This window comes from Glaciecola sp. HA4-3, assembly GCF_055693685.1.
In genome coordinates, this window is sequence record NZ_CM146340.1 from 2,858,186 (window position 1) to 2,915,856 (window position 57,671).

The 57,671-nt window shown below is 40.4% G+C and carries 56 protein-coding genes and 4 pseudogenes (2 of these 60 running past the window's edge); 6 read left to right on the forward strand and 54 right to left on the reverse strand.

All coding sequences use genetic code 11. The features are described from left to right. Together ACZ1G6_RS13740 and ACZ1G6_RS13745 are read right to left on the reverse strand one after the other, a co-directional pair. Positions 1-178, reverse strand: the beginning of a protein-coding gene (locus tag ACZ1G6_RS13740; protein ID WP_472616797.1) for a hypothetical protein. Its footprint begins 1,148 nt before the window's first position; 178 of the gene's 1,326 nt are visible here — the first part of the coding sequence; its start codon is at positions 176-178; its stop codon lies beyond the left edge, outside the window. Beyond that, positions 156-1,121 carry a putative Ig domain-containing protein gene (locus ACZ1G6_RS13745; protein WP_472616798.1) on the reverse strand — a complete coding sequence of 322 codons (966 nt, stop codon included), beginning with the start codon at positions 1,119-1,121 and terminating at the stop codon, positions 156-158. Before ACZ1G6_RS13745 ends, ACZ1G6_RS13740 begins: the two co-directional genes overlap by 23 nt. A 327-nt stretch (positions 1,122-1,448) precedes the next feature. Here ACZ1G6_RS13745 and ylqF point away from each other — a divergent pair, with 327 nt between their 5' ends. After that, the gene (gene ylqF, locus ACZ1G6_RS13750) at positions 1,449-2,450 is read left to right on the forward strand and encodes a ribosome biogenesis GTPase YlqF (protein ID WP_472616799.1); all 1,002 of its coding nucleotides are present in this window, start codon (positions 1,449-1,451) and stop codon (positions 2,448-2,450) included. Here the strand turns inward: ylqF and ACZ1G6_RS13755 are convergent. Next, on the reverse strand, positions 2,443-3,366 hold the full coding sequence (locus ACZ1G6_RS13755; RefSeq protein ID WP_472616800.1) for a choice-of-anchor H family protein: 924 nt from the start codon (positions 3,364-3,366) through the stop codon (positions 2,443-2,445). The genes ylqF and ACZ1G6_RS13755 overlap by 8 nt on opposite strands. Before the next feature lie 565 nt (positions 3,367-3,931). On the opposite strand from ACZ1G6_RS13755, the gene ACZ1G6_RS13760 reads away from it, so the two are divergent. Then, a complete protein-coding gene (locus ACZ1G6_RS13760; protein WP_472616801.1) occupies positions 3,932-6,889 on the forward strand; it encodes a TonB-dependent receptor in 2,958 nt (985 codons plus the stop codon). 38 nt (positions 6,890-6,927) lie between these two features. Here the strand turns inward: ACZ1G6_RS13760 and ACZ1G6_RS13765 are convergent, their stop codons facing one another. From ACZ1G6_RS13765 to rpsJ, 18 genes and pseudogenes are all read right to left on the reverse strand, one after another. Then, positions 6,928-8,052 carry a glutathione S-transferase family protein gene (locus ACZ1G6_RS13765; protein ID WP_472616802.1) on the reverse strand — a complete coding sequence of 375 codons (1,125 nt, stop codon included), beginning with the start codon at positions 8,050-8,052 and terminating at the stop codon, positions 6,928-6,930. 248 nt (positions 8,053-8,300) lie between these two features. Further along, a complete protein-coding gene (locus ACZ1G6_RS13770) occupies positions 8,301-8,561 on the reverse strand; it encodes a hypothetical protein (protein WP_472616804.1) in 261 nt (86 codons plus the stop codon). Further along, positions 8,515-9,000 (reverse strand): spondin domain-containing protein, encoded by a 486-nt coding sequence (locus tag ACZ1G6_RS13775; RefSeq protein ID WP_472616805.1) that lies wholly within the window; start codon positions 8,998-9,000, stop codon positions 8,515-8,517. The genes ACZ1G6_RS13770 and ACZ1G6_RS13775 overlap by 47 nt, the downstream gene beginning before the upstream one ends. Continuing rightward, on the reverse strand, positions 8,951-9,145 hold the full coding sequence (locus ACZ1G6_RS13780; RefSeq protein ID WP_472616806.1) for a hypothetical protein: 195 nt from the start codon (positions 9,143-9,145) through the stop codon (positions 8,951-8,953). Before ACZ1G6_RS13780 ends, ACZ1G6_RS13775 begins: the two co-directional genes overlap by 50 nt. A gap of 14 nt (positions 9,146-9,159) precedes the next feature. Further along, positions 9,160-9,642, reverse strand: coding sequence for a spondin domain-containing protein (locus ACZ1G6_RS13785; protein ID WP_472616807.1), 483 nt, complete (start codon positions 9,640-9,642; stop codon positions 9,160-9,162). A 10-nt stretch (positions 9,643-9,652) separates the two neighbouring features. Next, positions 9,653-10,006, reverse strand: coding sequence for a spondin domain-containing protein (locus ACZ1G6_RS13790; protein WP_472616808.1), 354 nt, complete (start codon positions 10,004-10,006; stop codon positions 9,653-9,655). Positions 10,007-10,143: 137 nt separating this feature from the next. Next, the gene (locus tag ACZ1G6_RS13795) at positions 10,144-13,065 is read right to left on the reverse strand and encodes an EAL domain-containing protein (RefSeq protein WP_472616809.1); all 2,922 of its coding nucleotides are present in this window, start codon (positions 13,063-13,065) and stop codon (positions 10,144-10,146) included. A gap of 234 nt (positions 13,066-13,299) precedes the next feature. Beyond that, a complete protein-coding gene (gene rpsQ, locus ACZ1G6_RS13800) occupies positions 13,300-13,557 on the reverse strand; it encodes a 30S ribosomal protein S17 (protein WP_472616810.1) in 258 nt (85 codons plus the stop codon). Between the two features lies 1 nt (position 13,558). After that, positions 13,559-13,750 (reverse strand): 50S ribosomal protein L29, encoded by a 192-nt coding sequence (rpmC, locus tag ACZ1G6_RS13805; protein WP_472616811.1) that lies wholly within the window; start codon positions 13,748-13,750, stop codon positions 13,559-13,561. Then, the gene (rplP, locus tag ACZ1G6_RS13810; protein ID WP_420672602.1) at positions 13,750-14,163 is read right to left on the reverse strand and encodes a 50S ribosomal protein L16; all 414 of its coding nucleotides are present in this window, start codon (positions 14,161-14,163) and stop codon (positions 13,750-13,752) included. Before rplP ends, rpmC begins: the two co-directional genes overlap by 1 nt. Positions 14,164-14,165: 2 nt before the next feature. Next, positions 14,166-14,868: pseudogene (rpsC, locus tag ACZ1G6_RS13815) on the reverse strand (30S ribosomal protein S3). Between the two features lie 9 nt (positions 14,869-14,877). After that, positions 14,878-15,210 (reverse strand): 50S ribosomal protein L22, encoded by a 333-nt coding sequence (rplV, locus tag ACZ1G6_RS13820; RefSeq protein ID WP_472616812.1) that lies wholly within the window; start codon positions 15,208-15,210, stop codon positions 14,878-14,880. A 12-nt stretch (positions 15,211-15,222) separates the two neighbouring features. After that, positions 15,223-15,498, reverse strand: coding sequence for a 30S ribosomal protein S19 (rpsS, locus tag ACZ1G6_RS13825; RefSeq protein WP_284218686.1), 276 nt, complete (start codon positions 15,496-15,498; stop codon positions 15,223-15,225). Positions 15,499-15,513: 15 nt separating this feature from the next. Then, positions 15,514-16,338: a 50S ribosomal protein L2 gene (gene rplB, locus ACZ1G6_RS13830; protein ID WP_472616813.1), complete on the reverse strand. Its 825-nt coding sequence runs from the start codon at positions 16,336-16,338 to the stop codon at positions 15,514-15,516. 11 nt (positions 16,339-16,349) lie between these two features. Further along, on the reverse strand, positions 16,350-16,649 hold the full coding sequence (gene rplW / locus ACZ1G6_RS13835) for a 50S ribosomal protein L23 (protein ID WP_472616814.1): 300 nt from the start codon (positions 16,647-16,649) through the stop codon (positions 16,350-16,352). Then, positions 16,646-17,251 carry a 50S ribosomal protein L4 gene (gene rplD, locus ACZ1G6_RS13840; protein WP_472616815.1) on the reverse strand — a complete coding sequence of 202 codons (606 nt, stop codon included), beginning with the start codon at positions 17,249-17,251 and terminating at the stop codon, positions 16,646-16,648. The genes rplW and rplD overlap by 4 nt, the downstream gene beginning before the upstream one ends. A gap of 14 nt (positions 17,252-17,265) precedes the next feature. Beyond that, positions 17,266-17,907, reverse strand: a pseudogene (gene rplC, locus ACZ1G6_RS13845) (50S ribosomal protein L3). A 36-nt stretch (positions 17,908-17,943) separates the two neighbouring features. Next, positions 17,944-18,255: a 30S ribosomal protein S10 gene (rpsJ, locus tag ACZ1G6_RS13850; protein ID WP_010179497.1), complete on the reverse strand. Its 312-nt coding sequence runs from the start codon at positions 18,253-18,255 to the stop codon at positions 17,944-17,946. Positions 18,256-18,833: 578 nt separating this feature from the next. Between rpsJ and ACZ1G6_RS13855 the strand changes: the two genes are divergently transcribed. Next, on the forward strand, positions 18,834-21,053 hold the full coding sequence (locus ACZ1G6_RS13855; protein ID WP_472616816.1) for a GspE/PulE family protein: 2,220 nt from the start codon (positions 18,834-18,836) through the stop codon (positions 21,051-21,053). A gap of 8 nt (positions 21,054-21,061) precedes the next feature. Here ACZ1G6_RS13855 and ACZ1G6_RS13860 read toward each other — a convergent pair whose 3' ends face one another. Continuing rightward, positions 21,062-22,720 (reverse strand): helix-turn-helix domain-containing protein, encoded by a 1,659-nt coding sequence (locus tag ACZ1G6_RS13860; protein ID WP_472616817.1) that lies wholly within the window; start codon positions 22,718-22,720, stop codon positions 21,062-21,064. A 160-nt stretch (positions 22,721-22,880) separates the two neighbouring features. Beyond that, complete coding sequence (locus tag ACZ1G6_RS13865; protein WP_472616818.1) at positions 22,881-23,405, reverse strand: HAD family hydrolase; 525 nt, start codon at positions 23,403-23,405, stop codon at positions 22,881-22,883. A gap of 143 nt (positions 23,406-23,548) precedes the next feature. Between ACZ1G6_RS13865 and ACZ1G6_RS13870 the strand changes: the two are divergent. Both ACZ1G6_RS13870 and ACZ1G6_RS13875 read left to right on the forward strand, forming a co-directional pair. Continuing rightward, positions 23,549-23,833: pseudogene (locus ACZ1G6_RS13870) on the forward strand (YebG family protein); the annotation flags it as partial. A gap of 9 nt (positions 23,834-23,842) precedes the next feature. Then, the gene (locus ACZ1G6_RS13875) at positions 23,843-24,631 is read left to right on the forward strand and encodes an MBL fold metallo-hydrolase (RefSeq protein ID WP_472618992.1); all 789 of its coding nucleotides are present in this window, start codon (positions 23,843-23,845) and stop codon (positions 24,629-24,631) included. 5 nt (positions 24,632-24,636) lie between these two features. On the opposite strand, the gene tldD is transcribed toward ACZ1G6_RS13875, so the two are convergent. The 28 genes and pseudogenes from tldD to ACZ1G6_RS14015 form a co-directional block, all read right to left on the reverse strand. After that, positions 24,637-26,082: a metalloprotease TldD gene (tldD, locus tag ACZ1G6_RS13880; protein WP_472616819.1), complete on the reverse strand. Its 1,446-nt coding sequence runs from the start codon at positions 26,080-26,082 to the stop codon at positions 24,637-24,639. An 88-nt stretch (positions 26,083-26,170) separates the two neighbouring features. Beyond that, entirely contained in the window at positions 26,171-30,022 is a 3,852-nt protein-coding gene (locus ACZ1G6_RS13885) for a YhdP family protein (protein ID WP_472616820.1), read from the reverse strand. Beyond that, positions 30,019-31,485 (reverse strand): ribonuclease G, encoded by a 1,467-nt coding sequence (gene rng / locus ACZ1G6_RS13890; RefSeq protein WP_472616821.1) that lies wholly within the window; start codon positions 31,483-31,485, stop codon positions 30,019-30,021. The genes ACZ1G6_RS13885 and rng overlap by 4 nt, the downstream gene beginning before the upstream one ends. After that, on the reverse strand, positions 31,482-32,075 hold the full coding sequence (locus tag ACZ1G6_RS13895) for a Maf family protein (RefSeq protein WP_472616822.1): 594 nt from the start codon (positions 32,073-32,075) through the stop codon (positions 31,482-31,484). The genes rng and ACZ1G6_RS13895 overlap by 4 nt, the downstream gene beginning before the upstream one ends. A 3-nt stretch (positions 32,076-32,078) precedes the next feature. Beyond that, positions 32,079-32,555, reverse strand: a complete 477-nt coding sequence (gene mreD, locus ACZ1G6_RS13900) for a rod shape-determining protein MreD (protein ID WP_472616823.1) — start codon at positions 32,553-32,555, stop codon at positions 32,079-32,081. After that, positions 32,545-33,445 (reverse strand): annotated as a pseudogene (gene mreC, locus ACZ1G6_RS13905) (rod shape-determining protein MreC). Before mreC ends, mreD begins: the two are co-directional and overlap by 11 nt. Positions 33,446-33,511: 66 nt before the next feature. Next, positions 33,512-34,555: a rod shape-determining protein gene (locus ACZ1G6_RS13910; RefSeq protein ID WP_472616824.1), complete on the reverse strand. Its 1,044-nt coding sequence runs from the start codon at positions 34,553-34,555 to the stop codon at positions 33,512-33,514. 226 nt (positions 34,556-34,781) lie between these two features. Beyond that, positions 34,782-35,240, reverse strand: a complete 459-nt coding sequence (locus ACZ1G6_RS13915; protein WP_472616825.1) for a pilus assembly PilX family protein — start codon at positions 35,238-35,240, stop codon at positions 34,782-34,784. Then, the gene (locus tag ACZ1G6_RS13920; RefSeq protein WP_472616826.1) at positions 35,230-36,096 is read right to left on the reverse strand and encodes a prepilin-type N-terminal cleavage/methylation domain-containing protein; all 867 of its coding nucleotides are present in this window, start codon (positions 36,094-36,096) and stop codon (positions 35,230-35,232) included. The genes ACZ1G6_RS13915 and ACZ1G6_RS13920 overlap by 11 nt, the downstream gene beginning before the upstream one ends. Then, complete coding sequence (locus ACZ1G6_RS13925; RefSeq protein ID WP_472616827.1) at positions 36,096-36,674, reverse strand: type IV pilus modification PilV family protein; 579 nt, start codon at positions 36,672-36,674, stop codon at positions 36,096-36,098. The genes ACZ1G6_RS13920 and ACZ1G6_RS13925 overlap by 1 nt, the downstream gene beginning before the upstream one ends. Continuing rightward, complete coding sequence (locus ACZ1G6_RS13930; RefSeq protein ID WP_472616828.1) at positions 36,661-37,191, reverse strand: prepilin-type N-terminal cleavage/methylation domain-containing protein; 531 nt, start codon at positions 37,189-37,191, stop codon at positions 36,661-36,663. The genes ACZ1G6_RS13925 and ACZ1G6_RS13930 overlap by 14 nt, the downstream gene beginning before the upstream one ends. Positions 37,192-37,251: 60 nt before the next feature. After that, entirely contained in the window at positions 37,252-37,740 is a 489-nt protein-coding gene (locus tag ACZ1G6_RS13935; RefSeq protein ID WP_472616829.1) for a prepilin-type N-terminal cleavage/methylation domain-containing protein, read from the reverse strand. A 31-nt stretch (positions 37,741-37,771) separates the two neighbouring features. Next, the gene (locus tag ACZ1G6_RS13940; RefSeq protein WP_472616830.1) at positions 37,772-38,380 is read right to left on the reverse strand and encodes a prepilin-type N-terminal cleavage/methylation domain-containing protein; all 609 of its coding nucleotides are present in this window, start codon (positions 38,378-38,380) and stop codon (positions 37,772-37,774) included. Between the two features lie 3 nt (positions 38,381-38,383). Beyond that, entirely contained in the window at positions 38,384-38,983 is a 600-nt protein-coding gene (locus tag ACZ1G6_RS13945; RefSeq protein WP_472616831.1) for a hypothetical protein, read from the reverse strand. Then, complete coding sequence (locus tag ACZ1G6_RS13950) at positions 38,956-40,179, reverse strand: type II secretion system F family protein (protein ID WP_472616832.1); 1,224 nt, start codon at positions 40,177-40,179, stop codon at positions 38,956-38,958. The genes ACZ1G6_RS13945 and ACZ1G6_RS13950 overlap by 28 nt, the downstream gene beginning before the upstream one ends. Beyond that, on the reverse strand, positions 40,179-41,993 hold the full coding sequence (locus tag ACZ1G6_RS13955; protein ID WP_472616833.1) for a GspE/PulE family protein: 1,815 nt from the start codon (positions 41,991-41,993) through the stop codon (positions 40,179-40,181). Before ACZ1G6_RS13955 ends, ACZ1G6_RS13950 begins: the two co-directional genes overlap by 1 nt. Beyond that, positions 41,993-43,126, reverse strand: a complete 1,134-nt coding sequence (locus tag ACZ1G6_RS13960) for a tetratricopeptide repeat protein (RefSeq protein ID WP_472616834.1) — start codon at positions 43,124-43,126, stop codon at positions 41,993-41,995. Before ACZ1G6_RS13960 ends, ACZ1G6_RS13955 begins: the two co-directional genes overlap by 1 nt. After that, a complete protein-coding gene (locus ACZ1G6_RS13965; protein ID WP_472616835.1) occupies positions 43,126-44,079 on the reverse strand; it encodes an ExeA family protein in 954 nt (317 codons plus the stop codon). Before ACZ1G6_RS13965 ends, ACZ1G6_RS13960 begins: the two co-directional genes overlap by 1 nt. 3 nt (positions 44,080-44,082) lie before the next feature. Beyond that, positions 44,083-45,756: a pilus (MSHA type) biogenesis protein MshL gene (gene mshL, locus ACZ1G6_RS13970; RefSeq protein ID WP_472616836.1), complete on the reverse strand. Its 1,674-nt coding sequence runs from the start codon at positions 45,754-45,756 to the stop codon at positions 44,083-44,085. After that, positions 45,753-46,148: a hypothetical protein gene (locus ACZ1G6_RS13975; RefSeq protein ID WP_472616837.1), complete on the reverse strand. Its 396-nt coding sequence runs from the start codon at positions 46,146-46,148 to the stop codon at positions 45,753-45,755. Before ACZ1G6_RS13975 ends, mshL begins: the two co-directional genes overlap by 4 nt. Next, a complete protein-coding gene (locus tag ACZ1G6_RS13980; protein ID WP_472616838.1) occupies positions 46,141-46,614 on the reverse strand; it encodes a hypothetical protein in 474 nt (157 codons plus the stop codon). Before ACZ1G6_RS13980 ends, ACZ1G6_RS13975 begins: the two co-directional genes overlap by 8 nt. Positions 46,615-46,806: 192 nt before the next feature. Beyond that, positions 46,807-47,424, reverse strand: a complete 618-nt coding sequence (locus tag ACZ1G6_RS13985; RefSeq protein ID WP_472616839.1) for a PilN domain-containing protein — start codon at positions 47,422-47,424, stop codon at positions 46,807-46,809. A 116-nt stretch (positions 47,425-47,540) separates the two neighbouring features. Further along, a complete protein-coding gene (gene pilM, locus ACZ1G6_RS13990; RefSeq protein ID WP_472616840.1) occupies positions 47,541-48,404 on the reverse strand; it encodes a type IV pilus biogenesis protein PilM in 864 nt (287 codons plus the stop codon). Between the two features lie 221 nt (positions 48,405-48,625). Further along, the gene (locus ACZ1G6_RS13995; protein WP_472616841.1) at positions 48,626-48,784 is read right to left on the reverse strand and encodes a YqaE/Pmp3 family membrane protein; all 159 of its coding nucleotides are present in this window, start codon (positions 48,782-48,784) and stop codon (positions 48,626-48,628) included. A 148-nt stretch (positions 48,785-48,932) separates the two neighbouring features. After that, positions 48,933-49,436, reverse strand: a complete 504-nt coding sequence (locus tag ACZ1G6_RS14000; RefSeq protein ID WP_472616842.1) for a fasciclin domain-containing protein — start codon at positions 49,434-49,436, stop codon at positions 48,933-48,935. A 123-nt stretch (positions 49,437-49,559) separates the two neighbouring features. Further along, positions 49,560-50,252 carry a GGDEF domain-containing protein gene (locus ACZ1G6_RS14005; RefSeq protein WP_472616843.1) on the reverse strand — a complete coding sequence of 231 codons (693 nt, stop codon included), beginning with the start codon at positions 50,250-50,252 and terminating at the stop codon, positions 49,560-49,562. 13 nt (positions 50,253-50,265) lie between these two features. Then, positions 50,266-50,649, reverse strand: a complete 384-nt coding sequence (locus tag ACZ1G6_RS14010) for a hypothetical protein (RefSeq protein WP_472616844.1) — start codon at positions 50,647-50,649, stop codon at positions 50,266-50,268. Then, the gene (locus tag ACZ1G6_RS14015) at positions 50,636-52,852 is read right to left on the reverse strand and encodes an EAL domain-containing protein (RefSeq protein ID WP_472616845.1); all 2,217 of its coding nucleotides are present in this window, start codon (positions 52,850-52,852) and stop codon (positions 50,636-50,638) included. The genes ACZ1G6_RS14010 and ACZ1G6_RS14015 overlap by 14 nt, the downstream gene beginning before the upstream one ends. Before the next feature lie 472 nt (positions 52,853-53,324). On the opposite strand from ACZ1G6_RS14015, the gene ACZ1G6_RS14020 reads away from it, so the two are divergent. Further along, entirely contained in the window at positions 53,325-55,145 is a 1,821-nt protein-coding gene (locus ACZ1G6_RS14020; protein WP_472616846.1) for a sensor domain-containing diguanylate cyclase, read from the forward strand. On the opposite strand, the gene ACZ1G6_RS14025 is transcribed toward ACZ1G6_RS14020, so the two are convergent. The 3 genes in view from ACZ1G6_RS14025 to ACZ1G6_RS14035 are tightly spaced (at most 1 nt apart) and all read right to left on the reverse strand, a layout consistent with a single transcriptional unit that may run on beyond the window. Next, positions 55,142-55,408: a helix-turn-helix domain-containing protein gene (locus ACZ1G6_RS14025; protein ID WP_472616847.1), complete on the reverse strand. Its 267-nt coding sequence runs from the start codon at positions 55,406-55,408 to the stop codon at positions 55,142-55,144. The two genes, ACZ1G6_RS14020 and ACZ1G6_RS14025, sit on opposite strands and share 4 nt — an antisense overlap. 1 nt (position 55,409) lies before the next feature. Continuing rightward, complete coding sequence (locus ACZ1G6_RS14030; protein ID WP_472616848.1) at positions 55,410-56,507, reverse strand: sigma-54-dependent transcriptional regulator; 1,098 nt, start codon at positions 56,505-56,507, stop codon at positions 55,410-55,412. Continuing rightward, positions 56,500-57,671, reverse strand: partial view of an ATP-binding protein gene (locus ACZ1G6_RS14035; RefSeq protein WP_472616849.1) — the 3' portion only. It continues 334 nt past the right edge of the window; only the last 1,172 of its 1,506 coding nucleotides appear in the window; its start codon lies beyond the right edge, outside the window — the gene reads right to left on this strand; its stop codon occupies positions 56,500-56,502. Before ACZ1G6_RS14035 ends, ACZ1G6_RS14030 begins: the two co-directional genes overlap by 8 nt.

Sequence of the window (57,671 nt, forward strand, 5' to 3'; positions counted from 1 at the left end):
CATCGCTATCGGCAGAAAACGCTGGAAATATCATAACCAAATCGATACCTGATTGATTTAATGAGCCAGCCAAATCCGACAAATCAAAGGTATACGTTTGCCATGTGTCAAGCACCGGTGCAGCATGTGACTCTTGCGAGCTTGAAAGTGGTAATTCAATAAACTGGCCATAGTTCACCATTACTCTCTAGTTTTAAGAACCAGTTTTGTGGTCCACCTGCACTTTGCGTGACCAATTTAAGGTCAAACTGTAAGACACCTGTATCGGTAAATGCAGACGCGTCAAATGGCATGCCATTTACAGCACCATCTCCATCTCTTGCGGTAAAACCAACAACAGTCCCACCTTGCCCATCAGCACGGTCAATAGTGAATTCAACTACTTGGTCTTTATCTGCGTCATCTGTCACTACGCTTGCTTGTGTAACACCACAACAAGTCCACGTCGCCCATTGTTCTAACTCTGCATTTTCAAATATCGTTAAGGCTACACTAACCGGCGCTTCGGCTACGGTTATCGTAAATGCTTCATTCACAGAATCAGTGCCATCTGAAACACTTAGTTCTACTGGGTAATCGCCAGCTACATCCGGCGTACCAGATAATATACCAGTACTGGTGTCAAATGCGCCCCAAGACGGAAGGGTGATAGAAGAAAATGACAGTGCATCATCATCGACATCGGTTGCAGTGAGTGTGTATGAATACGACATATCAACAGTAGCACTTGTAACACCCGTGCTTGTAATAACTGGCGCTGTATTCACAAATGGAGCCGCTTCTACAACAATTGTAAATGTTTGCGTAACGGTATCGGTTCCGTCAGTGACAGTAAGTGTCACATCAGCATTGCCCACATCCGCTTGAGCAGGGGTTCCAGATAACACACCGGTAGAGGCCTCGAAGCTTAGCCAATCAGGCAAGCCTGTCGCAGCAAATGTAAGGGAATCGCCAGTATCGGCGTCAGTTGCAGTGATGGTATAAGTATAAGCAACATCTTCGGTTGCTGTAGTAATAGCAGTACTTGATATTACAGGTGCACTATTGGCAGGCGGCTCAACAGGAGTCTCCATTTCTACAGGGTCATCACTACTCCCGCCGCATGCAGTAAGCGCAAACATGACACTTGCTGCAAGCGCTAAGGCGCTTTAATTGTATTTTATTATTTGAATTTTTCATCACACTTCTCATCGTTAGCTAAATTAAATTAGCCTGTTCTAAAGGTTCGCGTTCCATTGCTAACCAGAGTTACTTGATACCATATAGGCATGGCAAAAAGCGTTTATGAAATATACACAATTTCATAACACTAAATTTACATTTGCGCGTTCAAGTAGCAATGCAAAGAAGATGAAACGGGTGCTAGAAGGGTTTAGTCGGCGATTTGCTCAGAATTTATGTCCAAATTGATGTAAACTCGCTAAATTCACATAACAAAGGTAAATGAAGTGGCGGTACATTGGTTTCCTGGGCATATGCACAAAGCCCTTAAAGAAATAAAAGAATCACTATCTGAGGCAGATATCCTAATTGAGGTCTTGGATGCCCGTATACCTTATTCAAGTGAAAACCCTGAAATAGCCAAAATTCGGGGTAATAAACCGTGTATTAAAATTCTCAATAAGTCAGATTTAGCCGACCCTGAAATTACCCTACAATGGCAAACGCATCTTGAAACTCAACGAGGGATCAAAACCTTCACGACAACAACACTAGATACAGCTAAAACTAAGCAACTGACAGACTTAATAAAAAAAACATGCGGCCACAAAGAAGGCACTGTAAAGATAATCAAAGCAATGATTATTGGCATTCCTAACGTAGGGAAGTCTACCTTGATTAATATTTTAGCTGGTCGTGTTATCGCCAAAACAGGTAACGAACCTGCGGTGACCAAAAGTCAGCAACGTATTTCAATTGGCAATCAAATTATGTTGTTAGATACGCCCGGCGTACTATGGCCTAAGATTGAGAATCCGCATTCTAGCTATCGCCTTGGTGCATCAGGAGCGGTAAAGGACACCGCATTGGAATATGATGATATTGGCTTTTTTGCTGCTGACTATTTAATCAAGGCCTATCCTGAACTACTTAAAGAACGATTTAAACTAGAAGACATCCCCAATACAGAGATTGAATTTTTGGATCTTGCCGCTGCAAAACGAGGTGCGTTAATGGCTGGTGGGAGAGTTAACTTGCACAAAATTTGTGAAGTGTTAATAAACGAATTGCGCAGTGGTACATTAGGGCGTATCAGCCTTGAAACACCCGACATGCTAAAATCCGAACTTGAAGAAGTTGCCCAAGCCGCAGCTAAGAAACTTGCTGACAAAGCAAAGCGGAAACAAAAATTTAAACAAGGTTCACTCACACCCGACAAGCGAGATCGAAAAGAAAAACGAGAAGAAAAACGCGCTGAACAAAGTCAGCGCATGAAGAAGTCTAAGTAAATTTATTTAATACAAACGTGCGTAATGCAGTAATAAACAATAAAGCCATTATTGTAAAGCCCGACATGCTGCCAGCATTGATGTAGACCTCGTTTAGATAATGATCATCTGCACCTACATCACGGTCAGCGCTTTCAAGCGGCAAAGCATATAATTGGGCTGTATCATCGCTACTAATTGTAGCCACCATGGTGCCATAATCTGCCTCATATAAATCAATCAGTACTTCGTAGTGCCCACTACTAAAACCTGTATCCAATGTCGTGAGCACTTCAAATTCATCATCACTTCTATCATCTGTGATCTCAAAACGATCTGTTGTGAAGTAAAGCTCCCAAGGTCCCCCATTTTTGCTCAAATATAGATCTGCAAATACTAAGGCCTTCGTATTGCTATAATATCCATTAACATCCGCATCAAAAGTGATACTAAAGGTTTGATAATAACCATCGTAATCAATATCTGTAAATAATATACTTTTAGCGTCATAAATGACGAAATCATAATAATTGCTGCTATTAAGTGCTTTAGTATTATTAGCATTACCTTTGCCTTCACCGCCGTTTGCCAATTGGTGCTTTCTTTGTTCTATGATTTGTTCTCGCGTATTTTGCATTATCTGGACTGCTTTGGTTTTACCAAGAGAGTTCAGAGCACTTTGTTGAGCTTGTTGTAGAGTCTGATTAGATTTTGAAACTAATTGTTTGCCATTGTGTTTTACAATTCCTACTTGCACAGATTCTGCTGTTGGTGTGCTTGGCAATTGGATTGCTGACTCAGTAGCGTTTATCGCAAATGAAGCGCTTGGCAGCAATGCTGCCATCGTAACCATAATAAATTGCCTACCTTGTCTTAAAGAAGTTAACCCGATTGAAACATGCTTCGGTGATTTATCTTTTGCATATGGATTATTCATTTTTGTACCTCATCTATTTAATAAGTGTGTTTGGTCGTGGTAAATCAATGTACTTATTAAAACTCATATAAAATGAATAGAAGCTGAACAAAAAATTACTGTGTCAATTATGACCAACTATATTGACGAGAAAAACCAAGCCCTCTTGGTTGACAAGCTGTCATACTCTTTGTCGCTTACTATCTTTTTTATCCCTCAAAATTGGTTGACCAATATTACCGATGAAAAACTGCAACTAAACTACTGCTATTAATAGGACAAGCTTCTAATACTCAATCTCATCTCGTTTTATAAAAATGAGTGCCACGTCTTTTCATCAGGTATTTTTGTTTATTTATCGATATTTTAGGGTGTAAATGACTAATCATTTATATCTTTATTTAAATTGGTAATAACAGAATATCATATTATGCGGAATTAATTATTACCAAAAAGGTTGACCTTTGTTAATTTAATTGTAACTATAAAGTTAATCTATTGTAATAAATGGTGGAAAATTTGGTCAAGAGCACACACAGTAACTTGCCTAAACTTAAATAAAAACATAAAACACATGGGAATATCTATGGAACATAAACTGTCAAAAATCGCATTAGCAATACTCTGTGCTACTGCAGTACAAACTACATCTATTGCTCATGCGCAAGAAGCACAAGCCGCTACAGAAGACGAAGTCGAAGTTGTACAAGTAACTGGTATAAGAGGTTCTTTAATTAGCGCGTTAGCTGAGAAGCGTGAGTCCGATAATCTAGTAGAGGTAATAAAAGCAGAAGACATTGGTAAGTTACCTGACCAAAACTTAGCTGAAGTACTAGAAAACGTTACTGGTATACAAATCACTAGAACGGCAGGTGTCGGTACAGGTGTTCAAATTCGTGGTACCAATGCAAACCGGACAGAAATTAACGGTGTTTCAACCGTAGGATCAGGCGCAGGTAGAAGCGGTATCAACTTTGAAGATGTGTCTGCTGCTATTATTTCTGCAGTAGAAGTAATCAAAGCCCCTTCTGCTAGCACAATTGAAGGTTCAGTGGGTGGTACTATCAACTTAAGAACCATTCGTCCATTGCAATTGTCAGACACCTTAGCTGCGGTGCGTCTGCAAGGCGAAAACAGTAGTTTGTCAACTGACAGCACATTTACACCTAGAGTATCAGGCACCTTTGGTGATAATTGGGAACTAGATGCTGGTCGCTTGGGTATAGTGGTAAGTGCAAGTTATGCTGAGCAAGATGTTACTGCATTTAGGCCTCGCGCTGACCGCGATAACCTTGTTGCTTCAGATAGCGGATTTGCAAGTGCGCAGTCTTTCGATTTTTTACCGATTCAGTTCTTCGTACAAGACTACGATAATTTTGAATACGAAACAGTCAACTTTGCAGGAACTATCGAGTTCGCTCCAAATGATGATCTACGGTTTTTCTTTGATGCCGTTATTAATGATCAAGAACGTTTGCAAGAAAGCTCCCGTATTCAGGCTTCAGGTGTGAGTAATTTACGTGATATTTCTGTACCTGACCAATTTGAAACAGTGAATTTTGGATCCTTAGGTGGCACCAATCTAGGATCTATTCAGGCAGCTCTATCTGGCGTGATACCCGTTGATTTAGCAAATGACGACGATGATCCAAACCTTCGTTTTTCAAGCGATACCAATTCACGTATCACAAAAAGCGAAATCTTTAGGTTTGGTGGAGAGTGGACAGGCGAAGATATGACTGTCACTGCTGAAGTTTCATCATCAAGTTCGGACACGACGACGCCTAGTTTTAATACTACCTTGAACTTTATCAATCCAAATGCACCGCTTGATGCTGGTGGTGCTAACGATAATAGTACACCGTTTATTTATGATTTAAGTGGCGGCGCGTTAACCTTTGGTATTGCCAGTGATGAACCGTTCGGTCCCTCTAGCGCACAATTACTTGACCCTGCTAACGTGGTATTACGTGATGTTAATATTGGCCAAAACGTAGCAGAAAATAGCGAAGACGCTTTACGTATTGACGCCACCTATTTCTTAGAGGGTATGTTTACATCAGTTGATTTTGGTTATCGATATAGCAAAACAACCAGTCTTCGTGACCAAATAAGTTCTAGTGTTGGCTTACGGAGTCTATCTGATAGTCCACGTGGTAGTTTATTTGCAGATTTACTGGTAGCTGGCCCAACAAACTTTAACGAAGCTGATGGCCGTGACCTGTATGTACGTGATTTCTTGCTTATTAATCCAGAGCTAGTTGCTTCTAATCCAGATGCTGTGCTTAATAGACTGCAAGGCGCTATTGATGAAATTGGCGGTACAAGACAAATAAATGAGCCTACTTCAAGTTCTGCTGGTTTCTTTGACATTGAAGAAGAAACAAATGCACTTTATGCGCAAGCAAATTTCGAATATGAAATATTCCGAGGTAACATTGGTGCACGATATATTGATACCGAAGTTAGCTCTTTAGGTAACTCAATTACCCAAGATGCAGACGGTAACCAACTAGTATCACAAGTTGTTACTAAAGGTGACTATGATTTCTTATTACCACGTATTAATGTTGTTGCAGATGTCAGCGATGACGTGCTTATAAGAGCGGGCTTAGGTAAAGATATCAGAAGACCAAACTTCAATGACTTATCTACCTCTGTTACTTTCTCTACGAGTCCAAATCCACCAGTTGCTATTGGTAACCCAGGGCTTGTGCCAGAAGAAGTGCTCTCGTTTGACTTATCGGCTGAATGGTACTTTGCACCTGCAAGTGTCGTGAGCGTCGGTATCTTCTACAAAAAACGTAGTGACTTATTTGTTAATGAAGAGGTGAGTCCATTTGAAGATCCAGTGACTGGGTTCCGTGATGTCACAGCTCCGTGTGAAGGGGGTGGTTTATTCAACCCAATTGCGGATGTAAACGTATTTGGTCCAGACGGTGGTGTGGGCGTTTGTGTTCCTACTTCAACACGTATCAATGATACCGGTGAAACTACTCAGAAAGGTTTGGAAATTGCGGTACAGTACGATCTTTCACAATTTGAAGATGACCTAGGTTGGGCATCAGGTTTTGGTGTATTAGCTAACTACACCAAACAAGATTTCTCTGGTGGTGAGTCTGAAAACAGTGCTACCAGTAGAGCAGATGCAGTATTTGCTTCAACAACGGGAGTAGATGGTATAGATGTTAGAGCAATACAAGGATTGATTGATTTATCAGAGAACGCGTATAACTTTACCCTGTATTATGAAAAATATGGTCTTTCTGCTCGTATGCGTTACACATGGAGAGAAGCGTATCGTTCAACTGACTTTGGTAGTACTTCAAGCTTCCCATGGGGCTTCCCTGTTGTGCAAGAAGATAGAGGTCAGTTAAACGCAAGTGTCTCTTATGATATAAATGAGCAGTTAAATATTGGCGTAGAAGCGATCAATTTAACAGAATCTGAAGTAGAACAATCTTGTGTAAATGAAGGTGCTTTATTCTGCTATCAAGGTTTGACAGACCGTCGCGTGACTGTTGGTGTAAACTATAGGTTCTAAACGTTTTTAATAAAAACAGTGAAACGGAAAAACGCGGTTTATACCGCGTTTTTTATTTTTGCATGCTCCCAATATAGCTTATTGCGCCGACGTTCAATTGGATGATTAATTTTAATTTGCATAGCATCATAAGCCCCTATCCTTCTTAGCCATTTGTCTACGCCGGACTTTTCACTATCACCAAGCGACTGATAGAAATTTACAGGCCGTTGTAGCATCCATTGCGCATAAGTATTGATATAGCGTGTTTCAGTCGTATCTAGTACCGTAAACTCTGTTTTTCCTAAAAATCTAGGCAACCTCTCATTAGGTTTATCTTCAATTCTTTTAGAAACCCTTCTCACTGTTTCCTCAAGCACCGGGAACTGTTGTGTAAACATTATATTGAAAATTTCATCCAGTGACTCAGGCACACACGCTTGGCTATCCCAAGATGCATCCAGTGGTGTTAAATCTTGCATCGCCTCAACCCAACTAGCAACCCTTGGTGATGCAGACTTCATCACTTCACCAGAATATGGATCACGATATAGGTGGGCGTATAAAGGGCCGATTAAACCAAAATCCGCTATGCTTGGTAAGCCTCCAAAAACGAATTTATGCGAAGCTAGGTGTTTATCAAAAACGCTTAAGAATCTTAGGTAGCTTTGCTCAATAGCTCGGTAATTATATTCAGAAACGCCCAATACTGGTTTATATAAGCGGCCAAAATATAAGGCGGGTACAAAGGCCATAAATGGCCTTAAAAACGCTGGTGCTTTAGGGAAAGCTGTTGCACCGAACTCCTTTAGAATGAACCATAGATGTCGCTTTTTATAATGCCATCGGTAATGCATGGCAGGCAGCAACAGCCATTCATCAGCAAACAATTCTAATAGTAAAGCAGCTAACCTTTGCTGCGGTGACGAAGGATATACTGAACTTTTGGTATGCTCTGCCTCAAGCGCATCTATAATTGCCGTTGTGTCTTGTAAGTATTCTCCATCAGGCGTTTTGACAACGGGGATCATACGCATTCCAGTATTGGGGTAGAGCTCCTGTTTAATTACCCTTGCACTTGGTGTGACTTCTGTAAACTCCAGTCCTTTATAACGCAAGTAAGCCCGTGTTTTACCACTAAACAGTGATACTTCTGCTGCAAAATGGGTATATTGTTTGCTCATTTATATTCATTCCAGTTAAAAATTGCGCACGTATTTATTCTGTCAGGGTTTAGCCATAGCAACCATGCATAAATCAATACAATATGATAAGAAGACCCGTTTTATCCAAGAAAATTTCATCAATAGATAAACGTGAGTGTGTCTAGCATTGGTAGAAAAGCTAAGACAAAGCTGTGCACGCAAGTATATTTATAGGAAAGACAAAAAGGTAGCTGCTTTAAAGACAACTACCTTTTATAGCATGGAGTTTAGCGTGTTCTGGTAATTACAATACGAGCTGTTGGGTTATCAAATCTATCACTTTGATCAAGAATTGATGTGGATAATCCTTCCAAGCTTGGATCATCTGCATTTTCTTGGGTTACGACCCCTGCATGTATCCGTACTGCATTAATCAAATCATCGCGCGCTTGTGCAAAACCAGCAGCAGCTCCACCACCGCCTGCCGCACTAGCAGCAGGACTAAGGCATAGTAGAAGCGGTTTCCGTATTGGCTTCAGTACCGGCATCCCAAGCAGGAGCGATAAACGATACTGTTTGGCCAACTTCCATGTTACTTATATCTTGTGCATTGATACCAGCAAATGCATCATTGGTGTCTACCAACATACTAGCAAATGAAATTTGCACATTATCTAAGTCAAGCTCAGGCACCAATACAGACATTACTTGAGTAGTTTGACCTGGGCCGTTTATTCCAGCACTAGATATAGCGTCTAAAAACCAAATACTGTCCTGTGCTTCGCTTATTAGCATGTCTGGTGATCCACCTTCAGCAAGGATCTCTAAGCCAAGACTTGCTGGCATACTAGAAACAAAAGCATTATATCCAGGTTCATGCACAATAATCGCACTAGGTGCCATGGGTTGACCATGAGTTAAATTGACCACTGTTACATTAAATGCACCAAAACCACCGGATGGGCCAAGGCGCACCGTCTTGGCCATCAGCTCCATCGTTACCATCACCTCCAGCTGGACCTTGCTCCCCTTGAGGACCTTGAGGGCCTATCTCGCCATCATCGCCTTCGCATGCAGATAGTAATATTGCTGCCAAAACAATAGACAGCATTTTCAATTTAGTTGAATACATATTATTCTCCTCAATTATGATGCTGGAACAACGATAGTGACCTTTGCTACAGGGTTTAACCATCTATGTACGGTTGAATCAAGATCACTGGCACCTGCATCGTTTGATGTATCGCCTAGCGTGTTTCGGTGAATATGCACAGGACCATCCGTTCCATCAATTACTTCGTTATCGTTTGTTAAGGCTGAACCGTCGGCGGCAAAACCAACCTTTGCAGCAACGCCCGAACCGCCAGTTCCCATTGAAGGTGCAATGGGTTCTGCACCAGCACCTGCTACACCTGGGACACCATATCCACCAAGTGCCAAGCCACCTTCTTCGACAATATCTGTACGCGTGCTATTGAGTTCGTCATTCAGTTCAGTGCCCGCATCATAGGCATTTAAGTAATAGGTATACGTACCTGGTTGTGTTGGTATTTCGATACTGTCTAGACCGACAAACGCGTCATTGGTAGGAATTAACATCGATGCAATCGATAGATAAGGTTTATCCATAGTGTCAAAACTACCATAAGTTAGAGTGGTAGCGGGTGCGACTAGCCCACCAAAAAAGTGCCAAGGTATTTGACCCATTGTCGGTATCTGCTGGCCCTAAAACAGCTTCAAAATTCTGTCCAGCTGAGGCGGCGTTTTGAGCATCTTGAATTACACCAGCTTCAGCTAACCATGCCAAGGCAGTCGAAGCTTGCTGGCCTACTTCAAATACATCTGCAGCATCAGTATGGGCGACTACTAAACGAGGTGTGAAATAGTTCCCTTGAGTTAGGTTGGTAATACTTATCTGTAAGTCCACTGCTTGAGCGCTAGCTATCGATACTGCTGACAAAATGGTCGCACTGGCTAATTTACTAAGTTTCATAAATCCCTCTTCTTATTCAAGTTTTCAATATTCAGCGACATTACTGAATTGATAACTAGCATAAATAGGATTTCTAACTAAAGTCTCACAAGTGAGTCACGATTTACGACTGTTTTTATGACAAGTAAAAAAGAGAGTTATTGATAAAAGCGTTTGCTAAGTGAGATTAAACTTTCAGGTTTGTGGATTCCATATCCTTGCATGCAATCGATGCCAATTTGATTTAATTTTTGTGCGATTGCGTCATTTTCAACAAACTCGGCAATGGTTTTCATTTCTAAAGCGTGAGCGACTTCTTTAATTGATTTAACCATCACGGTATCGACTTCGTCTTCGATTATATTGCGAATAAAAGAGCCATCTATTTTTATATAGTTAACTGGTAAGTGTTTCAAATAACCATAAGAAGAAAAGCCACTACCAAAATCATCTAATGAAAACTTACAACCCTGTGATTGCAGTTTCTTTATCAATGCAGACAAAGAATGCAGATTTAATACGGCTACTGTTTCGGTTATTTCGAAGCAGATATGGTGATGTGCTATGTTAAATTTGGTAAAACAATCGCTTACAAATGAATAAAAGTTTTCGTCTGCCAGCGATTGTCCACTTAAATTAACTGCCCAATGCTCTTTGTCGCTTAATAATTCTGGATGTTTACTAAGGTGCTTAAATGTATTTGTAATTACCCATCTGTCTATTTTTGCCATGAGTTGGTATCGCTCAGCTGCGGGTATAAACGAACCTGGGTACACTTTGTTATGCTTCTCATCATACATTCTTAATAGAACTTCATAGCCAACTGTTGTTCTTTTGTGGTCAACGCAAGTGATTTGCTGACAATGTAGCTCAAATAAGTCGTTCTCAAGCGCGTTATTTATGGAAACAGCCAATACCATTTCGGTTCGTCGCTCTAATACTTGGGTATTCTCATTTGTATGAACGTGGACTCGGTTTCTGCCAGCATCCTTTGCGACATAGCAAGCGCTATCTGCTAGGCTCATGATGTTTTCAATACCATGATGAGAATCGCTTATTTCAAGTAATCCAATACTCAAGCCCAAGCTATAAATTTTGTTATCAAAGGTAAAGCGATAGTTATTTATTACGCTAATCAGATGCTCTGCTATGTCGTAGGCTTGTTTGCATTTACATTGAGGTAGTAATACACCAAATTCGTCTCCCCCTAGTCGCGCTAACATGCCTTTACCTGTTAATTCGCTCATCAGAATCTGTGTGATTTCGCGTAGTAGTATGTCTCCAGCAGAGTGTCCACATGTATCGTTTAGCACCTTAAATTGGTCTAAATCCATATACATGACACTAAACCCTTGTTCATTAAGATCAGCATCACCTAACATTTTATTGATTTCTAATTCAAATGCTCTTCTGTTATATGCACCGGTTAAAGGATCATGGGACGCTAAATAATTTAACTTTTTTTCAGTCGATTTACGTTTGTCTATATCGATAACTGAACCTTCGATACGTTGCTCTTCACATCCGCGTTTTTCAATGATTCTTGCCGATAACGATATCCAGAACGCGCTACCATCTTTTCGCCGCACTTCAACTTCGTTATCAACGATGCTTTGTGTTGTAAGCGTCATTTCAAGTTGCTTACAAACGCTTTGATCCACAAACATGGCCTCGATAACGCCGTTCTTTTTAAGCGGGAAAGATGAAAGGTCGTCATAGCCGAAGATATTAAGGAATGCTGGGTTAACAGCTGTAAAGTGTTTATTCATATCTAAAAAGAAAATGCCTTCAACACTATTTTCAAATAACTCTTGGTACTTTTCTAAATTATCTATCGCAAGGTATTGTGCTTCCATTCGGTTATGCTTTTCGGATCGAATACGGTCACCTAATGCCATCGACATAAAAAGTGTCGTCAACACCGAACCAATCGTGCCAGAGAACTCTGTAAACCAATTAAACGGGATGATCCCAAATCGAATAGATGCAGAAACAACTGCACCAATGATAAATATACTGCCCGCTATGACATATATCTTGGCGCGCTGGCTCCCTTGACACCACAAAATGACAGCCAATATAAAGCTACCAGTCATTACAAACATCCCTGATGCCAGCACCGCTTGGACATGTATAGCATAGGGTACTAGTGGACTAGCTATTAAGACAAGTCCACTTATGCTGATCAAACCAATAAAAATACGTTTAAATGCGTTTTGAGGTGATAAAAATATAAACGAAAATATTAGATGACTAATGGCCGCGAGTGACGCAGCCAATGGTGTTATACGATCAAACCATACAGCACTGCTAGGCCAAAAAAACTGGTAAGCCAATCCAGATTGCGTGGTTGTCAAAAATGCCATACACAATGCAAACGCCGCAAAGCTTAAAAAAACAGGTTCTTTTGTCCTAACAAAAATAAACAAATTATATACTGCTGTTAGAAACATCGCGCTAAACACAAAAACATAGACAATATAAAAAGAGAGGTTATCGTGATAAAAGTTATCTTCGCTAGAGATAGACAAAGGGACAATTAATGTGCCACTGGTTGTTAACTTTGCAAATACAGTTACGCTAGAGTCCTGCTCTATTAATAGTGGAAAAGCGAATGTAGATACTTTAATTGGCCTAGAATCAAATACTTCCTGATCACCTGTTTTAAAGTAATTTAGCTGCTGGGATAATGTTTGGTTGAAAACGTATACTTCTATATGGTCAATTTGCGAAAACTCATATTCAAGAACATACTTAAGGTTTAGCTTGTCTGTGTTCGTAAATGAAAATTTGAACCAATGGGTGTCTGAGGTAAAACCAAGATCTAACATACTGCTAGTGTTTTTCTTCCACTGATTGCTCGGAACAAGCAATATGTCTTCTATACCCAGAGCATCGCTACTATCGTTAAGGAAGAAAATGGTATCGTGAAACTTTTTAGAATTGGCGTTACCTGAAACGAGCAGGGAATTAGTATCAGCATATCCATTATTAGAAATAGAAATCAATAAGACAAACACAAACCCAAGCAGCGCGCTTGCAATAAAGTTTGACTTTCGAATCTTATGTAAATGTGTCAAGAATCTCATTGTCTCAGTTATCTACTTGCGATATACAATGCTTCATCCAAATATAATCAGCTTTCGACTGAGTTTATCGGCTGAATACACTATTGCCTTACATTTATTAATCGGTAATCAAAAGACCGAGTGTTTTAAGGTTTAATTTCAAATGAAAAGTACCCTTATGTTTTTACAGACAAAAAAAAGGCGCTAATCATAAGATTAGCGCCTTTTAAAGTATTTAGAAAAAGTTTAGCTTGCTACTTTTTCTAGAACGTCAACTAACATCCAAGTCTTAGACTTAGACAAAGGACGACATTCAGTGATTGACACTAAATCGCCTTCGTTGCAAACGTTAGCTTCATCGTGTGCGTGTAACTTTGTAGAACGTTTAATAAACTTTCCGTAAATAGGGTGTTTAATAGTACGTTCAACTGAAACAGTAATGGTTTTATCCATTTTGTTACTCACCACGCGACCTTGTACTGTACGAATTTTTTGTTCAGACATCTTATTCTCCAGCCTTTTGAGTCATAATGGTTTTTACACGTGCGATGTTACGACGTACTGTTTTCATTTGGTTAGTATGTTGCAACTGACCTGTAGAATGTTGCATACGCAAATTAAACTGTTCACGAAGTAATTCAGTTAATTCAGTATTCAACTCTTCTACGCTTTTTTCTCTCAGTTCTGCCGCATTCATTACATCACCGTCCGAGTTACAAAGGTTGTTTTAAATGGTAACTTCGCTGCTGCTAAAGCAAATGCTTCGCGAGCTAGTTCCTCTGGCACACCTTCCATCTCATATAAAACACGACCTGGTTGAATTTGGCAAACCCAGTATTCAACGTTACCCTTACCTTTACCTTGACGCACTTCAAGAGGCTTCTCAGTAATTGGTTTATCAGGAAACACACGGATCCAAATTTTACCCTGACGTTTTACATGACGAGTCATGGCACGACGTGCTGCTTCAATTTGGCGAGCGGTCATTCGACCACGACCAATAGCTTTTAGGCCATAGGTGCCGAAGCTTACTTTACCACCGGCAATAGCAAGCCCACGGTTACGACCTTTATGCATTTTACGAAATTTCGTACGCTTTGGTTGTAACATGATTAGCCCTCTCGCTTAGCGTTACGGCCTTTCTTCTTAGGTGCTGGTGCTGGCTGCTCTTGCACAAGTGGCAAGCCGCCTAGTACTTCACCTTTGAAGATCCAAACCTTAACACCAATAATTCCATATTGGGTTAAAGCTTCAGATGTTGCGTAATCAATATCTGCACGGAATGTATGTAGAGGTACACGACCTTCACGATACCATTCTGAACGTGCGATCTCAGCACCACCTAAACGACCACTCACTTCAACTTTAATACCTAAAGCACCTAAACGCATGGCGTTTTGAACAGCGCGCTTCATTGCGCGACGGAACATAACACGACGTTCCAACTGGCTAGAGATTGAATCCCCAACAAGCTGTGCATCTAATTCAGGCTTACGAACTTCGGCAATGTTCACTTGTGCTGGCACACCAGCAAGCTTAGTGATGTGATTACGTAACTTTTCTACGTCTTCACCTTTTTTACCGATTACTACACCAGGACGAGCAGTGTGTACAGTGACACGTATACTCTTAGCTGGGCGTTCGATTACGATTTTAGAAAGTGATGCATTTTTTAGTTCTTTTGTCAGATACTGACGAACTTGATGGTCACTATATAAATTGTCGGCATATTCTGCTGTATTAGCGTACCAGGTTGATGTCCATGGCTTGCTGATACCTAAGGCGTATACCGGTAGGATGAACCTTCTGTCCCATTATCTACTCCTAGTTATCCGCCACAACCACAGTGATGTGACTGCTACGCTTAAAAATACGATCAGCACGGCCTTTAGCACGTGGACTAATACGCTTCATAGTTGGGCCTTCATCAACAAAGATTTTAGATACTGACAATTCATCAATATCTGCCCCTTCATTGTTTTCAGCATTCGCAATAGCTGACTCAAGAACTTTCTTGATTAGCACTGCGCTTTTCTTTGGGCTGTAAGTAAGCACTTCAAGCGCTTTCTCAACGTGTAACCCGCGGATTTGATCTGCTACCAAGCGTGCCTTTTGAGCCGACGTACGAGCATGACGATGTTTAGCAATTGCTTCCATTTTCTACTCCTCTTATCGTTTGGCTTTCTTATCTGCGACATGGCCGCGATAAGTACGCGTTGGAGCAAATTCGCCCAACTTATGGCCAACCATTTCGTCACTGACATAAACAGGAACGTGCTGGCGACCGTTATGGACTGCAATGGTTAAACCAATCATATCTGGAATAATCATAGAACGACGAGACCAAGTCTTAATTGGTTTCTTGTCGCCTTTTTCCACTGCAGCTTCTACCTTCTTCAGCAAGTGCAGGTCAATAAAAGGACCTTTCTTGAGAGAACGTGGCATGGTGAATCCTCGCTTTTACTTGTTACGACGACGTACGATAAGTCTATCGGTACGCTTATTACTTCGAGTCTTCTTACCTTTAGTAGGAACACCCCAAGGGCTTACTGGATGACGACCACCAGATGTACGACCTTCACCACCACCGTGTGGGTGATCAACTGGGTTCATGGCTACACCACGAACAGTTGGGCGAATTCCGCGCCAGCGATTAGCACCGGCTTTACCTAATGAACGAAGCATATGCTCTGAGTTACCTACTTCACCGATAGTAGCACGGCAATCAGATAACACTTTACGTACTTCACCCGAGCGTAAACGTAGAGTCACATAAGTGCCTTCACGCGCTAGGATTTGCGCATATTGACCAGCAGAACGTGCAATTTGAGCACCTTTGCCTGGCTTCATTTCGATCGCATGCACTGTTGAACCTACCGGCATGTTACGCATAGGCATAGCATTACCAGCTTTAATAGGAGCATCAGCACCAGATTGAATTGCATCGCCTGCTTTTGAGCCCTTAGGCGCAAGAATGTAGCGACGCTCACCGTCTGCATAAAGCACAAGTGCAATATTTGCAGAGCGGTTTGGATCATATTCTAAACGTTCAATTTTAGCTGGAATGCCGTCTTTGTTACGTTTAAAGTCAATTATACGATAATGGCTTTTATGTCCACCACCGATATGACGAACTGTGATTCGACCGTTGTTGTTACGACCACCGCTTTTGCTATTTTTTTCAAGCAATGGAGCGTGTGGAGCACCTTTATGAAGGTCAGGATTGATTACCTGTACAACATGACGACGACCAGCAGAAGTAGGTTTAGCTTTTAATAATGGCATATCAAATCCCCTTATTCAGCCGCACCGACGAAGTCGATGTCTTGACCTTCTTTAAGCACAACATATGCTTTTTTCCAGTCGCTGCGTTTGCCGAACGCCATACCATGACGCTTAACTTTTCCTTTTACATTTACTGTACGTACGCCTTTCACTTCTACTTCAAAAAGTTTCTCAACCGCAGCTGCAATCTCAGCTTTGTTCGCGTCTTTTAGTACTTTAAATACAAAAGTGTTATTTGTTTCAGTGGCCATAGTAGACTTTTCTGAAACGTGAGGTGCCAAAAGCACTTTTAATAAACGTTGTTCGTTCATGCTAAAGCCTCCTCAAGTTGTTTAACTGCGTCGGCTGTCATTAATACTTTATCAAAAGCGATAAGGCTAACAGGGTCGATGCCTTGAACATCACGAGCGTCTACTTTGTATAGGTTGCGCGAAGCCAAGAACAAGTTCTCGTCTAGCTCAGCCGTAACAATTAACACGTCTTTTAGTTCAAGTTCGTTTAGCTTTGCTTGTAGTTCTTTGGTTTTTGGCGCTTCAACACCAAACTTCTCAACTACTACTAAACGTTCTTGACGTACCAGTTCCGATAAAATACTTTTTATCGCACCGCGGTACATCTTTTTATTTACTTTTTGATCAAAGTCACGAGGTTTCGCTGCAAATGCGCGACCACCACCAACCCAGATTGGGCTTCGAATAGTACCTGCACGAGCTCGGCCTGTTCCTTTTTGACGCCATGGCTTCTTACCACCACCACGTACTTCAGATCTTGTTTTTTGCGCTTTAGTACCTTGACGAGCACCTGCACCATAAGCTACTACAACTTGGTGAACAAGAGCTTCGTTAAACTCACGACCAAAAGTGGCGTCTGATACTTCAAGAGCGCTTTTTGCGTCTTTCAATGTTAATTCCATCAGTTCACTCCCAGTTACGCTTTAACAGCTGGCTTGACGATAACATCGCTGCCAGTTGCGCTAAAGTACGGTACCTTTGATTAATAAAAGGTTGTTCTCAGCATCAACGCGAACAAGTTCTAAAGATTGAGTAGTGATTCGCTTGTTTCCAAGCTGTCCAGCCATCTTCTTACCTTTAAATACTTTACCTTGGTGATTGGTTTTGACCAATTGAACCTATGTGCTCTGTGTGATAGTGAGTTACCGTGAGTCATACGCTGAGAACTAAAGTTCCAACGCTTAATTACACCAGCAAAACCTTTACCTTTTGACGTGCCTGCGACATCGACTTTTTTAGTGTCGTTGAAGATTTCTACAGTTAATTCACTGCCCACTTCAATATCAGCACCCTCATCGTCAGCAAGACGAAATTCCCACAAACCACGTCCGGCTTCAACGCCAGCTTTAGCAAAATGACCTGCTGAAGCTTTATTAACGCGATTCGCTTTCTTAGTGCCAGCGGTAACTTGTAGTGCACGATAACCATCAGTGTCGTCAGTGCGTAACTGCGTCACTCGGTTAGGGGTCGCTTCGATAACAGTCACAGGAATAGATACGCCATCTTCAGTGAAGATGCGAGTCATACCTACTTTACGACCGATAAGACCAATCGACATTGTTATTACCCTCTTATCTGTTTAGCTCTAGCAGCATTAGCCCAGACTAATCTGAACATCAACGCCCGCGGCTAAGTCCAATCTCATCAAAGCATCAACTGTTTTATCAGTTGGTTCAATGATATCTACTAAACGCTTGTGTGTGCGGATTTCGTACTGGTCACGCGCGTCTTTGTTTACGTGCGGAGAAATCAGCACAGTATAACGTTCTTTGCGTGTAGGTAATGGAATAGGACCACTGACCTGCGCGCCTGTACGCTTAGCTGTTTCAACGATTTCCGCAGTAGACTGATCGATCAATTTATGATCAAACGCTTTCAAACGAATACGAATTCTTTGATTTGGCATCGATTAAGCTCCAATCGAAAGAACAAAAAAATTCACCTTTTCGTCCTATTTTTCTTTTTAATAAAAGGCAGGAGAAAAGATGTGCGTAAACCAATGACTCCTTATTGGAGTCTTGTTCATATATTAATGTTGCTTTAAATCAGCTGGTAAATGTTTAAAGAAGCTTTCGCTTATTGACCTAAACATACACCCATTAATTGGCTGCCGTTACATTCATCATAGGGTTTAAAGCATACTTGCTCAAAACACAAACCGATGTCCATCTCTGACAGTGGGCGCGAATTATACACGTTTGCAATCCAAGCGCAAGTAGTAAAGTCAATCAATCAGGAAAAAGAACCAATTTGTCTCAAATGTCACAAACAAGTGCTAAAGAGGCTACATCATTTGGAAAGTTTTTGTTATGCTCAGTATAGAAAGTGAACAATTTGTTCCCAAACACGGTGTTATTAAAGGCAGATACTGTAGCCAAGTAGTTATAAAGTATAGTAGTTTAGATTTATGTATTTTGTTACCTTGTCGATATATGACTTATAACAACACGTGTAACCGTCTTAAGAAAGGAAAAGTCCAGCGCGATGTTTGATAGTACTCAACAAGCAATGATGTTGCAAAATTTGCAAGCAAAGTTAGGTGAATTTCCTAACCTTTTGGCTGCATACCAGAAAATTGAACCAATCTTGCTTGAAATGTTTCAATCGCAGCGTATGTCGCTATTTCAGAGGCGTGCACAGCACAATGACCTTGTCGCTCGGTTCAAAACAGGTAAAGAAACACGCGAAATAAAAGTAGCGATTAGTCCTCAATCAATAGCAGGCTATGTTGCGATGTCTCAGCAGCCGTTGGTCATCAAAGACCCATATGATGTTGCTGAACTTAAAGGCGTGCACCCTAGGCTAAGGTTTGATCAAAAATTTGACCAAACTAGCCAATTTAAAACTGACTCAATTTTGTGTGTCCCCGTCATCAATGCTGGTGTATTACTCGGTGTCATGCAAATCATAAATAAAAATGGCATGGGCTTTAACGAGCAAGACATGCAATGGGCGATGCAAGTCGCTGAGATGTTAGGTGAAAAATTCAGATATGAACTCGGCGGCACTAGTAGCCCGTTTGATTACCTATTCCATTCAGGCGCAATCAGCGAAGAAGTGCTTGAAACGCTCGATGATCACAGTGATATAACATCGACGGTAAAAGCACTGCAGACTCAACACAACGTTAATGACATTGCAATTGGTGAATCATTATCGGTCCACTACCAAGTGCCTTTTATTGCATTTTTACCAGAAAAGTATCATCTATATAAGAATAACATCACGCTGAACCTATCGTATTTAAAACGTAATTTGGTTGCAGTTGTTGCTGATGCGCATGAAAGTCCAATACTATTAATGGCAGAGCCTAACAATGCGGCTTTGTTAATGGAAGTGGAGAGTGCCTTAGGAATAGATAGCTACGAGATTGCCGTTGGACTCCCGTCACATATTCTAGCCTACCTAGGCGACAAGTCCGCTGGTGGTAACCTTGGAGATATGGACGAAATCCTTGACGAAATCGGTACTTCCGCTATGGAAGAAGATGTTGCTGATGAAGACATGGATGAAGATGCAGCACCGATTGTCCAACTTGTGAATCGCATTTTGCATGATGCTAAAAAATTCAACGCTTCAGATATTCATGTTGACCCTGAAAAAGGCGGGCCTACTCGCGTAAGAATGCGAGTCGATGGTGTAGTTAGAGATATTACGCAAGTGCCTGCATCTCATCACAGTGCACTTGTCTCGCGTATTAAAATAATGTCGAGTCTAAATATCGCCGAAAAACGCGTTCCCCAAGACGGCAAACTTGCATTTAGATTAGATGGCAAACCCGTTGAGGTGCGTGTCGCAACAATACCTACCGTGGCTGGTGAAGGCGTAGTAATGCGTATCCTCGCTTCTGGTGGTGCGATGCCAATAGAAAAAATGAATCTATCTGAACGTAACCTAACCATGCTAGAAGAGATGATTAAGAAACCTCATGGTATTTTGCTAGTAGTAGGTCCAACAGGTTCAGGTAAAACCACAACTTTACATGCGGTGCTAGGGTATTTAAATACGCCAGACCGAAAAATTTGGACTGCAGAGGACCCTGTAGAGATTACGCAAGCGGGTCTACAGCAAGTCCAAGTCAGCTCTAAAATTGGCTTTACATTTGCCAATGCACTACGAGCATTTTTACGTGCTGACCCTGATATCATATTAATTGGTGAGATGAGGGATAAAGAAACAGCACACGCTGGTATCGAAGCTTCATTGACTGGTCACTTGGTATTATCTACCTTACACACAAACTCAGCACCAGAAACTATTACGCGCTTGTTGGATTTAGGGCTAGATCCCGTCAACTTCTCAGATGCTTGTGTCGGGATTCTAGCGCAGCGGCTTATTCGTACTCTTTGCCCGGATTGTAAAGCGACTTATCAGGCTTCAGAAGATGATTTTGCGTTTTTAAAACGTCAATATGGTGATGAACATTTCGATGAACTTGGGATTACCCAACCACCAACCCTCTATAAAGCAAAGGGCTGTGAAAAATGTGGAGATACTGGATATAAAGGCCGAACAGGGGTTCACGAACTTCTTGGAATGACGGCCGACCTGCGTAGTTTAATATACAAAGAAGCATCGGTAAGCGACATGAAAGCGCAGGCTACTGCAGATGGTATGCGCACTCTAGTGCAAGACGGTGTATTAAAAGTGCTCAAAGGTGATACTGATATACAGCAAATTCAAGCACTTAGTGGTCACGATTAATAGAATGGCTACGAAGAGCTTGTTTGCCTAAGCAGTGCTGAAGGCGCAAATCCAAATTCCATTTTAAAGCATTTACTAAAATACGAAGATGAGCTGAAGCCGCAAGCATAAGCAACCGTTGTTACGCTCTTTCCTCTAGACAGTAATTGCTTTGCTTTATTTAGACGATACTTACGTAATAAATCATTAAACCCATACTCGCAACACGTGTTCAACTTACGAGTGAGTGTCCTTGTTGTTGTTGACAATAACTCAGCAGCTTCAACTTTACTGAAGCTCTCATTTTGATAATTTTCACCCAAAATAGAAAGTATTTTATCTAAGTATGGATGTGAGCCCTGAGCCTTTGCTTCAAATAAGCTTTTATCGAAATAGTGTCCTACTAATTTGTTCTCTAGCGCTTCATGTTGCTGTGTGAATGCCTTAAAGAGGTAGTGAATAACCCTATCTAATTCTTTAGGATGAATGGGCTTTTCTAACAGTACATGCACGCCTATTTGCAAGATGGCTAATTGTGCTGTTTTTGTCCCTGGACTAGCCAAAGCGACAAGAGGCATATCTTTGAATGCATGAGTAATTCTATTCCATTGAGTAATACCAATGATATCGCCAAGCCCTAAATCAAGTACAATGCAATCAGGTTTATATCTTTGTGAAATACCGTAAGCTTCCTCTATATTGCTAACAGTAATCATATGATAATCAATTGCAGAGTCAGCTAGTGGAGGCACCGTCTTTTGATGACTGCTGGATATAACGAGCACACTGGCTTGTTTTTGAGAATTTGTATCAAATTTTGTTTCACGTTCATTAACCACTAATTGGTTTCGTTGTATATTCTCATCACAAACACATATTGGGAGCTGCAAACTGATCCTAGTACCATGTTGCAAAGCGCTTTTAACTAGCACCCTTCCTCCGGCATCCCTTATTGTATTTGCAATCACTACTAAATTAATAATATCTTGGGTATCTGTTGCTCTACGCCCAAGAGAACTTAGGGACGAAGGGCTATTAACTAACTCACATTGCTGTGACTGCATGCCGCATCCATTGTCTCTTATTGTCAAAAAAACGGAGCCCTTATCAATTATGTACTCCATCTTAATCATTGTAGATTTAGAATTGTGCTTTATCGCATTTTGCAACAGTTCACGTAATACATTTTGTAAAAACACTTGGGGCAGCTCAACTAATACATTACTAGCACCTTGATATGAAAAATCAATCCGATTTCCTAGTTGTTTATCCTTGATAAAATCCTCGATTGATTTTAATGCTCTATATGGGCTTCCGACAGAATCAAAAAGCATCTGATTGGTGCTATTAGCGTGTGTTTCAACTTTATGTCTTGCAGGATTTGACAATTCGTCTGCCACTTTACGCAAAGTGTGAAGGCTTTCTTTTAAGGGGGTTTGCATAATGGATTGATATTGCTTAGTTCCATAAAGCACATATTGGGAATTGATTATATTTTTAATAACTTTACGAACTTGTAACGCAATATATTGGTCTTGTATGCTTGACCCTTCGTCTTTTGCCAAACGACACTTAGTGATCTGTTCACCTTGCAATAGATTTAATCGCCTCTCAATTGCCATCCCAATCACTAATGCAACACTAAACGAAACGGCAAGTACGAGCCAAAAAACAATACTAACTTCCATATCAATATTCACTACTTCTTAAAAATTGATGACAACGGTCTTTGTGATACACCAAAACTTTAACAAACCTAAGGCACTACACAATTAAATAAAGGAAAAATATTTATAATATTGAGACAAAGATCCCTATGGCGCAATATATTTTAAATTATCAATGTAATTAAAACCATGCTCTAGGTTCATATAGCCAAGCCTGCATTTTTGCATTATGCGCAGCCTGAATATCGTAAACAAAGTCACCAATATAAGCGATTTCGCTGGTGGGAATTTGCCATTGAGACGCAATCGTTAGCAATGCACTTGGGTCAGGTTTTGGTGGCGCATCTTCTCTGGTGACTAACAACTCAATCGGTATTTTATTTTGCGCCAATTTGGCCAAACTCGCTTCTTTGCAATTACGTGTAACAATTGCAAGTGGTATGTTACGTGCAATTGCATCGCATACAAACGCCTTAGCGCCGGGGATCCATGTGGAGGTTTTCGCGTCTTCTAACTCATGGTTAATAACTTGTTGCTGTGCACGTTGCTTTTCAAACTTACACTCTAGCGAATCAACATACGCTAGCATGTCCTGAGACTTTGGACACCCAATCTCCTTTTTAAGCCAAACAAAATCTAAATTCGTTTTGACTAAGGTATCATCTAAATCAAATATAATCCCTGATACCCCGTTAAATTCGAACATCCAAATTTCCTCTTTATCATAAGTCACTCGACTTGATACTGATTTAATACCAAAAAGCTCATGATTTTGATGAGAAACAAACTGTTTATTTATACAGTTAAAGGCGGTATATTACACCCTAAGTTAACCATTTGGAGTCACACATGGCCGTTATTACTCAATATGTAGTGCAACATAAAGGAGTGGATAAGTTGATCACCACCGATAAAAAAGAAGCCGACCAATATGATAAAATGCTCGAAGTTGCAGACAACCTAAGTCAATATATTAGTGCAAAAGGTATAGAGCTTGATGAGAGCCTATCTGAAGAACTATCGATCTTATTGGCTAAAAATAAAGATTCGGTGGCCAAACTTCTCAAAGGTCAAGCGACAGATCTTATTTTAGAAAAAGAAAATGCCGAAGTAATTGAACTGAAAAAGCTTAAACTCGGTTTTATTTCACGTGTATTAGGCAACGCTTACATGAAATATCATCAAATTAAGGGTTATATTCAAAATATTCACCTTGTTGAATATCCACATGGATGCATGCTGCTAGATGGTTGTGCCCGCTCTGATTTATACAGAATCAAACGGTATTTCTCAGAAACGTTACAAAGACCCCTTAGTGATTTGAAAGTGGTATTAGTCACTCATATGCATCCAGACCATGCTGGCTGTGCGCACAAATTGAGATCCATAACAGGCTGTCAAGTTGTCTCTGGTCAGTTTACGCATCAGTGGTACGCTGGACTATCAGGCTCGCTTGCGCACATCATTGATGTCAGTTTAGCTTGGTGGGTTGCTGGTAGAATAGGTCGCAAGCGAGAAAATATATGGTATCCCAGACATTTATCAGCAGACATTATGTTGCAAGATGGTGAATCAATACTAGGGTTTCCTGATTGGCATGTTATTGCAACTCCAGGACACACCGACCGTGACATTAGTGTTGTTAATATAACTGAAAAGCTAATATATGTTGCAGATCTAATTGTCAAAGTGAAAAACGCGCTATGCCCTCCCTTTCCAGTGCATTATCCTAATAAATATAAACACTCAATCAGTCGGATGCATGACTATATAGGCTTTACACTATTAATGGCACATGTACCAAAGCAAATACTAAAAAAGGAGGATATCGATTTGTTACTTAGTAAAGCACCATCGAAACCGCAAACAAGTGCCAATGCTGTCAAAGCTAAATTACTAGGGTTCACCAATACAGCTTTCGGTGAAAAATAAGGCGTTTAAGCCGTTCCACCTACTGTCATCTCATCGATTTTAAGCGTAGGTTGACCCACCCCGACAGGCACAGATTGACCGTCTTTACCGCATACTCCTACACCAGCATCAAGTGCCAAGTCATTGCCTATCATTGATATTCTTTGCATAGACTCAGGTCCATTGCCGATAAGTGTTGCCCCTTTGATAGGTTCACCTATTTTTCCATCTTTAATCAAATATGCTTCTGAGGTTGAAAACACAAATTTTCCAGACGTAATGTCTACTTGGCCGCCACCAAAGTTAGGTGCATAAATACCGTTTTCAACCGATGAAATAATATCTTTAGGCTCATGCTTGCCTGCAAGCATATATGTATTTGTCATTCTTGGCATTGGCAAGTGTGCATAGGATTCCCGTCGTCCGTTTCCAGTTGGTCGTACGCCCATTAGTTTCGCATTTTGTTTATCTTGCATATAAGATTTGAGCACACCGTCTTCAATCAACACATTGTATTGTGAAGGCGTACCTTCATCATCAATAGACAAAGAGCCTCGTCGATTTTCCATTGTCCCATCATCAACAACAGTGACACCTTTTGACGCAACCTGCTGGCCAATCTTCCCACTAAACGTAGAAGACGCTTTACGGTTAAAATCACCCTCTAAACCATGACCGACAGCTTCATGTAACAGAACACCAGGCCATCCTGCCCCAAGCACAACAGGCATAGCACCTGCCGGCGCGGCAATTGCATTTAAGTTAACACTAGCCATATGAATGGCTTGATTAGCTAGTTGCTGAAACCGCATTAATCCACAATCCAACTCCTCTACAAAGAAGTCGTAAGTTCTGCGGCCACCTGCACCGGCACTTCCGCGCTCTCTTTTGCCATCTTGTTCCAGTAAAACAGAACAATTAAGTCGGATTAAAGGGCGTATGTCGGTCGCAAAGGTTCCATCAGTAGCTGCAATAAGAACCTCCTCATATACTCCCGTTAAACTAACGCTAACTTGACTAGCGTGAGGCGCTTTTTGTCTTATGTATAAATCGGTTCTTTTTAGTAAATCTACTTTTTCGGTGTCTGACATTTTAAGTAGTGGATTTAACTGTGTGTACAATTGCTTAGGGCTTTGCTTTGAAAACCCTGTTACTTTGTGTTTTTGTCCAGGTAAAGCTATTGTGCGGGCAGCATTGCATGCAGCTTGTAAGGCATCTAAGGTGATTTCATCAGAATAAGCAAAACCTGTTTTTTCTCCGGAAATGGCACGCACGCCTACGCCTTTTTCTATATTGTAGCTGCCATCTTTAATAATTCCGTCTTCAAGTACCCATGACTCATGCTGTGACAATTGAAAATATAAATCTGCAAAATCATTATTGTGCTCTAACATACCCGATAGAAGGTCTGCGACATTGCTTGTTTGCAAGCCACAATCACTTAACAAATTGTCCACTACTTGTTGTGTCATACTTTGCCTATTAATAGATAATGTTTAATGATGTCAATGCTACTACACTGGCTAACTTTAGGATACAAAGTAAGCTCCATTTAGATCTTTAATCATCACTTTGATTTTCAGGAAGTTCAATGTCTAACAAGTCTTCTTCAGTAGGAGGTATAAAAGGAGACTGCTCGTCATCCTCATTTGATCTTCTAGCTGGTAGCTCTACTTCTGTGCTATCTCGGCCTGTCTCAACAATACTTGGCTCACTTATGGTGCCGGTAATTGAGTAGTTGACGTTTGAAATCACTTTTGCTGATGTAAGTACTTGATCAATCGCTAGCGCCGCTATTGCACTTGGCGGATTTACAGTAAAAAATAGCAATACCGGTAAATTACCTGTCACGTTAGGTGTAAAACTTACATTATAATTTAAAGCCTGATTGGCCAAGTCGGTGTATCCATATATTTCAATATCACCCGCGGCACCATTTATGATTGTATCTCGAGTGTCAGCCTTACCCTGCGTGATTTGTACGGTTCCAGCCATGTTGTCATAAAAGAAACCCTTGGCAAACACATCCCTAAAATCTAGAGATAATTTACGAACCAAAGAGCTAAGGCTTAAAATAGTGAAAATCCTAGAGCCTTTGTCACTCACTTCAGTCAAATAGCCGTCAGTGAGTTGCCAATCGATTTCTCCATCAATATTAGCAAAATCGATATCAACAGGTGAGTCTTGCCATGTCAAAGCAAAGGACATATTTGCTTCAGAGTCTTGAATACCCGTATCAAAACCAAGATTTGACAGATATTGACCAAAATCTTCACTCACCAAATCACCACCAATAAATGTGAAATGGTCATCATTGCGCTTGTACCATTGGCCTGATGCAGATACTCGACCTTGCTCATTTTCTAGCAACACTTGACTAAGTTTAAGACCATCATTATTCGGTTGAAGCTCTAATTCGACTCTGCCAAGATCAAGCCCCCAAATTTCACATGACTTACAAGTAAAGTCTATACTTGGCAAAGTCTGAGGATTGATATCCCACTTTATTTGAGCAAGTTCTTCTTGCTCATCTTTTAGATCTGATTCCAATTTTATATATTCGGCATTAATCAACACGCCCTGACTAAATAGATTATCATGGATGGTAATGTCTGCGCGCGCTTGATCAGCATCAAGCTCAAGTTGCCATTGATCATCAAAACGTTTAGCGATTAGGTCGACATCAGAAAGCGTCTGGTCTTGCCAATGTAACTTCTCAGTATTGACAAACACTCGCTTAGGTAATCCAATTAAAGGCTGCTGCGTTGTTTGTGTCTTGGGCTGCAACGCGCTAACAACATCAATCCACTGTTGAGCAAATAAGTCGTCAAAATCCGCACTAATACTAAATCCAAGTCCTCGACTTTCAAACTCAGTGTCTCCAATAGATAAATGTGCTCGACTGAACTGTTTGTCTTTATGCACAAGCGCACCGTCAAACCTAGCCACATTATCAATTGAAATCTCTACTTTAGAGGTTAGCTCGTTCCCTGATGCACTGATCAAAAGTGGGCGCTTTGCACTTGTATCTTTTGCAAAAGGTACAGGCAAATTGTTTTTAGTACCAACAAGATCACTTTCAAGCAAAGCGGTATAGGATACAGCTGCCTTTTCAGTTTGAATTTGACTAACTAGGCGCCAGTCACTTTCACCTTCAAAGTAGTCGCCAAACTCTTTAGATATCGTTTGACTAAGTTGGTTTAAATCCCAACGACCACGCCAATTTGTATCTATGATGTATTGGGGGCCTGTTTGCTTTCCTTGAAGGTCAACATACACCATTTGAGAGAGCACGCTCGCCTCAAGCCCTTCAATAGAAATATCACCGTTAATGAATGACAAACTTCCCATTGAATCTTCTAGAGATAAAGCAATTGATGGGATATTTATAACATTATTATCAAAATATATGTCGCCCGATGCAACTGTATTTGCAGGTGTGCTCAGTGGAATATCGAGTCTCAATTGAGTAGACAAGTCGCCGTCAATTAAGACGTGCTTGTTTAACACATTGCCTAAGGTTTCTTTTAATGAACTGTCTTGCATTAACCCAGCTATACTAGCACCATTGCTTTGGGCAAATGCTTCAATTGTTAATAAAGCATCAGAACGTAGCTGTGGTATTTGAGCTTCTAGGCCACTTAGCTCTACCCCTTCCAAAATTGCTGTAGGGCTTTTCATGCTGAGCATATTATTTTCAAACTTTAAGGATAGATCTAAGTCGGACAGTGAAGGCCATTTAGGTGAAAATAAAAATTGTGCGTTATCAATCTCAATTAAGCTTTGAAATACACCGCTTCTATCGTCAAATGGGAAGCTATCCACTTGTCCATGCCATAGTATCTTTGCATGATTGACTGTCCCTTCCCCATAAAATGCACGCGTGAGATATTCCTTTGTTGCCTTGCCCATATATCGATTAGGTAAGAGATCTGGGATTAAATTTACGTCAAGTGACTGTGTATTGATAAACAACGACAATAAATTATCACTTGTACGGTAAGCAAGTGATACATCCATTTCAAGACCATCAAGATCTATTATGCCTTGTTCTATCGATACAAAAACATCATCTCTTAAGCTAATATCAATCGGTATATTGAGGACATTAAGCTGTGCTTGACGGTCGAACAAAAAATTAGATACCAAACTTTGTGAAGGCGCAAAGATATTCAACTGCCCTTCTTTGCCCGCCCAAATCGCATCGACACTCAAGTCCTGTAATCCAACAATCCCCTCATCTTCATTCCACGAAATAGATTCTAATGAAGCACGAACAAGAGGCTTTTTATTAACAAGGCTCAGCTCTAATGTGCTTAAGCTACCCTGCATATCAATAAGGGCAAGTTGATCTGATAAAGGAATTGATAATAAGCCCAATAAAGGCAGTATTGGTTTTATTGGTGTCGGTTCTGCTAGCGCTAATTGCACTTTATGGTTTGAATACTGACCTGTAAATGAAGTATTAAACTGCCGTTGGTTATTGCTTAGCTTTACATCGTCCACTAAGAAATGCCATGTGTCTTGTATCAACTCGCCAGCAAATTTCGCACTTAACTGTGTATCAACAATAAAACCGTTATCGCTCAATCTCATGGTCGTAGGAAATAGCTCGCCATCAACCCTGAACAATCGGCCATTACGAATTTGCGCCCATGTTTCAAAACTACTGTTGCTTGTATCCACATAGTCAGAAAGTGCTGAAGAATCACTAAACCAGTGTGATAGCTCTAGATCTTGCGCTAGCGCATAAAATACGCCTTCATAGCCAGATAATTCACTTGTTAAATCTAGTATAAACTTTGCATTGTTTTGTCGCGTGTCGCCTAGGCCAAATCTACCGACACCTTGATGACGATTACCTTTATTCGTCCACGAAAGTTGGTCAATATTAACCGTTTTTGAAAGCTCATCATTGATCACTATCACTTGGCTATCATTGATTGAGAAACTTGATAGGCGCTGTAAAAACACTTTCTCTAAACTGCTTACTAAAGATGAATCACCCTGTGATTCGGTTACCGCTTGTAAATCGAGTTTCACCAAAAGAGATTGAAGAGACACTTGATTACTTTGCAATGTCATAGCAGCAATGCTTGGCCAAAACTCAATACCGATTAATACTTCAGATACATTCATAGACATCGAAGATTGCGTTGATGAAACGACCGTCAAATCTCGTAGCACTAAAATTGGGCCAGAAGGCGCCCAATTAGCAGATAGTTCTCCTATGTCCACCTCAATGTCATATTGAGCAGAAATAAAGTCTTCTAAATGGTGCTTGTGATCATCAAGGTAAGGTAATGAATAGCGAAGTAAACTCACCGACAGGGCAATAAGCACCAGTAGAATCGCTAGAAGCGTCCATATTTTCCTAATGGTATAGCTAAGCGCTGCGTTGAGCTTATTCACATCATGACCACATCAAATTTATCTTGGTGATAAAGTGGTTCGGTTAACACTTTTATTTGTTTACCTACAAATGCTTCGAGCTCTGCAAGAATATGAGACTCTTCTCCAAGTAACGCGTCTGTCACAATCGGTGAGCCATAAATCACGAATTTATCGGCATTATACGCTTTGTTAACTCTTACTACTTCTCGAGTAATCTCAAAACAAGTCGTTTCTACTGTTTTGATACTGCCTCTTCCCTTACAGGCGGGACATTCACCACATAGAAGATGCTCTAATGACTCTCGAGTACGTTTACGAGTCATCTCTATTAACCCTAAGGATGTATAGCCATGAATATTTGATTTTGCTCTATCTTTATTCATCGCGCTTTCTAGTGAATGTTGGACTCTTCGCTTGTGGTCATCAACCGTCATATCAATGAAATCGATCAATATCATACCGCCTAGATTGCGCAAGCGTAATTGTCGTGCAATCGCAGATGTTGCCTCTATATTTGTATTGAAAATGGTTTCTTCTAAGTTTCTATGCCCAACAAATGCACCGGTATTTATATCGATTGTTGTCATTGCTTCTGTCTGGTCTATGATCAAATAGCCACCAGATTTCAAATCAACGCGACGCCCAAGCGCACGTTGAAGTTCATTTTCAACGTCATATAAGTCAAAAATCGGCAACTCGCCTTGATAGTATTCAAGCTTGCTGCTTAATTCAGGGACATATTCGCTAGTAAAAGAGGTTAACTCTTGAAAAGTAAGATTTGAATCAATTCGTATGCGTTCTATTTGCGTGCCGACAAAGTCTCGCAGCACTCGTCTAGCGACAGGTAAATCCTCGTAGAGTACCTGGATCTTATTTGATTTTTTACGGGATTTTATCTTTACCCACAAGCGTTTCAAAAACTCAGCATCCTGCTTTAGCTCATGCTCGTTTACGCCCTCTGCAGCGGTGCGCAAGATAAAGCCACCATCGTCATCGCACATGTCATTGATAATTTCTTTTAATCGAGTTCTCTCTGCTTCTTCTTCAATTTTTTGAGACACCCCAACATGCGTAACAGAAGGCATCAAAACAAGATAGCGAGAGGGCAAGGTGATGTCGGTAGTCAGTCTTGCGCCTTTTGTACCAATAGGATCTTTCACCACTTGCACAACGATAGGTTGGCCATCTTTTACAAGCTCGCGAATATCTTTTATTTCAATCTGTGAAGGGCTCACATCGTCACGTAATTCATCGTAAATTGCGATGTCAGAAGCATGTAAAAAAGCAGCTTTGTCCAAACCGATATCAACAAAAGCAGCCTGCATTCCGGGAAGAACTCTTGATACTTTGCCTTTGTAAATGTTGCCAACTAAGCCCTTTTTGGTATGCCTCTCGATATGGATTTCTTGCAAAATACCATTTTCAATGAGTGCCACCCTGGATTCAGAAGGCGTAACATTAATTAATAGCTCTGCACTCATATCAAAAATACTTCCTCTTGTTTGGGTTCTAAACACTGTTTGATTGCTTGCTTTGTTTCAAATACTGGTAAGCCCACGACCGCAGTAAAAGAACCATTTATCGATTTAACAAATTGCCCACCAATTCCTTGTATAGCATATCCACCCGCTTTATCTAGCGGCTCATTTGTACGCCAGTATGCCAATTTATCATTGTCGCTGATTTCACTCATAGTCACTTGAGTGCTCACTACGCAATAATGCTCTTTCTTTGCTCCTAACACACAAACCCCTGTATGCACCGTGTGTGTATTCCCACTTAACATCGCCATCATGGCGCAAAAATCGTCATAGTCCTCTGGTTTTCCCAAGGCTAGATTATTTACCTCTACAACCGTATCAGAACCAATTACAAGACTATCGCTGATGCTCTGTTGTACCTTATATGCTTTGGAATACGATAAACGTTTTACAAGATCAAGTGTCGATTCGTCGGGTATTGGCGACTCATCGATATCTGCTGAGCGCACTTCAAATTCTTTAACGATGTATTTTAGCAAGGTTTGTCTGCGCTCAGATGCAGAAGCCAATACAATCTGATTCACACTCATTTATTACGAGACCCCTAAATTACGTCTAAACTTTCGTAATAGCCAAAATAACCATGGCCAAAACAAGGCTGATGTAAATGCGGGCCATAGATAGTCGTAACGAAACTCAATACCCGTCAGGGCGTATTGCAACCAATAGACTAATAAATGATAAAAAACACACAGTACCAATACCATAAAAGACTGCTGAATCATCGAATAGTTTCGTAAACGTTGATAATTAGATGCTACAAGGTATATCGGTACTGCAAGTGCGAAGCTGTGTACTCCTAATACCGTGCCGTAGAGTAAATCGAGTAATACGCCTGCAAGCGCGGCAGTGCCTACACCCACTCTAAAAGGCAATGCCATACACCAATATATTAGAATAAGTAACAGCCAATCTGGGCGATAGAAGTCTATATCAGGTGGCATAGGAATAATCTGAAGTATGACGCCAATAAGAATAGTAAACAAAATGAACGTACGATTACTCTTCATCACTGTCGGCCTTAGTTACGTTATCTTGCAAGCTCATATCATTAGGAGCGATTGCATCCTCGGGCGCAAGCTCACTAGGCCATAACAATAATAAGTATTTTAAACGGTCTAACTTAGCAGTAGGTCGCACTCTTATTTGTGCAAATGGCTTACTCTCATCTGTAATAATTTCATCAACCACTGCAACTGGAAACCCTTCTGGAAATACATTTCCTAAACCGGATGAGACCAATAAATCACCTTCTTGAACGTCTGCACTGTGGGGAACATGTTCAAGTGTCAATTCATTAATACTCCCTGTGCCACTGGCAACCAGACTAACGTTATTTCGATTAATGCGAACCGGTATGGCATGCGTTATGTCGGAAATTAGCAAGACTCGACTATTTGTTGTACTAACTTCTACAATTTGTCCCACAATACCCGAATCATCTAATACAGCTTGGTCAAGATATACACCATCTATAGTGCCTTTGTTGATCACAATTTGATGGCTATAGGGGTTATTGTCGACCGCCATTAACTCTGCAATCATTCTATGCATCTCTTGATTAGGAGTTCCATCTAAGAGCTTGCGTAAGTTATTGTTTTCAGTCTCTAGCACTACAAAGCGCTGAAGCTTTTGATTCATCAAGGTCATTTGGCTCGTCAAACGATCATTTTCTTCAAGTAAGGTTTGTCTTGAGCTAAATCTGGCTGCACTCCAATCTAAAATCGCACTAAGGCATATCAGCAACATACTGCAGGGGACTTACGAGCGAGGTGAGATAGGTCCTAAAGACTGAAACTTTCTCTACTTTTAAGTCGACCACCATTGCTAACACCGAGAGTATCAATACGATACATAGGCGCGTAAATAATGATGGGCCGCGAGCAAAAACTTCATTCATATGCAAAAAAAGGCAAGTATTAGCCTGCCTTTACAATCACTTATCTAGTATAAAAAAACAAGTTATCTATTCAAAGCTGAATAGATCGCCACCGTGTAAATCAATCATATCAAAAGCCTTACCGCCTCCTCTTGCTACACAAGTCAAAGGATCATCAGCAATCACAACAGGAATACCTGTCTCTTCCATTAATAGCCTGTCAATATCTTTGAGCAAAGCACCACCGCCCGTCAACACCATACCTCGCTCCGAAATATCAGAGGCTAATTCAGGTGGCGATTGTTCAAGCGCGACCATTACAGCACTTACAATGCCTGACAGTGGCTCTTGTAAGGCTTCTAAAATCTCATTTGAATTTAAAGTAAAGCCTCTTGGTACACCTTCAGCAAGATTTCTTCCACGAACTTCAATTTCTCGAACTTCTTCTCCAGGATAAGCGGCGCCAATTTCGTGCTTAATGCGCTCAGCAGTTGCTTCACCAATCAGTGAACCAAAATTACGTCTTATATAATTAATAATTGCTTCATCAAACTTATCTCCACCAATGCGAACTGAAGACGAATACACAACACCATTTAACGATATAATTGCAACTTCTGTTGTACCACCACCAATATCAACCACCATCGAACCTGTTGCTTCTGAAACAGGTAAACCCGACCCGATTGCCGCAGCCATAGGCTCATCTATTAGGTAAACATCACGAGCTCCAGCACCTAATGCTGACTCTCTAATAGCGCGTCTTTCTACTTGTGTAGAACCGCATGGCACACACACAAGCACACGAGGAGAAGGACGAAGAAAATTATTATCGTGAACTTGTTTAATAAAGTGCTGTAACATTTTCTCGGTGACATAAAAGTCTGCAATAACACCGTCTTTCATAGGGCGTATTGCTTTAATATTACCTGGAGTACGACCTAACATTTGTTTTGCATTATGGCCTACTGCAGCGACACTTTTTGGTCCGCCGGCTCGCTCTTGTCTGATTGCTACAACAGAAGGTTCATTAAGTACAATGCCGTTGTCTTTGACGTAGATTAACGTGTTTGCTGTACCGAGGTCGATTGAGAGGTCATTTGAGAACATGCCTCGAAGCTTTTTAAACATGGAAAGCCTTTAGAATTATTGGGTTTAACTAAATGACAATAGTGTAACCTAAGTGATTGAATTTCCCTAGTTACACTCACTAAAATATGTATTTTTATTACACTAAATGTAGCAATGCATGGCAAATGCTGCAACTTTCGCTTCATGCGTAATGGATAAGCGACAGTGTTTAGTACTTAACTGTCGAATAAAGTTCTATAAAATAATGAATAAACACGGTTTGTTTTTAAGGAAGCAGCTTTTCGATGGCGTCTACTGACACTGTTCGACTCACAAGGTTCGTATCGATAACACAAGCACCTGTGCTGGTAAACTTGTAATAGCGATAGTCTTCATTTTCAAATTCAATAGTGTTACTTGTGCACTGTGCTTGATAAGTGCATTCTCGTAAGCCATCTACATTTGAAAAACTAGCACTTGAACTAATGGTTTGAGAACACGCTTGAGCCGCGCTGTTTGCTGGAAATGAAATTTGCAAAAGTCTTTGTATACCGGCATCCGCCGCCTGTTCAGCGCGGATACCATAAATTTGGCTAATGGTAGTATTAGAGGAAGAAGAAACAATATTCACTAAGGATATGGCTAATAAGCCAACCACAATGATAATAAATAAAGACATCACCAGCATATTACCTCGTTGCCGAGGCATTAAACCACCAAGTTTGTGATCGTAATTAGGGTACATTTGGGATTTGCACCTCATTTAAAAAAGTCACGGCTTCATCTTCTCGTCCAAAAATAAACAGTAATTGTGTTGATGCATTTCGCCTTGCAGATTGGCTAAGCGCTTTAAAAGGATTTTGATCCCCATTTGTTGCAGAGGGGCCCAGTTGATTGACCACATTCTGAGCCATTAACACGCCACCTGTTGTGTAAAGAGTTTGACTAGTATTGATAGTATTTTCGTGGCGAAAAACTTGTCCATTACGCACACAATAACTGATTGCTTGGTCTGCAAAATACATTCTTCTAGACGGTGAGAATGTTGCAAATCCGCCATCAAATGAAAGCTGTGTGACTTGATCACTGTCACCAAATGTTGAGCAGTCTGAATCATCGTCACTACAAGACGTTAACTGTCTTTTGCGCAGCAAGCTTGCATCATAAACCTGTTCCACTTGTGTAGGGTACACAATGACCGAATCGTTAATATTGGGTACAAATAAATTGCCATTTATATCAGATAGTTCAACAACATTCGCATCTGATTGAGAAAGCGAAGCAAGTGGCAGACTTAGATATAGAGCGTTCCATTTGAGCGGCACAAATTCAAGGCAATGCACATTTGCATTTGCGCTGATACGAACTGAATTTGGCACGGCGCGACTAAGTTCTCGATCTAGACGCTCTACTAAGAAGCTTCCCTCTCGCACTAGATTCTCGCGCTCGTTGACATCAATTACCGCTTGCATCGCACCTCGGATAATTTGACTGATACTAATGGATACGATGCCTAATAGAACAATTACGATAATAAGTTCTATTAAGGTAAAGCCACCTTGATAGCTGCTTGAAGACTCTTTAAATACTAATCTTCTCATCAATAATTCGCTCGATAGGCTGCAAACGCAATGATATCGCCGCTTGGGGTCGTAATCTGAATAGAGATGAGTTTCATATCTGCTCGTAGTGACGCATCGTCTACGTTGCCATCAGCATTTGTATCAGCATCATTAATGCCATCTTGATTGGCGTCATAAAAAACTTGGATGTTTGCTTGAAACCCCTTGAAAAGGTCAGTACTTGCACTAGATAACCCAAGGCCACTTGAGTTAGCAATATCTGGCCCTGATAATACCAAGCCATTATAGTCGTCAACATCATCATATGATGATCTATTTTCACCTGATTCGGCGCCCAACAATCCCGCACTCGTGCAAAGTTGCCCACCGCCACAAGCGGTCTGCCCGACAGATTGTAAAGATGCTTCATCGAAGGCTTTAGTGGTAATTTCGCTCAATAAAGATTGTGATAGAGTTAAAGCCCTCACTTGCAAGATAGGATCAATGCTTTGTCTTGCCTGAGGCATGATAACCGAGACAATTGTTACCAGCGCTATTGAAAATAGTACTATCCCAACGACAATCTCTATAAGTGTAAAGCCTTTACTCGCATGCATATATATATCCTTGCGATTCAATACAGACTTTTGCTTGTTGTTCACCAGTAAAAACAAGCTCACAGCCAACTTGACAGTTTGATTGTGATGTAATCGGCTTACCTAAGCTATCAAATTGAATAAAGTTGATCGCATTACCATTGTCGCTCGCGGTAAAACTTACACCTGCTTGAGCAATTTCGTTGGTTTGGCTTTTGAGAAAATCAGCACTATTTAGATCAATACTGATGATGCACGATTGTGCCACTTGCGAGGGTAAATAGCTACTTGTAGTTGGCCCGAAGTCAGGCGTGGTAGATGTGTCCAAGACCATCGTATAGCAAACGTTTGCCCTTGTATCAAACATCGCTTTAAGCTGTATATTGCGCATTGCACTTAGCAAACGACTTTGATAAGTAAACTCTGAATAGCCTGCACTACCTTCAAACCGAGGCGCTACTGCTATGGCAAGAATACCTATAATTAATAAGGTAGTCACAAGCTCAACCAGCGTAAAACCTGATTGAGCCCGATTCAACTTAGTTGCACCTTGCAAGCAAGGTTGACCAAATAAGTACATACCTTAGGAGCTGCATATTTAGCAATCTGTCGACACGACAGTAAACGCTGGTACGTCACCTTCTGCCGTTGCTTCTTCATACTCTAGATAACACGCTACTGTTACCGCATCACCTGCAAATAGCACGCGCACTTTGCTTGAAAGACCATCTGAAGCATTTGATGCATCAATAACCGTTTGAAAATCTGAACTGCTTATATCGACAAAGTTTTGAAGATTGGCAAATGTGCTTAAATCATCAGCGTTTGGGTAACCCCACTGCGTGGCAACCGCAACACCTTGAATTTGAACCGAACCTACTTCATCTTTTTGTTCACCGCCGATAGCCGATTTTGCATATACAAGCTGAGACGCACCCTGCATTGCTCCTTTCACACCCTCTAACGCTGAAACACGGGCATCAGATTGGATATCGATAAATCTTGGCGCAGCCGTGACCGCTAAAATGCCTAAAATCACGATTACGATGATTAATTCGATTAATGTAAAACCTTTTTGTTGTTGCATGATAAATAGCTCCTAACTATTGGTATGTAAATTAATTATTACTAAATACTTGCACTTGCCCGATACGAGCATCATATATAAACCCGTTTCCTTCATTTACAGAAACAGGCTCGCTAGTTTGATTTTTTACTGTTTGCAAAAGGTAGTAGTGACATACGTCATTTCCACCTACACCATTTCCAACATCGACATTTGCAAAATACGTAAATTCATCTGCTAAAGCTGGATTCCAAACGGTGGTAATGCGCGGTGAGCTTTGCATAATCAATGAGAAAATACTGGCACAGTCCTCGGCGCTGATGGCAATATCCTCAGAACTAGCATCATTACTCAAGCTGCCAGTTGGGTATCCTGTATCACCGTCAACACCGACCGTTAGGCCTTCGATGGTGACAAATGATTGGTTTGCACCTTGGTTGAACGTAGGCCTTGCTTCGATTTCCCATTGCGCTCTTACCAAGCCGACACCCGTTGCAAAGCCTCCGGCCACGCCTTCTACCGTCGAGTCTTCAGCTTCTTCTGTTACATTTAAAAAACGTGGAATAGCCGTTGCTGCTAGTAGACCTAGGATTACCACTACAATTACCAATTCAATCAGTGTGAATCCCGACTGCTTGGCTTTAACATTCGCTATCGACATGCTTTACTCCGCGTTAAAAAACTCTACTTGTGCTGTCTTTATATCGTATAAAATTTCATTTTCTTGAAACAAAAATTGACATTTTTCGCCCTGAACCTCGTCAATTAAGGACTTATCTTCATTTGCCTCAAGAAAATTAATCTCAAGTTTTGCTTTTAAGTTATCCACATCAATAAAAAAATGTATCAATGTTTCACATCCAGCTTGCGTTGTGTCTATCTGTGGTGCGCCATTATTAGTCATCTTTACTTGACTCATCATTGGCGTTTTAGCATCACTTTCTATCACTGGCCCTTTTTCAGTTGTATGCTCAACGCCGACATCTTTAGCTTGCATTATCCGAGCATCTGGACGGTAAATAATCATCGAAGGTCTCCCTTCTTGTTGCCATTGCCAATAAATGCTTTCCAAGCCCTTCGTCATGGTTTGGTGTAACATTGATGCACTCACGTGTTGCCAACCTGCTGGCTCATTGAACAAACGCTTAGCCCAAACCGCCATAAGTAACGCGATAATAAGAACTACCATAATCGCGTAAAACAACCTTACCGACACCGATTTCTTCGCTTCAAGCACTAGCTCACTGCGCCCATCATGTCCCACATTGGTGTAAATATTCCTAATGCAAGTACCAACACCATTGCCGCCACAATAGAAATAAGTATCGGTTCAATTTTTGATGTTAAACTAGTTAAGTCATAATCAACTTCTCGTTCGTAGAAATCAGATACCTCTTCAAGCAACTCATCAACACGTCCGGTTTCTTCACCTACACTTATCATTTGCAATACCAAAGGCGTAAAAAGTCCACTGCCATTTGCCACCCTTGTTAAACTGTCTCCTTTTTCAATACTTCGTCGCATCTCTATAATCGCTTTGCTCATGTATGCATTGCTAACAGCATCAGCCACTAGTGATAAAGCTGACGTTAACGGTACACCTGATTTGAGCATCATCGAGAAACTTCTTGAGAATCGCGCCAAAAGACTTCGCTCAATTATTGGCCCAATGATAGGAGCCCTTATTTTCCAATGATCCCACTGAACTCGTCCTGATTGGGTATCTATGTAATTTTTTGTTATGAAAAATAATACCAATATAAAACCAAGTAATACGTACCACTGGTTGATAAAAAAGTCTGACATGCCAAGCAAGAAAAGTGTCATGGTGGGTAATTGTGTATCGAATTTTGAAAACATATCCGCAAAAACCGGAATGACAAAAATGTTCATGATGACAAGCGCCGCTATCAAAGCTATGACCACAAATATTGGATACCTTGTGGCGCTTTTAATCTGTTTTCTTGTTTGCTGCTCTCGCTCAAGATACTTCGCTAACTGCAGAAAAGCTTCATCTAATCGCCCTGTATTTTCACCAACGTGCACAACCGATACAAAAAGCTGAGAAAATATCTTGGGGTGTTGAGCAAGGGCTGAAGAAAAACTGCGTCCTTTTTCAAGGCTGGCAATAATATCGATATAAGATTGACGCAAGCGCAAACTCTTTGTTGAAGAAAGTCCACTAACGGCTCTGATTATTGGTATCCCGGCCTTTGATAATGAATACATCTGGCGTGCAAAAATAATCAAGTCTGACAAACTTACTTGCGGCGTTAGTACCCCAACCTTCTCAACTTTTTGTGATTTATCACTATTGTTATTTTTCACTGCAACAATGTTAATAGGAATGATTGAGCGGCCAATTAAGATCTTGGCAACGGCAGATTCGTCTGATGACTCAAGTTTACCTGACTCAATATCACCACTTGCTTTTCTGCCTTTATACTCAAAAACCGGCATTATTGTGGGTCCTCAAGCGTAAAGCCTGAACCTAAGTCATTTTGCGGTGTTTTATCTGATACTTCTACATCATCTTGTACAGGTGTATGGTTTTGCGTTTCAGCACTAGGTACATTAACTTCTTGTACCATTTCAACCAAGCGCATCACCTCATCAAGGCTAATAACACCCTGTTTCGCATAGTCCAAGGCAGCTTGAGCTAAACTTCTAAAGCCTGGACTTTTGGCCGCAGCAGAAGAAAACTCAGTAATATCACCATTTTTAAGCGCATTCATCATTTCTTCATTAAGTTGTAAAAGCTCAAATACACCAATACGACCCCGATACCCCGTGTAGTTACAACGCTGACAACCTTTACCTTTTTTAAAATTAAAGTTTGCTAACGCTGGTTCTAGTTGAGCTAACCAGATACGGTGCTCTTGAGTAACTTGTTCAGGTTCGCCGCAATTGTCACATACTCGGCGCACCAAGCGCTGTGCGACAATTGCTTTAAGAGAGCTGGCAACCAAATAACCAGGAGCACCCATATCTAGAAGACGAATAGCACTGCTGATTGCGTCGTTAGTATGCAAAGTAGATAATACAAGGTGACCTGTTAGTGCGCCACGAAGACCTATCTCAACGGTCTCATGGTCTCGCATTTCACCCACCATAATGATGTCGGGATCTTGTCTTAAGGTTGTTCTTAATACATGTGAAAATGTTAAGTCAATTTTTGGATTAACCTGAACTTGGTTGATTCTAGGTAATCGATATTCGACCGGGTCTTCAACGGTAATGATCTTACTTTCAGCTTTGTTTAACTCGTTTAAGGCGCCATATAAGGTGGTTGTCTTGCCCGAGCCTGTTGGCCCAGTAACCAAAATCATGCCATGTGGTCGATGCAGCATCCCTCTAAAACGAGCGATAATGTCTGCGGGCATTCCTGTTTCTTCTAAGCCCAAGACACCTTGCGACTGGTCGAGTAAACGCATTACCACAGACTCACCTTGTTGGACGGGCATCGTAGATATCCGCACATCAATCTTATGATTCTTGACTGTAATTTGTGCTCGCCCATCTTGTGGCAATCTTTTTTCAGAGATGTCTAAGCCAGACACTAACTTCAAACGCAAGACAAGAGCTGCAGCAATATTCGCCTCTTGAATAATATTTTCCTGAAGCATGCCATCTACTCGTTGACGAATCCGCAGTTGTTTTTCGTCAGGCTCAATATGAATATCCGATGCTTTAGCAATAACCGCATCTTCAAAAATAGACTGAAGTAGTTTTGCAACAACGTTGTCCTCATCATCAGACATACTTGTGCTAAGTTGGAATTCACTTTCGTCTTGATATTCATCAGCAAGCTCTTGGGCAAACGAGGCTATCTCCTCGGTTTTGCGATAAAAATTTTCATAAGCATCAAATAGCTCATTTTCACTTACAACTGCCACTTCAATTGGTTTGGGCAATTTTGCACTAAGCTCATCCACTGCGTTAATGTCGCCAGGATCACTCATACCAACTAATAAATGATCTCCTTTATCATCCAGTACAAGTGCTCGGTATCGACGTGCTTGGATCTCAGGTAATAAACGCACAGTATTTGGATTAATTTTATATTCGGGAATAACGATTAGTGGTACTTTCAAATGCTCAGATAAAAGCTCAAGAAGCTGATATTCCGTCACCATACCAAGCGAAACAATAGCGGCTCCCAACTTTCGACCCGATTGACGTTGTTCTGCCAAAGCCTGTTTGAGTTGCTCATCGTTAATTAACCCGTTTTGAACAAGTAAGTCTCCTAGTCTCAGTTTAGGTGCAGTAGCCATTACGATTGCCTCGCAAGTAAATAAATACGTTGTTTTACAAAATCGTCAACTGCTTGAGAGAGTTGGTTAAGTACTTTTGCTTGTTCGTATGCCGCTATAGCCTGTTCAGAGTCTTTTAGTTTGTCTTGGCTAATGCCCAAGCCAAGCCACCACTTTGCCTCTTTGGGGTTTCGTTGAACAAGTATTTGATAATCATTTTTCGCCCATTCATACTCGCCTACCTGCTCTGCAAGAGCTGCCCTAAAGCTTAGGAAATCATTGCTCATATTGCTTTTAAATGGCGCCGCTTTTAATGTCAGAAACGCTTCTTGACTGCGTTCACTTTTGAAATAAATCCGCCCTAACATAAGACGCATGCTCAAATCATTAGGTGATATTTGTAGCCCTTCGGTTAATATGCTGTGGGTTTTTTCAAGCTCCCCTTTAGAAAATAAAAGTGACGCTAATTGTTTTCTTGATTTTGGTTCATCCGGCGACAAGCTGATAATACGGCTCAGCAGGTGAATGACTTGTGTCGTATCATTGCGCTGTGATGCTAGGTGCGCCTGCGCTCTGAGCTTTGAAATACTTGTATCGTGTGTGGTACTGGGTGTAACTTTAAAATTTGATTCTTCTATTTGCAGTTCAACAGGCTCTGCTTGCTCAGCAGGCCCTATACTACTTGCCAATTGCTGTATATCTGATGCTAGTGGCAAAACTTGCTCGAATTGCTTTTCAATAGTGTCTTGTTCGGGGCTTTGTGTTGTAGAAGGATTTGGCAACGGTTGCGTCAATGCACGAGGTTTCTGTGTCGCCTCAATTACTGAGTTGCGTTCTTGAGTATCGTCAATTAGGTCAAGTGAAAGGCTTATTTGTGACTCAATTGGCGTCGAATCTGATAAATAAGCCTGCTGAGGAAGGCCTAAAACTTCACTGCTGTTTGCACTATCAGATAAACCTAGTGTTTCATATTGAGTCTTTTCAAGGCTAGCTAAGTAAAGCTTTGATAAAATTATCAGCGCAAACAAACAACTAACACAAATAATAACAAGCGAATAATTGATTCGCTTTTTTTGTGGCGGCACATAATTAGCGTTGCCGGTTTGTACACGACGACTCTCTAAATCTTGAAGCATCTTATTAATTACACTCACTACTGAGCACCCCTTAAAGCGCTAAGTAGATAATCATAGGTAGTGTTAAACTCCACTCCTACAATTAGTGTGCTGATGACGACAATAGAAGTAATCGCTGCAGGTAAGGCCCACGGTAACCATTGCATGCTCATATTAGCTAGTGCTGCTTCGGTATCATCAATTGCAAGTTTCAACTGTTTTTTAGATACCACCTTGTGGTTTTCGCCAAACGCTAACATTAACGATTTATGACACAGGGTATTAATTATTCTAGGGGTTCCCTTGGACGCTTTGCATAAAAGTTTACATACTTGCATTGAAAATACAGGTGTTTGCCTGTCATATCCTGCCACCGTCATTCTATGATTCACATATTGATAAATCTGGTCAGCATCAAGCGCTTTTAATTCATAAGAGAAGGTAATTCTTTGACGCAACTGGCGCAGCTTATCCTGTGCTAACTTGTCATTTAATTCAGGTTGGCCAAATAAAATAACCTGCATAAGCTTGGCTGATTCGGTTTCAAGATTAGTCATCAAGCGCAATGCTTCAATACTTTCATCAGGCAGCGCCTGAGCTTCGTCAATGATTAACACAACGGCTTTGCCTTGCTTTCTAATCTCAATCAACCTTTCTTGTAAGGCTTGCGTAAACTCTTGTTGATCACTGTTGTCAGATAGCTCTACAGCTAACTCACTGGCAACAACATGTCGAAGTTCACTTGGTGACAAATACGGGTTAGGAATATAGGCCGGTACAAAACCCTCGCTCAATTCGTTTAATAGCTTTCTGCAAACCAATGTTTTGCCCGTTCCCACTTCACCGCTAACTTTAATAAAACCTTCGCCTGAGTGTAAGGCCGTTTTAAGTACATTTAACGCTTCATTATGGCTAGGCAAACCAAAAAAGAACTGCGTATTAGGAGTTAATGTAAAAGGAAGCTGGCGAATACCAAAATGATACAAGTACATGATTTACTCCACGTATAACCAATCAGCCATTTGTGAACGGCTCTTTTCAAGCTCGTTTTGCCAAGTATTAGCGCCCACCACAGTTGGTTTAAGCAAAATAATCAGCTCCTTTTTAACTTCTTTTTCGCGTTGATTTTTAAACAAGTTTCCTAACACCGGAATACTGCCCAATAAGGGGGTTTTTGATATTTCAGTTGTCTTTGTTGACTGCATAAGGCCACCAATAACAACAATCTCACCTGATTGCGCCTTAATGATCGTATCTGATTCTCTAATGGTACTTTGCGCAAGTGGTAAGACAATTTGCTCTTGATTTAGGGTGACTACCTTCTCTTGCTCTTCGGTTTCGATAACAGAAGGATGAATATGCAAAAGAATGTTATTGTTTTTGTCAATTTGTGGCGTCACATCTAAAGCGATACCCGAGAAAAACGGAGTCAGTTCAATATTTGGGATCACGGAAGTAGAAGTTGGCGTAATCGTGTTGTTACTTGAAACATCTGTCACAAAGTATTCATCGTCACCTACTTTTATCACCGCTTTTTGATTATTAATCGCAGTAACACGTGGACTTGACAGTACTTGTACATTCCCTTGTGTAGATAGCAAGTTCAGCACGCCACTAAAATCTTGGTTGTTAAATGCAAGGCTCGCTACACCGCCTAAACTTGATGAGATTTGATTACCTAGCACGCCCGCGCTAGTGTTGAAATTGACATTAGTGGAGCCAAGGTTTGATACAATTTGCGTCCAATTGATGCCTTGCTGATATTCATCGCTTAGTTCAACTTCAAGAATCCTCGCTTCAATGATGACCTGCCTAGTCAAGTTCTTTTCTGAGGCATATAAGAACTCACTGATTGTTTTTAATTCGTTTGGCAAAGCCCTAACAGATACTAAACCGGCTTGAGGCGAAATTAGAATTGAGCGTCCTTCGCCATCTCCCAGCATTGAAGACAAGGTCTCTTCTAACTTTTCCCAAAAATTAGTTTCGCTACTGGTACTAATTGTTGTGCCATTCACGCCATTTTGATTATTGCCCTGACCACCAAACTGACCGCCTAATGCACTTTGGCCGTTACCATTGTTTTGACTAAGGCCATTTTGATTATTCGCGCCATTTTGTCCACCGTTTTGGGAAACACCTCCTGAAATAATACTAGTTTGAGTATTTCCATCGCGCTGCATCATTAAATAGTTAACGGTAAACGTTTCTGTTCTCATACCCGCGGGTAAAACTCGATAAATCGTGTCTTGGCGCTGAATATGATAACCATAAATATCTGTTACCAATGAAAATACCTGATCAAGCGTAACTTGCTTCAAATCTAAGGTAATCGTACCTGCAACTTCAGGGTGAATGGCGACAGAGAATGGCGTGTCTTGTACCAAACCAGCAAAAAAACTAGCTGCCGCTACGTTGGTTGCATTAATGTCATATCGCTCAGCTTCAAGAAGACTATCGCTACTACCGACCGATTGATTACTGATTAAAGTATTTGATACAGACGCGGGTAAGTCAGTTAATTCTGAAGACATCGCCTTTGTTGATTGTAATTTTGCAAGTTCTGTTGCTAAATTATTTTCAACATGACTTTGCTTAGTTGAACTACAACTTGATACTGAGATGCTAGCGGCGACCAATAATGCCAGATGTTTTAAGCTTATTAGATTCATTGACTCACCTGCGTTTTAATTTCGACAAAGCCCTTGAGCATAATTGTGTTTCTTGTGCTTGCGTCATTCTTAGCCACAAGCACAATATCTGTGGTGTTGATTTGCATAACAATGCTATCGGCAACACTTTGTCCGACCTTGACTACTTTGCCATTTAGTACTGCATGTTTAATATCATTTCGTTTGAATATAGCGGTTAGCACATACGCTGGCGCTTGTTCTACCTGATTAGGTCCTGCTTGCAAGAACTGTGTAGGCGGACGAGTCGGATCATTACTGGCCAATACTGAAAAACCACTGATGTAGACTGTAATTAATGCACTGGCAAATACAAACAGTAGTGATTTGCTACCTTGAAATTTATGTAGTAAAGATTGTATAAAATTAACCACCGATGAATGCCTCGCTCATACTAAGGGTAAAAATAGAAAGTTTCGTGACGGCAATGGGATGTTCTTGCACTTTGTAGTCAACTTTGTCCCAATAAAGTGTCCATCCAAGTGCTTCTGCCTGCTTTAAAAAGTCTGAGGTCGACATGAAATCACCTTCAAACGTCACTTCAATACCATGCCTGTAAATCGGTGCTGTACCTGTGTTTGTATCTTCAACGTTATTGATCAATATTGCTTCAGGCTTTACTGAACGCATTGAGATAAGTTTTAGATTATCTGCCTCTTCGAACATCTGCTCTAAGAGCATGATCATGGCTTTGGGAGACACTAATTGATTCAATTCTTCGTTAAACGCTTGGTCTAAGGTCTTTAAACGAGCTTCTAATGCTTCAATTTGCTTGTTTAACTTGGCATTAGGGTCTATTAAAGATTCTGCTAATAGTTCATCAATGCTTTGCTGAGTCATTACTAACTGCTTTGTTTTGCGCTCATACTCTTCATTAAGACTCTTTCTCTCGATTAACTGAACTTCAAAAACAAGTAGAAAAAAACAATAATCAGAGTAATCGGCATACCGAAAAATATAAGCTTTTGCTCTCTGTCTTGCAGCTTGTCAAAGGCAAGCGTGAGAGTTGAAAAACGTGATGTCGTGTTTGACTTATTCATTGGTCACCTCTTGAAGAGGCACTTGGGGCGTCGCTGTTTGGCTACTTAATGTAAAATCCAAAGATGTATCGGTACGCTCAATACTCGCAATATCAAACGCTTGCCCTTCAAAAAACGTCGTTGTGCTCAACTTAGCCATCCATTTTGGAAGCGCACTGGGTTCGCTCATGCTACCTTTAACTTGTATTTGACTATCGTTAACAACAAATTCTGTTAGCCAAAGTTCATTTGAGGCATTTAGTGCAAAGGAATTAAATAAAGAAGAAAATGAGCGCGTTTGCAATTGCCCTAAGTTTTTAACATGGTTGAGCAAGTCTGCTCTAACCTTTGCTTTATTAGTAATATGATTAAGCTTTGCTTCAAGTTGAGGATTGCTTGTTCTGTTCATTAATGCAGCCGTAAGTTCGTCAACTTTTCCTTGCTGTGATTTCACTTGCCCATTTATATTGTCTATACGTGTTTGCTTAGAAGTATTGACATAAGCAAGTGCGCTATATAGGGCAAAACACATAATCAAAACGAGTGCATTAAGTAATATCAGGTGTTGACCTGATATTAGTTTGAACTGAGGGATAAACTCTGCATGCAGCAGATTAATTTGCGACTTCATCTGCTACCTCTTGTTGCTGCTTATCTGTTTTTTTATCTTTGGTAGTCAAGGATTGCATGTAAGCGCCGCCCAAACAGCTAAAGCTTGCCATCTTGAAATTAAATCCGTTTGTGCAGTTAATACCTTGGCGTAAACGCTTGACAACTGACTCCCATCGATTGGGAAATTTGTTGGCATAAAAATTCTGTATGCGCGCTATCTAACTTCAGCAAAATATTGCGCACCGGTGCTTGTCTTAACTGACTTTCAAAAAAGTCCATAGAGCGTTGAATTTGCACACACAAAGAGTCTGTAATCCCCATACCAATTTCTTGTTGGGAGTAACTGCCAAGGTTTTCAAACCCTTTTAAACGCCGGCTGAAATATAACTGATTGTTTTTTACAATATTGAGCACAACCACTTCACCATGCTCTTGCACCAATGTAATGACGGCTTGTTCATTTTGGCTAATCAGATTCACGGTACTCAACTCTTCGACGGTGACTGTTTTTAGGTCCAGTTGTGCTTCAAAAATAGTCGTCGTCACCATCGTTACGATTTCTTTTGCAACGGCAATTACAATCACCTTGTCTTGCCCCGATACTTGCACGGGCATTTCAATGTAGTCATAAACAAGCTCTTTTTCACTGCCAATCAGCTCCTTTAGAGGCCATTGGAGGGCACTAAACAACTCGCTGTCATCTACTTTTGGTTTATCTAGTTGATGCAGACCATACCAATGCGTCGAGAAAACAAAGTGGCAAGGTGCTCCTATGAGGTTATTAGTTGCCACATAGTCACTTAGCTCTTTTTGCCACGTACCATGAGAAAAGTTTGCTTCTAGAATCCAATCTATACCCTGATCAGTTTTATTTAGCACGCACAAGAGAACTTGGTCCGCAGTAAAAGCGATACCTACAGAGTAGACGCCATGGGCGCTGCGAAACTTTTGTCGAAGATACTGTTTCCAGTTTAATTGCATACCATGAAACCCAATCAAAACTCATACCGGTGTATCGGCAAGTCGTGTCAAAAACTAAACTACTGATTGAGATGTAGCAAAATGCAGGCCAAAGTGTTGTGGGGCTATACGTGATATGTGGACATGAAAACAAGCCTTTGAATTATCCAAAGGCTTGGCAAAGAACAAACGGTGTAAATTAGGTTAGTTGTATACTGATATGTTTGCTTTTTTGTTACACTTTACTTAGTTGTTACACTTTACTTAGTTGTCACATAAAGTGCATGAATAATGCTAGGGACATAAAAAAGTAAGCATAGCAAAATATTAATTAAGAGGTGTTTACCGACACCATCTTTTAAAAACACAGCGATTGGCGGTAAAAATATAGACAAGATGATGAGTACGATTTTGTTCATGGTGAGTTCCTTTTTGATTATTATTAATGGCGATAAACGCACATCTAAAGTCTCATTTTTTTGGAACTGCTGTCAACTCAAACACGTAAAACTACAAAAAAGCCGCTATCTACAATAGCGGCTTTTGATTGTGCAAATTGGTTTAAGTCTATGACTTTGGCAATATCACAGTATCGATAACGTGAATAACACCATTACTTGCTTTTATGTCAGTAGCAACAACGTTGGCATTATCTACCATGACTTTACCATCAGCAACAGTCACTTTGATATCTTGGCCTTGTAATGATGTTGCAGCATCTACATTAACCACATCAGCAGCCATCACTTTGCCTGCCACAACATGATACGTCAGAACAGCAACTAGTTGGTCTTTATTTTCAGGCTTTAGCAAGGACTCTACAGTACCTTCTGGTAATTTAGCAAACGCTTCGTTTGTTGGTGCAAATACCGTTAATGGGCCTTCACCTTTTAAAGCATCAACTAGACCTGCAGCTTTTACCGCTGCAACAAGAGTAGAAAAGTCAGGATTAGAAGCAGCAACGTCTACGATGTCTTGCTTTGCTTTGTGATTATGTGCATTAGCTGCAAAGGTTAAAAGTAATGCGCTAGCAGCGATGACAAAATACGATTTGATATTAAATGTTTTCATGAGTAGGTCCTTATTAAATTGTTTTATTTGCGCAGCTTACCGCGCTGACACACAATTAATATGAACAAATCGCTACAAAGATCTAAGATGAATTTAGTTTAATATATGACCGAATTTTAATGTTTATTCTGTGTCTTCAAAGACATAAGTGTTTTTACCATTTTGTTTGGCACTAGTTTGATTCATGTCTGCGTGTTGCAGGGCAATCGAAAAATCTTCAGGCGTGGATGCGCTGGCAATACCAAAGCTCAGGGTGTACTGCTCCATTGAAGCTAAAGGTTTTTTATCTGTTTGCAAGCCAAATTGAATAGACTCAATAAAGTTTAGCACTGCTTGCTTATCAAGATCTGGTAATACAAACAAAAACTCCTGCCCACTCCAGCGAGCAATTACATCCTCTTCTTTAGCGAAGCGCTTAAATACTGTCACGATGTTCTTTATTACTTGCTCTCCAACATCATAGCCATGCAAATCATTAATCTTTCTAAAATTGTCGATGTCAGCCAACACTACGGTGATGCGCTTACCGGTGAAGGTTGATTGACACAATCCCTTAGATACATATTCGTATACAAATCGACGATTGTAAGTCTGAGTAAAATCGTCAATGTATGCTTGCTCAAACAATTGCCTAGCACCTAACTCTCGTCTAATTTTTATAGTCGCCACTGCAGTTAAAAAAGGTAATAACGATAAAAAAACATTTAAAACAAACAGACCCACGACAATACTTCTAGAATGTTCAAACCATCCTACTTGTGCATCAAATACTGACAAGACAACAAAACAGCCGATCACGGCTAACGAAAGGACCATTGTTAACCTTTGATTAAGGCCTTAGCGCCAATATAAATAAGCCCATAGCGGGTAACAAGTAAAATTGAAAACCGTATTGATTACCTATTAAGTAAGTCACCAATATTGCATGTAAAACAATTTCACAAAACATAATACTTGCCGCAATTTGATAGCGTTTATATTTAATAAAATAAAAAGTGCTCGCCCATACACCGGTACTGATTATATTAAATAGTCCTAGTAAGGTCATATCTATCGCGAAAAATAGTAATAGAAAGCTCGCATGGAAAAGCGTCCCGATAAACGCAATATTGCTAAATGTTTTGTATTTTGATTTATCCGTAAAGCTGACAGATAGTTCTCTAAAACTATCGTGCAAAAATTGCTTTGGTGTTATTTGCTTAGTCTGATTCATCGGTATGTCCAACTGTATCTAGATCTAGTCTATCTTTATCTTCAAGTGCTTGTTTTGTTGGCGATAAGATGGCCGGATATTTTGATATGAACTCTTTAAAGCGTATCGGCTTATCGTATAAATAACCTTGTGCGAAGTGACACTGAAGCGTTGTCAGTTCATTAGCAATGATGTCAGTTTCTACCCCCTCAGCAATTACTTTAATGTCCAGCCCTTTTGCCATGGTTAACACTGCATTTACGATACTGGCACTATTGGTGTTTTCACACATGTCGCTGACGAAACTTCTATCAATTTTTATATAATCAATGGGAAGTACTTTTAAATAATATAGTGATGTGTACCCAGTGCCAAAATCATCAATGGCAATACTATGCCCATATGACTTGATCATCTTCATGATATCTGCACATTTTGAAATATTATCAACAATCGCCGTTTCGGTTAGTTCAAATAAAATCGCATTAGTAAATTTAATTTTTTCTATGCGCTTCAAGAAGGCTTTTAGCACGTCAGTGTTTTGTAAATGTAAAGACGACAGATTGACGCTAAGATAACCCTTCCATCCATATATTTGCATCGTGTCTACACAATGATTTAAAGACCATTGATCAATTTGATAAATATAAGAGAGTTTTTCGGCAAGCGTAATAAAGTGATCTGGCGGGATAAAACCAAGCTGTTCATCGTCCCACCGCAAAAGAAGTTCTGCGCCAACCACCGTGTTTGTTTGTAAATCGACTATAGGCTGAAAAACTTGGTAAAGACTATTGTTTTTGTGGGCTTCTTTTAGCCTATTGGACATCATGTCCTGATATTGTAAATCTGCCAACATGGTATCATCAAATATTGCATACGAATTTGACTGATTTTCTAAACTGTGTCGCATAGCAATATCCGCATACTGCATTAATTCGGATGCATCATTAGACTGAAGTGGGCATATACTCACGCCCACGTTGCACCGCAGCTTGATATTTATATCCTTTACCGTGAACTCTTTTTCAAATTCCGCAAGAATTTTTTTTACAAACCCGAAACCACTATCAAAAGCATCTTTTGCATTATACAAAAAAGCAAACTCTCCTGAGTCAAATCGTGAAAGCTTTGCATTGGTGCCGCTGTATTTTAATAGCCTTTTGGCTACCTCAATTAATAATTGATCGCCAATCTCATGTCCGTGAAGCTCGTTGACTTTTTTGAGTCCTTGAACATTAATAAATAAAAACATACTTTGCAGCGCATTTTTGCCTTTATTTTTTGTATCATTTTCTAAGACGCTTAAAAACGCAGAGCGATTCATGACACCAGTCAGTGAATCGGTAGATGCAAGGGTTTCTAGCGCTTTTTGCTTATCAAGTAGCTCTGTCACATCTGATAAAACAATGGCAAATAAAATATCACTTTCATCATTATCGTTTAACACAAACGCATTACTGTTTAAATGACGAATACGATTGGGATAGGTATTAACAATGACTTCACCCTGCCAAACTGTATTGGATAATAGTGCGCGTGTAATGTCTTCCCTAGATGATTTGAATACTTGATTTAACCAATAATGGTTGGCTGACGATAGTGACTTGTTAGCTTGATTTATTAATTCAAAACTGATTTCGTTGGCCGATTTTAACTGCCAAGTTTTATCAAACACCAACATCGCATCACTTGCGTTGTCAAACAGACCTTTATATTGTTTGATAGAGTTAGCGTATTTTAATATTTTAGCATTGGTACGTTTTGTAGATGGTTGAGCGATAACATAATAAAGATAAGCGATAATACTTAACAGTAGTAACATGCACCCCAAAATAGAACGGGTAAGGTTTCTTTCTTGCTTTTCTGCTAGCAACTGTAGCCGCATCACTTTTTGATCTAAGTACACTAGTACATCAGTGGACCTTTGCAAAACAACTTGAGTATCGATTTCACCACCTTTTTCATACTCGTCTAAAATAAATTGAATATACGATAAAGACTGGGCGTAATATCCTTGATGAATGTCTGGCTCATTTAAAAATACTTGCCGTGTCGTAAACTGATAATTGAGCTTATCTAAGTTACTTAGATAAGCTTCCGTGCTTGTGTCTAATTGCTTTATAAGATCTGGTGTGCGCGCCTGTGATGATAATAAATAGGCAATACGTTGAGATAACATGCGTTGCTGCCCAGCAATATTGATAAGCTCATTAAATCCACTCATGTTAGTTTTTGATACCATTAACCATATGATGGATATCACAAAGATCAAACACAACATCAGTAAGCCTGATTGTTTTGATGTGGTTGATAGTTGTTGAATAATGTTCAATAGAATTAAGTTGGTTAACGTTACTATTAGTGTTTTATCGACCTACACCTTCGAATCTTGAGACTTATCAAGAAGTACAAATGTCTTTAATGAAAAGGGCCAGCTTGAAGTTAAGTAAGTGAACCAATAGCGTATTTGTATTGATAAAATAACAGACTTAAAAAAATCACTAATTGTATTAAAGGCATAATTTGCAGTATTCTTGGTCCAATGAGTTCTTGATATTCGTTACTAGCAGTCGATATAAGTATAGCCCGAATGAAAACATTCAAAACTAGGAGGCTTTATTAAACATTCATCAGCATTAGCCCCTAGCACGGTTAAAACCTTATCGTCGATTTCTATCCTCGTATTATTATCAATCTTGTTTTTTATTTTTATTGTGGTCTTAAGCTTAGTTGCGGGGCAACAAAACACGCAAAATCACCCAACGGTACAAAATGGCATCATTGATCTTAGACACTTTGCTTTAGACGAATCACAATATGTTAACCTTAATGGAGATTGGCAGTTTTTTTGGCAAGCATTAATGTCACCTGAAGAAGTCTCGCAAGGCCAAAGTGATGCAAAATTTACTGCTTTTCCTAGTATTTGGCGCGGTTTAGTCCATGAAGACGAAATATTAAAAAGCCGAGGGTTTGCAACGTATTCAACGCAAATTATTTTGTCTAAACAGTACGATGATTTAGCAATTAAGATTCCTGCTATTGGTACTGCGTTTAACCTTTATGTAGATGATCAGCTATTAGCAAGTGGCGGTGAGGTTTCAACACAGGCGTCTTCGGCTAAATCACACTATGCACCTGGGATTAAACGCTTTGAACCGCAAAGTGAGCGTATCAGAATCACACTTCAAATTTCGAACCATGAGTTTTATTGGGGAGGATCATGGGCGCCTTTGCAATTAGGATCCCCTGAGAGCCTTCAAAAAACAATCAATCGAGAAATCCTTAAAACCGGCTTTATTGTTGCAGTGTTCTTTACCATTGCATTGTTTAACCTAATTCAGTTTTCGTTGCGGATCCAAAATGTTCTGCCTTTAATTATTGCGGTAACTTGCATAGGATTAGGAGCTCGAGAAATTGAAGCTAATTATTTACTGCACTACGTAAACAGTTTCGATTTAAGTTTTGCAACTAATGTCAGAATTAACTTTCTAACCTTTTATGCAATGTTGCCGTTTCTGGTGGCTTACTTCTATTTGTCGTTTAAACAAGTCTATAAACCAATATTTATCTACCCTATTATCCTGATTGCAACTTGCTTCACTCTTTTAGTAATCGTGACGCCTGTTCGCATATTCAGTGTCAGCATGCCTTATTTTCAAATTTTCACCCTAGCGGTGATAGCCTACCTCTTATACGGTATTATTCGCGCGGTTAAACTTAAAAACCGCAGCGCAAAAACCTTACTTGTCGGTAGCCTGTTTTTATTTTCCCTTACGCTCAATGACATATTGACAAGTCTTCAGGTAATCGAATCAATTCCGCTTGTTAGTTTAGGTTTGGTCGCATTTGTGATGTGTCAAAACTATATTACCTATACCAACTTCATCAATGCTAGCAATGAAAATAAAAAGCTCAACATTACGCTTGAGAAACGCAATCAAGAGCTGCAAGACTTTTCAAGTTCCCTTGAAGAACAGGTCTCTCAGCGTACTGAACAGATGGCTAAACTCAATGCACAACTTGAATTGCTAGCCAATGAAGACCCTTTAACGTCTTTGCCTAATCGCAGAGGTTTAATGGTACACATTGATCAAGCAAAACAGCTCCAAGCTCGCTCAAATAAACCTTTTTGCCTTGTATTAATCGACTATGACCACTTTAAGCGTTTAAACGACAATTTGGGCCATGATGTCGGCGACATTGTGCTTGAGCACGGGGGAAAAGTGATGAAATCTTGCGTACGAGCTCAAGACAAAATAGGCCGGTGGGGTGGCGAAGAATTTCTTTATTTAGCCTTAGACACCAATTTAGATGGCGCAGCGGTGATTGCACAAAAGCTTAGAAAGACAATTGAACAACAATTAACTCAGCACATAAATAATCCAGTTACAATCACCTTAGGGGTAGCTGAGTGCAGACTTGAAGAGTCTATAGAAAGCTGCATCAAACGTGCTGATGAAGCCTTATACGCTGGCAAAGCGCAAGGCCGCAATACCGTTATGCTCAGTACTGGCTAATCAAGCTTTTGTAAGCGATATACAAACGTTTTGTAGGACATCCCTAATAACTTGGCAGCTTCTGTTTTATTGCCATTACTGCGTGTTAGTGCGGCTAGTAAACATGACTTTTCAAATTCATCCCACACTATGCCCTCTGGCGGCAAACAAAAGTCCTTTGTGGAGTCCCCTAACACATTATTGTGAGTCTGCAAATCGTCAATCAACTGAGATTCATCGGCTAACAATACAAGTCTTTCTATCCTATTAGACAGTTCCCTCACATTACCTTAGCCATGAATAATCCAGTATCGCTTGTAAGGCTGTTTTACCTAGCTCTGGCAAGCTTACGTCATAATGTGTGTTAAATTTCTCTAGAAAGAAGCTCACAAGTTTAGGGATATCTTGTGCTCTTTCACGTAAAGGAGGCATATTAATCGGCACTATATTTAAACGGTAATATAAATCTTCTCGAAAGCTTCCCTCAGCAACCATTTGTGGTAAATTTCGATGGGTCGCCGCAATAACTCTTACATCAATGCTTTGCTCTTGAGTCTCTCCTACAGGGGTCACTTTCCCTTCTTGTAAAAATCGAAGTAGCTTTGTTTGTATCGTCAAGCTTAGTTCACCTATTTCATCAAGGAACAAGGTGCCTTTATCTGCACTTTTCAAAAGACCAAGCGTATCTTTAACTGCTCCAGTGTAGGAGCCTTTGCGGGCGCCAAACAGTTCTGCTTCGGCAAGGCTTTCTGGAATAGCCCCACAATTTACTGCAATAAAATGATAGGTATTACGTGGAGACAAACGATGTAATGCTCGTGCAGCAAGCTCCTTACCAGTGCCACTTTCTCCAGTAATCAAAACAGTGGCATTGGTAGCGCTAACCTTTTCGATACGCGAATAGACTTGCTGCATACAGGGCGCTGAACCCACTAAATCAACTAGTTTATCCTGCTCACCAAGTTGACTATTTAACCGTGTGTTTTTCAGTCGTAAAGTCTTTGCTTTGTACGTTTTTTCTAAGCAAAGCATAAGCTCGGCCCTTTGATAAGGCTTAGCCAAATAATCGTCGGCACCAGCCGAGATAGCTTCTACGGCATGTGCAATCGTACCGTACGCTGTGGCAATCGCAAAACCAATATTTGGGTGCTTTGCCCGGGCATAATTTAGCACATCTAAACCACTTAATTTGCCCAACTTCCAATCACAAAACACCAGATCAATCTGCTGAACGTCTATATCTGCTTTTAATACTACAATTGCCTCTTCGGCATTTGCTGCCAAGTGGATACCGAATCCCTCTGTTCGTAAAATTGAAGCGACAATATCTCGTTGTTGCCCATCATCTTCAACGATAAGCACCTGTATATTTTTATTACTCATTAACAGCATCCTTGAGCACTAATGTCGCAACACACCCTTTGTTTTCTTTGCCATCACCTAAGCGGTTCTCCAAAGTGACTTCCCCTTGGTAATATAAGCTACTGATCCGTTTGACAATAAATAAGCCCATACCTGCGCCTTCAGGTTTACTGGTAATATGTGGTTTAAATAAGTCTTGGTATATAGATGCATCAAGCCCAGCGCCATTATCTGTGACTTCTAACACAACCTGCTCATGTCGTGTGCGCAGACTTACCTTAACATCAGGATTGCTATTACCAACCTTAATGGATTCAGCGCTTATTTGCGCTTCTACTGCATTGCAAATTAAAGCATGAAACATCGATCTCACTTCTGCCTCTGAGCACTTTAACATTACTTTTTCGTCATGCTCAAAGGCTACAGTACTGTTACGGGTTACCCGTAACTCAAGCAATACATCAGAAACAATGGGGACAAGGTCTATTCTTTGCTCCCGTAACACGTCAGCTTTGGCTAACTGCAAAAGGCTTCTAATTGTATTATCTACGTGCTTAATCTTATCTTGAATATCTTGTGCAATTTTCTGTTGTTCAATTGCATCAATGTCCTGATTCTGTATTTGCGAAATACCTAAACCGATTGTATTCAAAGGATTACGCAGGGTATGTGCTAGCCCCCTAGCAAGCTCTCCTAATTCAGCCATTTGTTGTTGCTGTTGGAACTGTTTTTCAATGCCTTGTAATTCTCGAAGTCGCTGACTAGTTTGATTAAATTTAGTTATTGTTTCGCGTACTTCTTTTATGCCTTTAGGCACTAGCTGGGATTTAAAATCACCTACTTTAAGAAAAGTAAAGCCCTGATTTAGTTGTGAAAGCGGCTTGCTAATATGACGTGCTAACAAGTAAGCAAATACAATACCGATGACTGAGACAAGCGCAATTAACCAGCTTAATTTATCAAAATACTGGTCGGCACTAGAAGATGCAGGATCAAAACTTATTATCTTTTGAATCTGCTCATTTTCGTCGCTAAGAAAGTCTATTGCATAATTACTATCATTCACGCGAATGGCAATGTTGTCAGTTTCTTTTCCTAATCCAATAAAATCAATCATCTGTATTGACTCATAATCAGGAACGCTCTGTATTGTTACCGTTTTCGTTTTCTCTCCTGTTAGCACTT

Excerpts from the sequence above, each read along its gene's own strand:
- ACZ1G6_RS13745 (WP_472616798.1), bottom strand. The coding sequence starts at position 1,121 with ATGTTTGCGCTTACTGCATGCGGCGGGAGTAGTGATGACCCTGTAGAA.
- ACZ1G6_RS13755 (WP_472616800.1), bottom strand. The coding sequence starts at position 3,366 with ATGAATAATCCATATGCAAAAGATAAATCACCGAAGCATGTTTCAATC.
- ACZ1G6_RS13760 (WP_472616801.1), top strand. The coding sequence starts at position 3,932 with ATGGAACATAAACTGTCAAAAATCGCATTAGCAATACTCTGTGCTACT.
- ACZ1G6_RS13765 (WP_472616802.1), bottom strand. The coding sequence starts at position 8,052 with ATGAGCAAACAATATACCCATTTTGCAGCAGAAGTATCACTGTTTAGT.
- ACZ1G6_RS13770 (WP_472616804.1), bottom strand. The coding sequence starts at position 8,561 with ATGCCGGTACTGAAGCCAATACGGAAACCGCTTCTACTATGCCTTAGT.
- ACZ1G6_RS13775 (WP_472616805.1), bottom strand. The coding sequence starts at position 9,000 with ATGGCCAAGACGGTGCGCCTTGGCCCATCCGGTGGTTTTGGTGCATTT.
- ACZ1G6_RS13780 (WP_472616806.1), bottom strand. The coding sequence starts at position 9,145 with ATGTATTCAACTAAATTGAAAATGCTGTCTATTGTTTTGGCAGCAATA.
- ACZ1G6_RS13785 (WP_472616807.1), bottom strand. The coding sequence starts at position 9,642 with ATGGATAAACCTTATCTATCGATTGCATCGATGTTAATTCCTACCAAT.
- ACZ1G6_RS13790 (WP_472616808.1), bottom strand. The coding sequence starts at position 10,006 with ATGAAACTTAGTAAATTAGCCAGTGCGACCATTTTGTCAGCAGTATCG.
- rpsQ (WP_472616810.1), bottom strand. The coding sequence starts at position 13,557 with ATGTCTGAACAAAAAATTCGTACAGTACAAGGTCGCGTGGTGAGTAAC.
- rpmC (WP_472616811.1), bottom strand. The coding sequence starts at position 13,750 with ATGAATGCGGCAGAACTGAGAGAAAAAAGCGTAGAAGAGTTGAATACT.
- rplP (WP_420672602.1), bottom strand. The coding sequence starts at position 14,163 with ATGTTACAACCAAAGCGTACGAAATTTCGTAAAATGCATAAAGGTCGT.
- rplV (WP_472616812.1), bottom strand. The coding sequence starts at position 15,210 with ATGGAAGCAATTGCTAAACATCGTCATGCTCGTACGTCGGCTCAAAAG.
- rpsS (WP_284218686.1), bottom strand. The coding sequence starts at position 15,498 with ATGCCACGTTCTCTCAAGAAAGGTCCTTTTATTGACCTGCACTTGCTG.
- rplB (WP_472616813.1), bottom strand. The coding sequence starts at position 16,338 with ATGCCATTATTAAAAGCTAAACCTACTTCTGCTGGTCGTCGTCATGTT.
- rplW (WP_472616814.1), bottom strand. The coding sequence starts at position 16,649 with ATGAACGAACAACGTTTATTAAAAGTGCTTTTGGCACCTCACGTTTCA.
- rplD (WP_472616815.1), bottom strand. The coding sequence starts at position 17,251 with ATGGAATTAACATTGAAAGACGCAAAAAGCGCTCTTGAAGTATCAGAC.
- rpsJ (WP_010179497.1), bottom strand. The coding sequence starts at position 18,255 with ATGCCAAATCAAAGAATTCGTATTCGTTTGAAAGCGTTTGATCATAAA.
- ACZ1G6_RS13855 (WP_472616816.1), top strand. The coding sequence starts at position 18,834 with ATGTTTGATAGTACTCAACAAGCAATGATGTTGCAAAATTTGCAAGCA.
- ACZ1G6_RS13860 (WP_472616817.1), bottom strand. The coding sequence starts at position 22,720 with ATGGAAGTTAGTATTGTTTTTTGGCTCGTACTTGCCGTTTCGTTTAGT.
- ACZ1G6_RS13865 (WP_472616818.1), bottom strand. The coding sequence starts at position 23,405 with ATGTTCGAATTTAACGGGGTATCAGGGATTATATTTGATTTAGATGAT.
- tldD (WP_472616819.1), bottom strand. The coding sequence starts at position 26,082 with ATGACACAACAAGTAGTGGACAATTTGTTAAGTGATTGTGGCTTGCAA.
- rng (WP_472616821.1), bottom strand. The coding sequence starts at position 31,485 with ATGAGTGCAGAGCTATTAATTAATGTTACGCCTTCTGAATCCAGGGTG.
- ACZ1G6_RS13895 (WP_472616822.1), bottom strand. The coding sequence starts at position 32,075 with ATGAGTGTGAATCAGATTGTATTGGCTTCTGCATCTGAGCGCAGACAA.
- mreD (WP_472616823.1), bottom strand. The coding sequence starts at position 32,555 with ATGAAGAGTAATCGTACGTTCATTTTGTTTACTATTCTTATTGGCGTC.
- ACZ1G6_RS13910 (WP_472616824.1), bottom strand. The coding sequence starts at position 34,555 with ATGTTTAAAAAGCTTCGAGGCATGTTCTCAAATGACCTCTCAATCGAC.
- ACZ1G6_RS13915 (WP_472616825.1), bottom strand. The coding sequence starts at position 35,240 with ATGTACCCTAATTACGATCACAAACTTGGTGGTTTAATGCCTCGGCAA.
- ACZ1G6_RS13920 (WP_472616826.1), bottom strand. The coding sequence starts at position 36,096 with ATGAGAAGATTAGTATTTAAAGAGTCTTCAAGCAGCTATCAAGGTGGC.
- ACZ1G6_RS13925 (WP_472616827.1), bottom strand. The coding sequence starts at position 36,674 with ATGCATGCGAGTAAAGGCTTTACACTTATAGAGATTGTCGTTGGGATA.
- ACZ1G6_RS13935 (WP_472616829.1), bottom strand. The coding sequence starts at position 37,740 with ATGCAACAACAAAAAGGTTTTACATTAATCGAATTAATCATCGTAATC.
- ACZ1G6_RS13940 (WP_472616830.1), bottom strand. The coding sequence starts at position 38,380 with ATGTCGATAGCGAATGTTAAAGCCAAGCAGTCGGGATTCACACTGATT.
- ACZ1G6_RS13950 (WP_472616832.1), bottom strand. The coding sequence starts at position 40,179 with ATGCCGGTTTTTGAGTATAAAGGCAGAAAAGCAAGTGGTGATATTGAG.
- ACZ1G6_RS13955 (WP_472616833.1), bottom strand. The coding sequence starts at position 41,993 with ATGGCTACTGCACCTAAACTGAGACTAGGAGACTTACTTGTTCAAAAC.
- ACZ1G6_RS13965 (WP_472616835.1), bottom strand. The coding sequence starts at position 44,079 with ATGTACTTGTATCATTTTGGTATTCGCCAGCTTCCTTTTACATTAACT.
- mshL (WP_472616836.1), bottom strand. The coding sequence starts at position 45,756 with ATGAATCTAATAAGCTTAAAACATCTGGCATTATTGGTCGCCGCTAGC.
- ACZ1G6_RS13980 (WP_472616838.1), bottom strand. The coding sequence starts at position 46,614 with ATGACTCAGCAAAGCATTGATGAACTATTAGCAGAATCTTTAATAGAC.
- ACZ1G6_RS13985 (WP_472616839.1), bottom strand. The coding sequence starts at position 47,424 with ATGAAGTCGCAAATTAATCTGCTGCATGCAGAGTTTATCCCTCAGTTC.
- ACZ1G6_RS13995 (WP_472616841.1), bottom strand. The coding sequence starts at position 48,784 with ATGAACAAAATCGTACTCATCATCTTGTCTATATTTTTACCGCCAATC.
- ACZ1G6_RS14000 (WP_472616842.1), bottom strand. The coding sequence starts at position 49,436 with ATGAAAACATTTAATATCAAATCGTATTTTGTCATCGCTGCTAGCGCA.
- ACZ1G6_RS14005 (WP_472616843.1), bottom strand. The coding sequence starts at position 50,252 with ATGGTCCTTTCGTTAGCCGTGATCGGCTGTTTTGTTGTCTTGTCAGTA.
- ACZ1G6_RS14010 (WP_472616844.1), bottom strand. The coding sequence starts at position 50,649 with ATGAATCAGACTAAGCAAATAACACCAAAGCAATTTTTGCACGATAGT.
- ACZ1G6_RS14015 (WP_472616845.1), bottom strand. The coding sequence starts at position 52,852 with ATGAGTGGATTTAATGAGCTTATCAATATTGCTGGGCAGCAACGCATG.
- ACZ1G6_RS14030 (WP_472616848.1), bottom strand. The coding sequence starts at position 56,507 with ATGAGTAATAAAAATATACAGGTGCTTATCGTTGAAGATGATGGGCAA.